Annotated in this window: 35 protein-coding genes and 6 tRNA genes (2 of these 41 running past the window's edge); 18 read left to right on the forward strand and 23 right to left on the reverse strand. The window is 44.9% G+C overall.

Going from position 1 to position 57671, the window contains the following annotated elements:
• Positions 1-474 carry the 3' portion of an HD domain-containing protein gene (locus HMPREF1534_RS12190; RefSeq protein ID WP_005938878.1) on the forward strand. 177 nt of this gene lie to the left of the window's left edge, so the window shows 474 of its 651 coding nt (coding positions 178-651); its start codon lies off the left edge, out of view; the stop codon is at positions 472-474.
• An 89-nt stretch (positions 475-563) separates the two neighbouring features.
• Positions 564-1121, forward strand: coding sequence for a hypothetical protein (locus HMPREF1534_RS12185; protein ID WP_005938882.1), 558 nt, complete (start codon positions 564-566; stop codon positions 1119-1121).
• Between the two features lie 134 nt (positions 1122-1255).
• Here HMPREF1534_RS12185 and HMPREF1534_RS12180 read toward each other — a convergent pair whose 3' ends face one another.
• Complete coding sequence (locus HMPREF1534_RS12180; RefSeq protein WP_005938884.1) at positions 1256-3469, reverse strand: heavy metal translocating P-type ATPase; 2214 nt, start codon at positions 3467-3469, stop codon at positions 1256-1258.
• Between the two features lie 177 nt (positions 3470-3646).
• Here HMPREF1534_RS12180 and HMPREF1534_RS12175 point away from each other — a divergent pair, with 177 nt between their 5' ends.
• From HMPREF1534_RS12175 to gcvP, 4 genes are all read left to right on the forward strand, one after another.
• The gene (locus HMPREF1534_RS12175) at positions 3647-4507 is read left to right on the forward strand and encodes a DUF3298 and DUF4163 domain-containing protein (protein ID WP_025066854.1); all 861 of its coding nucleotides are present in this window, start codon (positions 3647-3649) and stop codon (positions 4505-4507) included.
• Between the two features lie 8 nt (positions 4508-4515).
• Positions 4516-5142, forward strand: coding sequence for a 16S rRNA (guanine(527)-N(7))-methyltransferase RsmG (gene rsmG, locus HMPREF1534_RS12170; protein WP_005938890.1), 627 nt, complete (start codon positions 4516-4518; stop codon positions 5140-5142).
• Between the two features lie 21 nt (positions 5143-5163).
• Positions 5164-5802, forward strand: coding sequence for an MBL fold metallo-hydrolase (locus HMPREF1534_RS12165; protein ID WP_005938894.1), 639 nt, complete (start codon positions 5164-5166; stop codon positions 5800-5802).
• Between the two features lie 112 nt (positions 5803-5914).
• Positions 5915-8764, forward strand: coding sequence for an aminomethyl-transferring glycine dehydrogenase (gene gcvP / locus HMPREF1534_RS12160; RefSeq protein ID WP_005938898.1), 2850 nt, complete (start codon positions 5915-5917; stop codon positions 8762-8764).
• Between the two features lie 954 nt (positions 8765-9718).
• Here gcvP and HMPREF1534_RS12150 read toward each other — a convergent pair.
• The 3 genes from HMPREF1534_RS12150 to HMPREF1534_RS12140 are packed head-to-tail and all read right to left on the reverse strand — an operon-like array spanning position 9719 to position 15411.
• Positions 9719-11080, reverse strand: coding sequence for a TolC family protein (locus HMPREF1534_RS12150; protein ID WP_005938907.1), 1362 nt, complete (start codon positions 11078-11080; stop codon positions 9719-9721).
• Positions 11081-11092: 12 nt separating this feature from the next.
• On the reverse strand, positions 11093-14290 hold the full coding sequence (locus tag HMPREF1534_RS12145) for an efflux RND transporter permease subunit (RefSeq protein ID WP_025066838.1): 3198 nt from the start codon (positions 14288-14290) through the stop codon (positions 11093-11095).
• Between the two features lie 17 nt (positions 14291-14307).
• The gene (locus HMPREF1534_RS12140) at positions 14308-15411 is read right to left on the reverse strand and encodes an efflux RND transporter periplasmic adaptor subunit (protein WP_018452747.1); all 1104 of its coding nucleotides are present in this window, start codon (positions 15409-15411) and stop codon (positions 14308-14310) included.
• Positions 15412-15629: 218 nt separating this feature from the next.
• On the opposite strand from HMPREF1534_RS12140, the gene HMPREF1534_RS12135 reads away from it, so the two are divergent.
• Positions 15630-16532: a helix-turn-helix domain-containing protein gene (locus HMPREF1534_RS12135; RefSeq protein WP_005938919.1), complete on the forward strand. Its 903-nt coding sequence runs from the start codon at positions 15630-15632 to the stop codon at positions 16530-16532.
• A 146-nt stretch (positions 16533-16678) separates the two neighbouring features.
• On the opposite strand, the gene HMPREF1534_RS12130 is transcribed toward HMPREF1534_RS12135, so the two are convergent.
• The 6 genes from HMPREF1534_RS12130 to HMPREF1534_RS12105 all read right to left on the reverse strand — a co-directional run bounded on the left by HMPREF1534_RS12130 (position 16679) and on the right by HMPREF1534_RS12105 (position 26702).
• Positions 16679-18346 (reverse strand): formate--tetrahydrofolate ligase, encoded by a 1668-nt coding sequence (locus tag HMPREF1534_RS12130; protein ID WP_005938922.1) that lies wholly within the window; start codon positions 18344-18346, stop codon positions 16679-16681.
• Between the two features lie 227 nt (positions 18347-18573).
• Positions 18574-20994, reverse strand: a complete 2421-nt coding sequence (locus tag HMPREF1534_RS12125) for an ABC transporter permease (RefSeq protein WP_005938925.1) — start codon at positions 20992-20994, stop codon at positions 18574-18576.
• The gene (locus HMPREF1534_RS12120; RefSeq protein WP_005938928.1) at positions 20991-21707 is read right to left on the reverse strand and encodes an ABC transporter ATP-binding protein; all 717 of its coding nucleotides are present in this window, start codon (positions 21705-21707) and stop codon (positions 20991-20993) included. Before HMPREF1534_RS12120 ends, HMPREF1534_RS12125 begins: the two co-directional genes overlap by 4 nt.
• Positions 21708-21728: 21 nt before the next feature.
• Positions 21729-24134 (reverse strand): ABC transporter permease, encoded by a 2406-nt coding sequence (locus tag HMPREF1534_RS12115; protein WP_050560718.1) that lies wholly within the window; start codon positions 24132-24134, stop codon positions 21729-21731.
• 12 nt (positions 24135-24146) lie between these two features.
• A complete protein-coding gene (locus tag HMPREF1534_RS12110) occupies positions 24147-25394 on the reverse strand; it encodes an efflux RND transporter periplasmic adaptor subunit (RefSeq protein WP_005938936.1) in 1248 nt (415 codons plus the stop codon).
• Positions 25395-25406: 12 nt separating this feature from the next.
• The gene (locus tag HMPREF1534_RS12105) at positions 25407-26702 is read right to left on the reverse strand and encodes a TolC family protein (protein ID WP_018452746.1); all 1296 of its coding nucleotides are present in this window, start codon (positions 26700-26702) and stop codon (positions 25407-25409) included.
• A 342-nt stretch (positions 26703-27044) separates the two neighbouring features.
• Between HMPREF1534_RS12105 and HMPREF1534_RS12100 the strand changes: the two genes are divergently transcribed.
• Together HMPREF1534_RS12100 and HMPREF1534_RS12095 are read left to right on the forward strand one after the other, a co-directional pair.
• A complete protein-coding gene (locus HMPREF1534_RS12100; protein ID WP_005938940.1) occupies positions 27045-28379 on the forward strand; it encodes a sigma-54-dependent transcriptional regulator in 1335 nt (444 codons plus the stop codon).
• Between the two features lie 6 nt (positions 28380-28385).
• Entirely contained in the window at positions 28386-29696 is a 1311-nt protein-coding gene (locus tag HMPREF1534_RS12095) for a sensor histidine kinase (RefSeq protein WP_005938942.1), read from the forward strand.
• Between the two features lie 96 nt (positions 29697-29792).
• Here HMPREF1534_RS12095 and HMPREF1534_RS12090 read toward each other — a convergent pair whose 3' ends face one another.
• A complete protein-coding gene (locus HMPREF1534_RS12090; RefSeq protein WP_005938945.1) occupies positions 29793-31325 on the reverse strand; it encodes a carbon-nitrogen hydrolase family protein in 1533 nt (510 codons plus the stop codon).
• 124 nt (positions 31326-31449) lie between these two features.
• Between HMPREF1534_RS12090 and HMPREF1534_RS12085 the strand changes: the two genes are divergently transcribed.
• Both HMPREF1534_RS12085 and HMPREF1534_RS12080 read left to right on the forward strand, forming a co-directional pair.
• Positions 31450-33519 (forward strand): LruC domain-containing protein, encoded by a 2070-nt coding sequence (locus HMPREF1534_RS12085; protein WP_005938947.1) that lies wholly within the window; start codon positions 31450-31452, stop codon positions 33517-33519.
• Positions 33520-33588: 69 nt separating this feature from the next.
• Positions 33589-35091, forward strand: coding sequence for a glutamine synthetase family protein (locus tag HMPREF1534_RS12080; RefSeq protein ID WP_005938950.1), 1503 nt, complete (start codon positions 33589-33591; stop codon positions 35089-35091).
• Between the two features lie 122 nt (positions 35092-35213).
• On the opposite strand, the gene HMPREF1534_RS12075 is transcribed toward HMPREF1534_RS12080, so the two are convergent.
• From HMPREF1534_RS12075 to HMPREF1534_RS12035, 9 genes are all read right to left on the reverse strand, one after another.
• Complete coding sequence (locus HMPREF1534_RS12075; RefSeq protein ID WP_005938952.1) at positions 35214-36833, reverse strand: bifunctional metallophosphatase/5'-nucleotidase; 1620 nt, start codon at positions 36831-36833, stop codon at positions 35214-35216.
• 179 nt (positions 36834-37012) lie between these two features.
• Positions 37013-37085: transfer RNA gene (locus tag HMPREF1534_RS12070), tRNA-Gly, on the reverse strand.
• A gap of 18 nt (positions 37086-37103) precedes the next feature.
• Positions 37104-37184, reverse strand: a tRNA-Leu gene (locus HMPREF1534_RS12065).
• 8 nt (positions 37185-37192) lie between these two features.
• Positions 37193-37265, reverse strand: a tRNA-Gly gene (locus HMPREF1534_RS12060).
• A 15-nt stretch (positions 37266-37280) separates the two neighbouring features.
• Positions 37281-37367 (reverse strand) — tRNA-Leu (locus HMPREF1534_RS12055).
• A gap of 26 nt (positions 37368-37393) precedes the next feature.
• Positions 37394-37474 (reverse strand) — tRNA-Leu (locus HMPREF1534_RS12050).
• Positions 37475-37520: 46 nt separating this feature from the next.
• A tRNA-Gly gene (locus HMPREF1534_RS12045) sits at positions 37521-37593 on the reverse strand.
• A gap of 174 nt (positions 37594-37767) precedes the next feature.
• Positions 37768-38931 (reverse strand): carboxynorspermidine decarboxylase, encoded by a 1164-nt coding sequence (gene nspC, locus HMPREF1534_RS12040; RefSeq protein ID WP_005938955.1) that lies wholly within the window; start codon positions 38929-38931, stop codon positions 37768-37770.
• Positions 38932-38959: 28 nt separating this feature from the next.
• Complete coding sequence (locus HMPREF1534_RS12035) at positions 38960-41266, reverse strand: ATP-dependent helicase (RefSeq protein ID WP_025066836.1); 2307 nt, start codon at positions 41264-41266, stop codon at positions 38960-38962.
• A 108-nt stretch (positions 41267-41374) separates the two neighbouring features.
• On the opposite strand from HMPREF1534_RS12035, the gene HMPREF1534_RS12030 reads away from it, so the two are divergent.
• The 3 genes from HMPREF1534_RS12030 (at position 41375) to HMPREF1534_RS20305 (ending at position 43224) form a co-directional block, all read left to right on the forward strand.
• The gene (locus tag HMPREF1534_RS12030) at positions 41375-41992 is read left to right on the forward strand and encodes a superoxide dismutase (RefSeq protein WP_025066835.1); all 618 of its coding nucleotides are present in this window, start codon (positions 41375-41377) and stop codon (positions 41990-41992) included.
• Between the two features lie 577 nt (positions 41993-42569).
• A complete protein-coding gene (locus HMPREF1534_RS20675) occupies positions 42570-42710 on the forward strand; it encodes a hypothetical protein (protein ID WP_005938964.1) in 141 nt (46 codons plus the stop codon).
• 205 nt (positions 42711-42915) lie between these two features.
• Positions 42916-43224, forward strand: coding sequence for a hypothetical protein (locus HMPREF1534_RS20305; RefSeq protein ID WP_178312765.1), 309 nt, complete (start codon positions 42916-42918; stop codon positions 43222-43224).
• Positions 43225-43301: 77 nt separating this feature from the next.
• On the opposite strand, the gene asnB is transcribed toward HMPREF1534_RS20305, so the two are convergent.
• Genes asnB through gltB form a run of 3 tightly spaced genes read right to left on the reverse strand, consistent with a single transcriptional unit; the run spans position 43302 to position 50845 of the window.
• Positions 43302-44969 (reverse strand): asparagine synthase B, encoded by a 1668-nt coding sequence (asnB, locus tag HMPREF1534_RS12025; protein WP_005938967.1) that lies wholly within the window; start codon positions 44967-44969, stop codon positions 43302-43304.
• A 16-nt stretch (positions 44970-44985) separates the two neighbouring features.
• Positions 44986-46326, reverse strand: coding sequence for a glutamate synthase subunit beta (locus HMPREF1534_RS12020; protein ID WP_025066834.1), 1341 nt, complete (start codon positions 46324-46326; stop codon positions 44986-44988).
• A gap of 40 nt (positions 46327-46366) precedes the next feature.
• Complete coding sequence (gene gltB / locus HMPREF1534_RS12015) at positions 46367-50845, reverse strand: glutamate synthase large subunit (protein ID WP_005938971.1); 4479 nt, start codon at positions 50843-50845, stop codon at positions 46367-46369.
• Positions 50846-51369: 524 nt separating this feature from the next.
• Here gltB and dapF point away from each other — a divergent pair.
• From dapF to HMPREF1534_RS11990, 4 genes are all read left to right on the forward strand, one after another.
• Positions 51370-52212, forward strand: coding sequence for a diaminopimelate epimerase (dapF, locus tag HMPREF1534_RS12010; protein ID WP_005938974.1), 843 nt, complete (start codon positions 51370-51372; stop codon positions 52210-52212).
• A gap of 46 nt (positions 52213-52258) precedes the next feature.
• Positions 52259-53488, forward strand: coding sequence for an LL-diaminopimelate aminotransferase (locus HMPREF1534_RS12005; protein WP_005938978.1), 1230 nt, complete (start codon positions 52259-52261; stop codon positions 53486-53488).
• A 109-nt stretch (positions 53489-53597) separates the two neighbouring features.
• Positions 53598-55787 (forward strand): glutamine synthetase III family protein, encoded by a 2190-nt coding sequence (locus tag HMPREF1534_RS12000; RefSeq protein ID WP_005938981.1) that lies wholly within the window; start codon positions 53598-53600, stop codon positions 55785-55787.
• 454 nt (positions 55788-56241) lie between these two features.
• Positions 56242-57671, forward strand: the 5' portion of a protein-coding gene (locus HMPREF1534_RS11990; protein ID WP_117573514.1) for a sensor histidine kinase. 286 nt of this gene lie beyond the right edge of the window; only the first 1430 of its 1716 coding nucleotides appear in the window; it begins with the start codon at positions 56242-56244; its stop codon lies beyond the right edge, outside the window.

A 57671-nucleotide genomic window follows, 5' to 3' on the forward strand; every position in this document is an offset into this window, starting at 1 on the left:
ATTGCAGCCTACCATGATTTGGGCTTATGCGAAGGGCGGGAATTCCATCACCTGATTTCGGGAAAGATTCTGGCAGCCGACGAAAAACTACGGAAATGGTTTAGTGAAGCACAACTACAAACCATGAAAGAAGCCGTGGAAGACCATCGTGCGTCAAACAAACAGGCTCCTCGAAGTATGTATGGGAAAATTGTGGCAGAAGCCGACCGGATTATCAATCCCGAGGTGAGTCTGCGCCGTGCCATCCAATATGGTTTATCCAACTATCCCGAACTGGACGAAGAAGCACAATACGAGCATGCCGTTGCCCACCTGCGAAGCAAATATGCCTACGGAGGATACCTAAAATTATGGATACCCCAATCTTCCAATGCCTACCAGTTGGAAAAGTTGCGTGCTATATTGACAGATGAGAGCAAATTAAGAAGCATCTTTGAAAGACTCTACAAAGAGGAGATACAACAAAGAGAATAACACAACTATTTATTCCTAAAAATTACGAAAGTGTCTACAGGATTACAGAAAGAAGAGTTATCTTTGTCACAACAGAATGTTTATGAATTATGAAAAAGTTTATATTATCCGTCTCATTGTATTTACTATCTTTGGCGGCCTCTGCACAGTCGGAAGTACCGACCGACACCATCCACGGCATATCTATGGATAATTACAAAATATATGATGACGGTTTTATTCTGGATATGGGGATGAAAATAGCAACCCCCATGCGTCTGATACCTCCACAGCTCACTTATGATGCCCACAGTGTGAAAAGCTCCAAAGATTATTATAAACTGTTTCAGCTTGACCCGAATATCACTTACGGAAAAGAAAATGCTACAATATTCTCACGTGGATATTCCGGCTTCGGAATGTATGGATTCGGAGCTTATGGTTTCGGCCCTATGCCTCCTACCCTGCAAAGTGCTACTTTCAAACTCAAAAACGGATGGAAAATAACAACCTATGGAGAATATGATGCGGATGGTAATAAAGTTAGAAACCCAAGTGCACTGCCGTGGGAAAAGAATAACTTTAACGGTGCTTTCGAGATGAAATCGGAGAATGGTAATTTCGGTATCCGTATAGAAGTACAAAGAGGACGAACGACACCTTACTGATTGATTTATTGTTTTATTATGAGACTGTCTCCAAAGGTATATTGCACTATCTTTCTCTGCTCTGTCATTCTTCACATTGTCCGAGATAACAAAGCAGTCTAGCTTTTTGGACAGCCTCATAATAAAAAAACAGTTTACAGTTTCCGCCAATTTAGGCTTAAACTATTTAACACCACACTAACCGAACTGCAAGCCATGGCAGCACTGGCAATCATCGGATTCAATAAGATGCCATACATCGGAAACAGGATACCTGCTGCAATAGGAATACCAATCAAATTGTATATAAATGCCCAGAAAAGATTCTGATGTATCAGCCTTACTGTTTTACGAGATAATTTAAACGCCTTTGGGAGCAACAGCAAATCTGAGGTCATTAATGTAACCATTGCTACATCCATTGCAATATCCGTACCCTTACCCATCGCAATACTCACATCGGCACGGGCCAAGGCCTGCGAATCATTGATTCCGTCACCGACCATGGCAACCAACCTGCCCTCACGCTGTAGTTCTTTAATCACATTTTCTTTATCATCAGGTAAAGCTTCGGCTATAAAACGGTTGGCATTAATTTCTCCCGCCACATTTTGTGCTGTCAGATGTCCGTCACCTGTCAGTAACACAACATACTTGCCTTCTGCCTGCATCTGTTTCACTGCCTGAATAGATGTCGGCTTCACCTTATCGCTTATGACAATAACGGCCAACAACGTACTTTCCTCGCCAAAGTAAACCAGACTCTTGCCACTACGCTCGTATTCTTCCACCATACTTTTCAGCAGGTCGGATACTTTTGCGCCGAAATCATTTAACAGACGATGACTGCCTGCCCAATATGTCTTACCTCCGCGAGTCACAACAATACCGCGCCCCGTACGACTTTCGAAAGAATCTATAATGGCAGGCTTATTGCCATCCTTCTTCAATTCCTCTACAATAGCAAGTGCCAACGGATGTTCGGATTTCAATTCCGCTGCATACAAAATGCCTTTATGCTCGTTTACCCAACCGGCATCATGCAACCAACCTGTCACTGTCGGACGACCTTCTGTTACAGTTCCGGTTTTATCAAGTACTACCGTATCCACCTTTCGCATCTGCTCCAACGCCACAGCATCTTTAATCAGAATATGAGCTTCAGCTCCTTTACCTATACCAACCATCAAAGCAGTAGGCGTAGCTAATCCTAAAGCACAGGGGCAGGCGATAACCAATACAGAGACAGCCGAGAGCATCGCATAAGAGAAATCATCCACCCCACCCACTATCATCCAAACAATAAAAGTAAGAATAGCTATTGCCAGTACCGTCGGTACAAAAACAGCAGTAACCTTATCTACAATGCGTTGTACGGGAGCCTTTGAACCTTGTGCTTCCTGCACCATGCGGATAATCTGTGCCAGTACCGTTTCTCTTCCCACCTTCTCTGCACTCATAACAAAAGCACCATTTTGGTTTATCGTACCGGCAAGCACTTTATCATTCAACTTTTTTTCTACCGGAATGGGTTCACCGCTTATCATACTCTCATCTATAAAAGTATCTCCTTCTACAATAAGTCCATCCACCGGAACACGTTCGCCCGGACGTACACTTACCTTATCACCCTTCTTTAATTCAGAAATAAGAATATCCTCTTCTTTACCATCGCGCAGAATACGGGCCGTCTTCGGTTGCAACCCCATTAATTTACGAATCGCCATAGAAGTTTTTCCTTTCGCTTTTTCTTCCATCAGCTTTCCTACAAGTACAAAGGCAATAATCACTGTTGCAGCTTCATAATATACATGAGGCTCCAATCCTTGTTCATACCAGAACCGAGGATAGAGTGTATTGAACAGACTAAACAAGAAAGCGATAGAAGTACTCAGTGCCACTAAAGTATCCATATTACTGGTAAAATGTTTAGCTTGCTTCCATGCGTTAACATAAAAAGCATGTCCGGAATAAAACAGCACAGGCAATGACAACACAAGCATCCACCAGTTTATGCCCGGAAAATCCATAAAAAACATTCCCATAAAAGCTACCGGCAAAGCAAATATCCACGCCACTACAGTCTTTCGCTGTAGTTGTTCATAATAGGAATGTTCTGCTTCTTCCTGTTCTTCCATAGAGTTGTCTTCATCGATTATCAAATCGAAACCGATTTTCATCACTGCATCCTTCAACTGTTCCGGTGAAACGACATCAGAATTGAAATCCACAGTCAGGACAGCAGCAGCCAGATTAACCGATGCATCCTCTACTCCTTCTTGTTTCTTTACTATTTTTTCTACATTATTGGCACACGCCGCACAATGCATCCCCATGACGGGATATACTTTCTTTGTAATCTTGCTCATATATCTTTTTCTTTTTTTCCTATCTATCATTCAACGGACAAATTTAGGAAAAAGTTCATGCAACTCAGTTGCCAAAAGACAAATATATTTTCGTTTTTTAAGAGGACAATTCACGAAGTTATTCTATATTTGTGGAGAAAGTTTAGACAGAATACCCATATTAATTAACAAAAAGACATGAAAAGACGAAATATAATGATGTCTGTTGCAACAACATGTATTGTCTCCTGCTTTTTATTGTCAGGATGTAACGGACAAAAACAAATTGATAGCAGTACAATAGAATATATAAATCTGAAAGAGGATGTACATTTGGAAGATAATACAACCTCTCCTGCCTGCAAAATGACTATTGATTACGCTTATTTAGCAGAAAAAAATGGCAATGACACCATTGCACATAAAATTAATCACACTGTCCAGTCCACTATTTTAGGAAAGAAGTATGCCGAAATGGAACCGCAGGCTGCTATAGACTCGTTTAAGAATGTGTATGTACGCGAATACCGTAACAGTGTAGCGGATTTATATAAGGAAGATGTCAAGAACGGTACCTCAAAAGACGAACTCCCTTCGTGGTACAATTACGAATACAGCCTAACCACTCAATTCAAAGATGGCAAAGAAGGTGTTCTGAATTATACAGCTGTCACTTTCGAATATTCGGGAGGAGCACATCCCAACCAATGGGAAAATTGGCTAAACTTTGACAAGAATACCGGTAAACGACTGACATTGAAAGATGTATTTATGGCTGGTTCGGAAACTCCAATGAGTAAAATGTTGCTGGAAAAACTGATAAAAGAAATGGCAACCAAACTGGATAACAGCAATATTCAATCCTTGGAAGACCTGCAAAATGAAGGAATACTGAATTCAACCAATATGTATGTGCCCGACAATTTCCTGTTGGAGAAAAACGAAGCATCGTTCTTATACAACAAATATGATATCGCTCCCTATGCAATGGGAACCATTGTTCTTTCACTGCCTTATGCAGAAATAGAAAAATACATGATACATCAAACCAACAACTAAGAAACAGAATGGAATTAATATTGAAATACTTTCCCCGCCTCACAGAGAAGCAAAAAGAACAATTTGCCGCCCTGTATGATTTATATACCGATTGGAACAGCAAAATCAACGTGATTTCACGTAAAGACATTACCAACCTTTACGAACACCACGTACTCCATTCGTTGGGCATTGCCAAAGTGATAAACTTCACTCCCAGCACACACGTTATGGACCTCGGTACAGGCGGCGGTTTTCCGGGCATTCCTTTGGCTATCCTCTTTCCCGAAACTAACTTTCATTTGGTAGACAGTATCGGAAAGAAAGTAAAAGTAGCGACCGAAGTGGCCGGTGCCATCGGACTGACCAATGTCACTTTCCGCCATTGTCGTGCCGAAGAAGAAAAAGAGAAATTCGATTTCGTCGTAAGCCGCGCAGTCATGCCTTTGGGAGATTTGATAAAAATAATCCGCAAGAACATCTCACAAGAGCAACACAATGCGCTTCCCAACGGACTGATTTGCCTGAAAGGAGGAGAATTGGGACAGGAAACAATGCCTGTGAAGCACAAAACTGTGATATATGACTTGAAAGAGGAATTCGACGAAGATTTTTTTGAGACCAAGAAAGTAGTTTACGTTACCATCAACGGTTAAATTATAATAGATTAAAGCGCCATGAGAATAAAGAGATTCGAGTTCAACATGTTTCCGGTAAACTGTTATATACTATCGGACGAGACAAAGGAAGCGGTTATCATCGACGCAGGCTGTTTTTACGAAGAAGAGAAGCAGGCATTGAAGAAATATATCGATGACAACGGACTGAACGTGAAACATCTGCTGAACACACATCTGCATTTAGACCACATTTTCGGTAATCCTTTTCTGCTGAAAGAATATGGTTTAAAGGCGGAAGCCAACCAAGCAGACGAATTTTGGCTGAACCAAGCAGATGCACAAGCACGGATGTTCGGTTTCCAATTGCCCGAACCACCTGTTCCACTAGGAAAATATGTATGCGACGGAGATGTCATCACCTTCGGAAACACCAAGTTGGAAGCAATCCACGTACCCGGTCATTCCCCCGGCAGCATCGTTTATTACTGCAAAGAAGAGAACTGCCTGTTTAGCGGCGACGTGTTGTTTCAGGGAAGCATCGGCCGTGCAGACCTCACCGGAGGAAACTTCGACGAGTTGCGTGAACATATTTGCAGCCGTTTGTTCGTTCTGCCCGGCGATACTACAGTTTACCCCGGACACGGCGACCCGACCACTATTGGAATCGAGAAGAAAAACAATCCTTTCTTCAGATAAAGAGAAGATAAATCCTGCTGTTCCGGAAATTACTCCGAATACCGGAAAACCGACTCGGAATGACCTGTGGACAGCAAATACGATATTAAAAATATAAACCTATTATTAAACCATGAAAACAGATTTATTAGCCGACCGACATATCGGTATTCAGGAAGCAGACCTTCCCGCTATGTTGGAGAAAATAGGCGTGAAAAGCCTTGATGAACTGATTAACAAGACTATTCCGTCTAAAATTCGTTTGAAAGAACCATTGGCATTGGCAGCCCCGATGACCGAACGCGAATTCGCCGAACACATTGCAGGGTTGGCCTCTCTAAACAAGATTTACACCTCTTATATCGGCATGGGCTGGTATGACACCATCACTCCTGCCGTTATCCAACGCAATGTGTTTGAAAATCCTGCATGGTACACCTCTTATACTCCTTATCAGACAGAAGTTTCGCAAGGACGCCTGGAAGCGTTGCTGAACTTCCAGACCGTGATATCCGACCTCACGGCTATGCCTCTTGCCAACTGCTCCCTGCTGGATGAAGCGACAGCAGCAGCAGAAGCGGCAACCATGATGTACGGACTTCGCAGCCGTGACCAGCAAAAGAAAGGCACCAATGTATTGTTTGTGGACGAAAGCATTTTCCCACAGAATCTGGCAGTCATCCAGACACGCGTCATTCCGCAAGGAATGAAAATACAGGTAGGCAACTACAAAGAACTGGAATTTACTCCCGAAATCTTTGCCTGCATTATCCAATATCCGAATGCCAGCGGCAGCGTGGAAGATTATCGCGAGTTTGTAGAAAAAGCACATGCAGCCAACTGTAAAGTGGCAGTAGATGCAGATATCCTGAGTCTTGCCCTGCTCCTGCCTCCGGGCGAATGGGGAGCAGACATCGTATTCGGAAGCACCCAGCGATTAGGTATTCCTCTATTCTATGGAGGTCCGTCGGCAGCTTACTTTGCCACACGCGACGAATATAAGCGCAATATGCCGGGACGCATCATCGGCCTGTCCAAAGACAAGTATGGCAAAATCTGCTACCGCATGGCTTTACAAACCCGAGAACAGCATATCAAACGTGAAAAAGCAACTTCCAACATCTGTACCGCACAGGCATTGCTCGCTACAATGGCAGGCTTCTATGCTGTGTATCACGGCCAAGAAGGAATCAAGAACATTGCCAAACGTATCCACAGCATCACCACTTGGCTGAACAAAGCCTTGGCTCGTCTGGGCTATGTGCAGCACAACGAAATATTCTTCGACACCTTGCGTTTCAGCCTTCCCGACCACGTATCGGCACAAAAGCTCCGCACAATTGCATTGAGTAAGGAAGTAAACTTGTGTTACTACGACAATGGTGACGTAGGCTTCAGCATCGATGAGACAACCGATTTGAAAGATGTCAATCTCCTGCTCTCCATCTTCTCTATTGCCGCCGAAGAAACCATGCAGGAAGTGACCGACATTCCCGAAGCATCTTCGCTGAACCGCGACTTGCGCCGTCGCACTTCATTCCTGACACACGAGGTATTCAACAAATACCACACCGAAACAGAAATGATGCGCTACATCAAACGCCTGGAGCGCAAAGACATCTCTTTGGCGCATTCCATGATTTCGCTCGGTTCATGTACCATGAAACTGAATGCCGCTTCAGAAATGCTTCCTCTGAGCAACTTAGGATGGATGGCCATTCACCCGTTAGTTCCTGAAGACCAAGCAAAAGGATATCAGATGCTCATCAATAACTTAAGCGAACAACTGAAAGTCATCACCGGATTTGCAGGAATCACTCTCCAGCCAAACTCGGGTGCAGCAGGCGAATACACCGGTCTGCGTGTCATCCGCGCATATCTGGAAAGCATCGGTCAAGGACACCGCAACAAAATACTGATTCCCGCTTCGGCTCACGGAACCAATCCGGCATCGGCTGTACAATGCGGTTACACTACCGTCACTTGTGCCTGCGATGACAAAGGTAATGTAGACGTAGAAGACCTGCGTGCCAAAGCAGAAGAACACAAAGATGAGTTGGCAGCACTGATGATTACTTATCCGTCCACCCACGGAATCTTTGAACCCGAAATAGCTGAGATATGTAAAATTATTCATAAGTGCGGTGCACAAGTATATATGGATGGCGCCAACATGAATGCACAGGTAGGTTTGACCAATCCGGGCACTATCGGTGCAGACGTCTGCCACCTTAACCTGCATAAGACCTTTGCCAGTCCTCACGGCGGCGGCGGTCCCGGCGTAGGTCCGGTGTGCGTGGCCGAGCATCTGGTTCCGTTCCTTCCGGGACACTCCATTTTCGGCAACAGCACCAACGAAGTTTCCTCTGCCCCATACGGCAGTGCAGGTATCCTGCCCATCACATACGGTTACATCTGCATGATGGGTGCCGAAGGACTGACACGTGCCACCAAGACTGCTATCCTGAGCGCCAACTATCTGGCTGCATGTTTCAAAGACACTTACGGCATTGTTTACACAGGAGCGACAGGATTCGTAGGTCACGAAATGATTTTGGACTGCCGTTACCTGCACGAGGAATCAGGCATCAGCGAAAACGACATTGCCAAACGCCTGATGGACTACGGTTATCATGCACCTACCCTGTCGTTCCCCGTACACGGTACTTTGATGATCGAACCGACCGAAAGTGAAAGTCTGTGGGAACTGGATAACTTTGTGAATGTAATGCAGACTATCTGGCAAGAAATTCAAGAAGTGAAAGAAGGCAAAGCAGACAAGGAAGACAATGTATTGCTCAACGCTCCGCATCCCGAATACGAAGTAGTTGCCAATGAATGGAACCACAGCTACAGCCGCGAAAAGGCTGCTTATCCTATAGAAACAGTACGCGAGAACAAGTTCTGGATTAATGTAGCGAGAGTAGATAATACGTTGGGCGACCGCAAACTTTTGCCGACCCGCTACGGAAAGTTTGAGTAAATATCCCCCAATTATAGGCGGCTACAGTCTGCCGCCTACAATAAAATAAAACAGCCCATGTCAAAGTCTGTTTCAGAGTAAGAACATGGACTGTTTTTAATATCAATACAATGCAAGAGTTCATTTGAAAGGCAAAGATTATCTTATTCAGAAGATTTACAAAACATGAATAGATATTCCTCTGAAAATGGATTATATCCATAAATCATACCATCAGGACCTACAGTAAAATCAGTTATCAACTCGTCCAACTCTAAATTATCTATATTTTTACCTTCCTTTAAACTATAGATTTCCACATGCGACCTTGCAGAAGACAAATCCTTGCAAGATATACTTTGTATGCTTTCGGTAATCCTCGTTCCTTATACCACACCGGGAAATGACGTATAAGGTCAGTCATTATTCTTGGGAATTTAACATATCAATCAAATACCTGTCCCCTGATGTTGTCTCCTCCGGTTTTCAACCCCCGCATGCGTTTTTGAGTTTCCTAAGCCGTTTCATTAGCCGGACCAAGCGTTTTCGTCCTTTCGATTATGCCTGTCTGTCCGTCGGATTACTACAGTCTCCGGCAGCGGACTGTATGGTTCGTTGCAGTGGACCGTACAGTCCACTGTAGCAGACTGTACAGTCCATTGCCGCAGACTGTAATAATCTTCCGTTAAAAAGGCCTTACCCGCCCCCGGGAAACGGCTTATTCTTCCCTTTGTTTGTGATATGATATTTAAATCCCCAAGAATAATAAGTGACCCGACGTATATCCTTCAGCTCTAATTTTCCACCATTCAAATTAGTAGCAGTGACAGTAAAAATGAAAATCTCTGTTGAAAGAGAAGATGGAGAAAAGACAGAGGTAGAAAAGACCTTGGTGTTTAAAGCGGGCTGTTCTAAAATCACTTTCCGAACAGCCCTTTCAGCCTTCATCGCTATGAAGATAACAGTAGATTTTTCCTATTCTCTTCCTCCTCCCAACGCCTGATAAAGACTAATCACACTTTGTATCTCGGTGAAACGGTTAGCTGTTTGCGAAAGCTGCGCACTCAGCAAAGTCTGTCGGGCAGTCAAGACTTCGAGATAGTTTGTCGTCCCATGCTCCATCAGCAAGGAAGTACTTTTCAATGCCTTTTGCAGAGATACTATCTGTTTGTCAAATAATACCGTTTTCTCGCGACTTGTCTGACAAGCAGTCAAAGCATCATTTACCTCACTGCCGGCATTCAGAAGAGCCTGTTCGAAAAAGAGACGAGCTTCTTCCTGTTGTGCTTTTGATATGCGGTATTGAGCAATAACCTGACCTCTGTTAAACAATGGTTGAGTAAGTGAACCGACAGCCGAAGCCAGGAACTTGCCGGGATTAACAATCATGCTTCCTGCAGAATTAGTCCATCCGGCACTTCCACTCAACACAATGGAAGGATAAAACGCAGAACGTGCCTGATTTGTTCCGTAAAAAGCTGCTTCCAGTGAACGTTCTGCCGAACGGACATCGGGACGATTGGCAAGCATCTGCATGGGGATACCTACCGAAAGGTCTTGCGTAAAATGCTGTGCAGACAATGTTCCGCGCTCATAATGACGAGGCGTTTCGGCAAGGAGTAACGCAAGACTGTTTTCTACCTGATTAATTTGTTCCTTCAAGTCGAGGATAGAAGTTTGAACACTATAATAAGTTGCTTCCATCTGTGAAACTCCCGCTTCATTGTATTGTCCCGCTTCCATCAAGGCACGTGCAGAGACAACAGTTTCTTTCCATGCCTGTTCGGTTTGTTGAGTCAGCGAGAGTTGCTCATCCAACATCAACAAGGTATAATAAGTATTGGCTATTCCTGCTATCAATTGAGTACGAACCGCTTGTTGATAGTCCTGACTCTGAGCATACAAAGCCTTTGCCTGACGCTTGGCATTACGCATACGACCGAAAATATCCAGTTCCCAACTGGCGGTAACGGGCAAAGAATAAGCCTGCACAGCCTTTTGCTTGTCAAAGCTGCTCACTGTACCTTGTGGAGCAAGAGAAAATGAAGGAAGAAAAGCTAATTTAGCAGAAAGCAACGTGGCTTTCGCCTCTTCTACACGAAGCTGTGCAGACAGGTAATCGGTGTTGCTTTGTAATCCTTGCTCAATAAGTTCCTGCAATCGCGGATCGGTGAATAATTCACGCCAATCCACATTGCCCAGATTAGCGGTGTCGACTACTGCCGTTCCTTCACCATAAAGATTATCGGGGGCTGTCGTTTCGGGCTGATATTTGGTGTATATACCGCAACTGCTCAACAAAGCAGTAACGGTAGTCAGTAATAGTATTTTCTTCATATTCTTCTTACATTATTTCTTTTTTTCATTGCCAAAAGTACTCTGTTCCGCATGACTTCTTTCCTTTTCCAACAAAACTTGCGCATCGGGTTCCTCTTCCATCGGCTTGCGAATCTTCTCTTGCAAGAACTCGAAGATGATATAGAAAACAGGAACAACAAAAAGCAATGCCAGTGTTCCAACAGCCATACCACCCACAACACCGGTGCCCAATGAACTGTTTCCATTAGCACCTGCACCGGTAGAAAACATCAACGGAAGCATACCGAAAATCATAGTCAAGACTGTCATCAGAATAGGGCGTAAACGAACCTGCGCAGCAGAATAAGCAGATTCTACGATACCCATACCTTTGCGGCGGCGTTCGATAGCGTATTCTGTAATCAGGATGGCCGTCTTTGCCAATAATCCAATCAACATAATCACACCGGTTTGCAAATAGATGTTATTCTCCAATCCAAAGAGTTTCGCAAACAGAAAACTTCCCATCAGTCCGAAAGGCACGGACAGAATGACGGCAAATGGAACAAGAAAGCTTTCATAGAGACAGGACAGAATCAGATAAATAAGCAATACGCACACAGCATAAACGAACAGTGTCTTTCCGCCACCGTTATTTGATTCCTCACGCGCCATACCGCCATATTCATAACCATAACCTGTCGGCAGAGTCTGCGCCGCCACCTCTTCAATCACTTTCTGCACTTCACCGGAAGAATAGCCTTCGGCCGGATTCACGTTGGCAGTGATAGAACTATAGAGGTTAAAGCGATTGGCTACTTCAGGTCCTAACACTTTCTTCAGAGTAACAAACTGACTGACAGGTGCCATCTCCGAGCCGTTGCGTACAAACATATTATTTAAGGCATGCTCATCCAGACGATATTCGGGCGAAGCCTGCATCATAACACGATATACCTTTCCAAACTGATTATAATTAGAGATATACGCGCCACCACAATAACTGCCCAATGCATCAAGTACCGTCGAGGGAGAAATACCGGCACGTTTGCATTTGGCTGCATCCACATCCACCGATATCTGCGGGAAGTTCATGGCGTATGACGTATAAGCCATCGCTACTTCGGGATGCTGGTTGAGTGCACCGAGGAACTGCATCACCGAGTTATAGAAGGTAGTCATATCACCGCCTGTTCGGTCTTGAAGATTCAGTTCGATGGAGTTACCCATACCATATCCGGGAATCATACCGGGCTGGAAGCTGAATATCTGCGCATCCTTAATTTGATAGAACTGCGCATTAAGCCGTGCCACCACCGCATCTGATGTATGTTCGTTACCCTTTCGTTCGCTCCAGTCTCTCAGACGAATCACAATCAGACCGTATGAAGTTCCCTGACCGGAAAGGAATCCATATCCTGCCACACGTGAATAGTGCTCTATTTCAGGTGTCTTTTTCAAGATATCTTCCAATTTATTCATTACTTTATTCGTTTCTTCGAGGGTACTGCCCGGCGAAGTAGCAATGTTTACCATGATAACGCCCTGATCTTCCTGAGGCACCAAGCCTGTTTTGGTAGTACCCATGAAATAAACCAGCAGTACTGTCGTGATAGCCAGTGAAGCCCATACCATCCACCGATGGCGGATAAAGAAAAGAACTCCTTTCTTATATTTTCCCAATACGGCATTAAACGAAGCATTATAGGCAGCACGCACTCGTCCGTTGATACTCTTTGCACTTTTAGTTCCGTCCGACGGACGCATCATAATGGCACAAAGCGCCGGACACAAAGTCAGAGCCGAAATCATGGAGATACCCACAGAGGTTGCCATCGTGATACCAAACTGGGTATAGAAAATCCCGGAAGTTCCTCCTGTAAATGTAACAGGAATAAATACTGCCATAAAGACACAGGTACATGAAATAATAGCCATCGTCACATCTCCCATGGCATCCTTTGTTGCCAAATAAGAAGACTTATATCCGACATCGAACTTGGACTGGACAGCTTCCACCACCACAATGGCATCGTCCACCACCGTACCGATAGCAAGCACCAATGCGAAAAGCGTCAGGATATTGATACTGAAGCCCGCAGCCATCAGGCAAGCAAAGGTTCCAATCAACGATACAATAATGGAAATGGATGGAATAAGTGTACTCTTGAAATCCTGAAGAAAGAAATACACAACCAAAACCACCAAAATAATGGCGATTACCAGTGTTTCCACCACATTATGTATAGAAGCAAAAAGGAAGTCATTGGAACTCATCATGTTGACAAACTCAGTACCCTGAGGCAAATCTTTTTCCATTTCCTTCATCTTCTTTGAAATCGATTCGTTCACGGCGGTAGCATTTGATCCGGCCGTCTGGAATACGATAAACATTACAGCCGGCTTGCCATCCATCTCACTGCTGAAACTGTAGGTCTGTGTACCCAGTTCCACATCTGCCACATCTTTCAGACGGAGCACAGAACCGTCGGCTTGTGCACGAACTACGGTATTCCGGAATTCATCCACGCTTTTCAGTTGTCCGCGATACTTCATGGTGAACTGAAACACATTCTTTGAATTCTCACCCAACGAACCGGTAGGTGCCTCTATATTTTGTTCGCCCAATACGGCTGTTACATCCGAAGGCACAAGACCATATTGTGCCATACGTTCCGGGTGCAACCAAATGCGCATACTGTACGTATCTCCCAGCATCATCACATCTCCTACTCCTTCCACACGCTTGATTTGAGGAATCACATTGATATCCATATAATTTCCCAGGAATATCTTGTCATAACGTCCGTCGGTGCTTGCCAATGCATTAATCTGCAAGAAACTGGTCTGGCGTTTCTGCGTCATCACACCGATTTTCGTCACTTCGGCAGGCAGCAACCCCTGCGCTTTGGACACTCGGTTCTGTACATTGACGGCCGCCATATCGGGGTCTGTCCCCTGTTTGAAATACACCTCGATGGTAGCCGTACCTGCATTTGTAGCAGTAGAAGTGATATACATCATATCCTCCACACCATTGATGCTTTCTTCCAATGGCATGATTACACTATTCATCACAGCTTCGGCATCGGCACCTGTATAGGTAGCAGATACCTGCACAGTGGGAGGAGCGATATCGGGATATTGCTCTACGGGCAATGAGAAAAGGGAAATCAATCCAATCACCACTATCAGAATAGAAATGGATATGGCCATTACCGGCCTTTTTATAAATATATTTCCTTTCATGATTCTTATTCTCCTTCTTATTTAACCACCGTTCCTTCGCGTATCAAACCCGCACCTTCGGAAATAATCTCATCACCCGCCTTCAATCCATCGAGCACGACATACTCGCGTCCGTCATTGATACCGGCTACAGATATTAATGTAGAGACAGCCTTGCCATCCACCACTTTATAAGCAATTGTTTTATCCTGCATCTGCACTGTTGCGCCTTGTGGAATAACGATACAATCTTTATAGACACTGGGAATGACCACATTGCCCGATGCGCCACTATGCAACAATCTTGACTCATTCGGAAAAACGGCACGCGCCACTACCGTACCTGTCTGACGGTCAATCACTCCGCTGATAGATTCAATAATTCCATGCTCATCATATATTGAATTATCATTGAGACGGAGTTCCACTTCAGGCATATTTTTTAGCGCTTCGTCCATGCTACCGTACTGACGGGTCAGGGAAAGAAGCTGGTTCTCGGTCATCGAGAAATAAACATACATATCTGAATTATCGGAAACCGTTGTCAACGGCTGTTGTATGCCGGGACTCACCAATGCACCAACACGGAAAGGCAATGCGCCCACCACTCCGTCACTCGGACTCTTTACCTCAGTATACGACAAGTTGTTTCGGGCACTCACTTCTTGTGCCTGTGCCTGCGAGAGTTGTGCCTTGGCAGTGAGATAATTGTTTTCGGCCGTTTTCAGGTTATACTGCGAAACCACCTTTTGGACATACAGTTCCTTTGTGCTGGTATAGGCCAATTCTGCAGTAGCAAGTCCTGCCTTAGCCGCTTCCACATTGGCAAGGGCTGTTGTCAGCGCCGCTTTATAAGGCACTTGATCTATAATGAAAAGCAACTGCCCTTTGCGTACCTTTTCACCTTCAGAAACACAGAGTCGTTCGATAGTGCCCGATACTTGCGGATAAATATCAATATCCTGCCGCCCGCGAATCGTTGCCGAATAGGAAGTAGACAATTCCTTATCGGCAGTAGTTACTTTCATTATTGCATAGTTAGCACTAGTTTGCGCCTCCGGTGCTTGTTTACAGGAGGACATCCACAATGTGCAACCGATTACTCCCATCAGTCGCATCCATTTTTTGTTTACTGTTATCATATTGATTGTCTTTATTAAAAAACTGACAACAAAAGTAGACCAAAGCCGGAAAGACCGAGTGACCTATATTCCTCTGATTATGTTCTATTTTCTCCATTCATCTTTTTTAATAATAAATCACTGCATAACAGGGAAATATCGGACAGCATTTACGCATTATGGGACACATTGATTATCCTATTATTCACCAACTTTGTAGCAACTAAAAAAGGAATAGTATGGAAAAAGGAATAATAAAAAATGTCAGTATAGAGGACTTTAAAACAAACGAGAACTTTGTAAACTATGTAGACGATGACTTTATGGTGATAAACAGTTTAGAGAATGTCCCTTACAGCAACGGAACGGTGAGGCTGAATTGCTTTCTTCTGATTTCCTGTTTGGAAGGCAGCATTCAGTTGGATATGAATGATAAAACCTATCAGTTGCAAAAAGACGACCTCATCTTCGGGCTACCGTCCGTCATCATCAGCCATACCATGCTGAGTCCTCAACACAAAATAAGCATCATCGGTTTCTCCACTCAATTTCTGCAACGCGTCTTCAAGATGGGAAAAAATGAATGGAACACAGCCACTTATCTGCGCAATAATCCAATCAAGCATGTAGAGGGAAATAAGTATATAATCTTTCGATACTATGAAGATTTGATAATGACTAAGATTAACAGTGAACCTCATCCCTATCACAGAGAGTCCATGAAATATATATTCTCGTCCATCTTATGTGAAATTATCGCAATTGTCACCAAAGAAGTTCCTAAAGATGAAACAGAGAATAAAAACGAAACGAAACAGCATGAATACATATTTCGCCGTTTCATTGAAAAGTTATCGAAAGACAATGGAATGCACCGCTCGGTGAGCTATTATGCCGATGCCCTGTTCTACACTCCCAAGTATCTTTCTAAAGTCATCAAAGATGCTTGCGGTAAAAATCCGTCGACATTGATTAACGAATATACCATGGAGCACATTAAATATCAACTGAGAAATTCAGATAAGTCCATCAAGGAAATAGCAGAGGAGTTTAATTTCCCCAATCAGTCTTTCTTCGGTAAATATGTGAAAGCTCATCTTGGAGTATCTCCCCAGCAATATCGGGACGAAAAAGAAAAGTAGTATAATTTTTCCTGCATAAGAACTGTGGATGAAATTATTTAATGAATAGCACAGATTGCACAAAAGCATAGAAGCGTTTTGTATCAATCTGTGCTAAGAGAAGATTAAATTGATAACCAAATAAAAGCCAAAACACAGAAAAGGGATTATGACAAACCCTCTATTTCTCCGTTTACAATATCAATATGAAGTGCTTGCGGCTCTTTCGGCAACCCCGGCATACGCATGATTTCTCCGGCTATAACAACCAACATCTCTGCTCCGGCATTCATCACAATATCCTGCACATGGAATTCAAAGCCCTCCACTGCACCATAAAGTTTAGGATCTGTAGAGAATGAATACTGTGTTTTCGCAATGCAAATAGGGAAATGAGCATATCCCAGTTCTTCAATATGCTTCAACTTCTTGCGCGCAGCGGCACTGTAAGTAATAATATCCGCACCATAAAGATGAGACGCCACCTTTGAAATCTTCGTTTCTACACTGTCTTCATTATCATAAGCAAAGTGTAATGGTTCGGAAGGCTGTTCTTCGATAGTCTTTACAACAAGTTCCGCCAGTTCCACTGCACCCTCTCCTCCTTGAGTGAAAGCATTATTGACAGCAAAAGCAACACCTTTCTCTGCACAATGGGTACGAAGAAAATCTATTTCTTCCTGAGTATCGTCACCATAACGGTTGAAGGCAACAAGTACCGTCTGTCCGAAAGACTCCAAATTACGCAAATGCTTGTCCATATTGGCAATACCTTTTTGCAGAGCTTCCAAATTAGGTTCCTTTATCTTGTCTTGAGGAACACCGCCATGCATCTTTAAGGCGCGCGCCGTAACAACGAGTACAGTCAATTTCGGGGTAATTCCGGCTTTGCGGCATTTAATGTCATAGAACTTCTCTGCACCGAGATCAGCTCCAAAGCCGGCTTCCGTAATAGCATAATCACCGAAAGTCATTGCCATCTTGGTTGCAAGGATGGAATTGCATCCATGAGCTATATTGGCAAATGGACCTCCGTGTACAAAAGCAGCCGTATGTTCGGTTGTCTGCACCAAATTAGGTGAAAGAGCATCCTTCAAAAGCACCGTGATTGCTCCCGCCACCCCTAAGTCTTTCACCGTAAAAGGTTTGTTATCGTATGTAAAGCCAAGCAGAATATTTTCAATACGACGGCGAAGATCATCTTCATCATTGGCAAGACAAAGAATCGCCATTATCTCTGAGGCCGGAGTAATATCAAATCCTGACTCCTGTGTGATACCATTTGTTTTCGGTCCCAATCCGGTAACAACATAACGCAAAGAACGGTCGTTTACGTCCAATACTCTTTTCCACAACACTTCCTTCAAACCAAATCCATTGTCCCGGTTTTGATAAAGATAATTATCAAGCAAGGCCGAAATCATGTTGTGAGCAGAGGTAATCGCATGAAAGTCTCCCGTAAAATGAAGGTTGATCTTATCCATTGGCAAGACTTGGGCATATCCTCCTCCGGCTGCTCCGCCTTTCATACCGAAACAAGGCCCCAATGAAGGTTCGCGCAAAGCAACGATGGCCTTCTTGCCAATCCTGTTCAATCCCAATGCCAATCCGATAGAAACTGTTGTTTTCCCGATACCGGCTTTAGTCGGAGTGATGGCAGTTACCAGAATCAAATTATTCTTTCGTACCTTTTCTTCATCAATTTGGTTTTCATCTACTTTGGCTATATATCGGCCATAATTACTAATGTGTTCAACAGGAATTCCGGTTTCGCGGGCTATCTGTTTAATCTTTGTCAGCTCAATGCTGCGTGCTATTTCAATATCCGATTTCATTTTCTTTAATTTTAGGCGGCAAAGGTAATATAAATCTGTTACTTTTCAGCTCTATTTTCGATTAAATCAAAGAATAGAATACTATCAAACAACCAATAATAGCTTTTTGTTTTATCTTGATGCTTGCTTCCACCATTCCACAAACATTAAATAACGGACTGACCCGAATCTGCACATTTAGTCCATTTTCAATATAGATTTATTAAGATAAAAGACTCCTGTATCTGTTATTCATATCGCAACGAGCGCGCCGGCTTACTGTAGATCACTGTAATGGTCTGCCCCGCCACAGTTAAAAACGAAATCAGCACTATCAACACCACCGGAAGCAAGAAAAACCAAGCTTTCAGTTCTGTACGGAATGCATAATGGCTTAACCATGCATTCATGCTGAACCACGCCACGGGCAATGCTATCACAATTGCAATCAGGATAGGAATAAAAAAGTCCTTACCTAACTGATAGAACAAATTCAACCGTGAAGCACCTAATACTTTGCGAATGCCCATCTCCTTTGTGCGCACAGCACAAGAGAACATAACCAAAATCCATAACCCCAAACAAGAAATAAAGATGGCCAGCCCTGTAAATCCTCCCATCAATACTCCGAAAGCTTCATCCTGACGATACTGACGATCATAGAACTGGTCGAGAAAAAAATAATCGAAACTGGAATCAGCAAAATAAGTTGTCCATATTTCCGATATCTGCGATACAAGCTCCAACGAATCACCCGGCTTCATTACAATAGAGATATAACGTTGCGGAATCCAATCTATCTTATCTTTATGGAACAGCATAATAGGTGTATAATTTCTATTCAATGCCTGTTGGTGATAATCTTTCACTACCCCGATCACCTGCATTGGCTCCTCTATTGTCTCAACAGATATTTCTTCACCTATGACACTCTCATAATCTGTATAACCCAATGTCCGTGCTGCCGTTTCATTGATAACTAATTTATTTACATCATCCCCATAATCTTCCGAAAAGCCACGTCCGGCTACAAGTTCCAACCCGTAAGCATCCATATAATCAGGATCACAACTAAGCATCTCGTACAACCGATTCTGTTTCAAGGCATCATGCGTTCGCCGATTGGACAGGAACATGGCAACCTCCTCTCCCGGAACCGAACCCGAACAAGTGACTTTCGACACCAACGGAAGCTTTCTTATCGCTTTACGCATTGCTTCCATCTTTATCTTCATTCCTTCTGTCGGACCGGGAAACTTCACAACCAGAATCCGGTCGGTCCTTACTCCTAACGACTGACGGCGCATATAGTTAAGTTGTGCAAATACAATCAATGTGCCGCATAGCAAAATCATAGATGCCGTATACTGCACAACCACCAACAATTTACGGGTACGTTCTCCCGAACGTCCATTTTGAAACTTACCTTTTAATAACATAATAGGCTTTTTGCGGAGCAATGCACGTGCCGGATAGTAACCCGAAACATAAACACCGCACACAAACAACAAAAATACGGACAAACCCCAATATCCTGTAAGCCAGACAGAGAAACTCACTGTCCGCCCTACCAACAAATTAAAAGCCGGAAGCAGCATTTCGACCAGCCCCACAGCTATCACAAAGGCAATAAGGTTCATCACCAACGCCTCGAACAAGAATTGACCGACCAATTGTTGCGGAAAAGCCCCCACTACCCGTCGTACCCCCACTTCCTTGGCACGTTCCATCGAACGGGCAACAGTCAAGTTGATATAATTAATCCAAGCAATAACCAGTATAGCCACAGCAGCGAACACCAATGCGATGATAGCCGAACGGTTCCCTTTTTGTTCGGCCTCATAACCCAACTGCGGTGTGAGATGAATATCCTCCAATGGAACTAAACGGACACCCCATGTCTTATTCTTCAAAGCCTCTTCCGTTTTATACTTTTCCGCCATCCCGGGAAAAGCGCGTTCAATCTCTTCTTTCCGTTCCCGCGAATCCAGTAAAACGTAGGTATATGTTTCGTGTTTATACCAATACTCTTGTACCCATTTAGGCAATGACTTATACGACAAAAGGAAATTATAATGTATATGTGAATTGGATGGCATTTCCTTCATCACTCCGGTCACCTCACAGGAAACCTTTCCTATGTTGCTGTTAAAAACAAGTATCTTCCCCATAGGCTCTTCATCACGGAAATACTTACGGGCAATGCGTTCGGTTATCACTACTTGCCCGGGCATAGAAAGACAAGAAGCACGGTCACCTTTCAACAGTTCGAAGTCAAACAAACGGAAAAAGCCGGGATCGGCATAGGCTATTTCGTTTTCACGCAGGCACAGTTCTCCATATTTCACCAGTTGTTCCGGCTGGAACAAAGATGCAATCCGGGTATAGTCTTCGATTCCGGCAAGATTCTCCTGCATTGCCGAACCATATCCGAAAGAGCTGCTTGCCCAATAATCGGTCAGCACCTCTCCCTCGTAAAATGTACTTTGTACACGGTAGATACGGTCATGCTTCGCATGCATTTTATCAAAACTGAATTCAAAGGCCACATAAGTAAGAATCAGCAATGCCGATGCCATACCGACAGCCAGCCCGAATATATTAATGAAACTGAACTTTTTCCGTTTCATCAGATTCCGCCAGGCACTATTCCAATAATTTCCTATCATAGGGTTTCATTTTTAACCGGTGTTATTTTTTCCATCGGACGATTAATATTCTCTGCTACAATTTGCCCATCCAGCAATTGGATGACACGATGTGCATACATTGCATCCCGTTGGGAGTGGGTAACGATAATGACAGTAGTTCCTTGGCGGTTCAAATCACTCAATAACTCCATTACTTCTATTCCATTCACTGAGTCCAGGTTGCCAGTAGGTTCATCGGCAAGAAGCAATTTACAATCCGTCACTACGGCACGGGCAATAGCCACACGTTGCTGCTGCCCACCGGACAGTTGCTGGGGATAGTGGTTGACACGATGCAACAAATTCACTTTTTCGAGTACCTTGTTGACCCTTGCTTTACGTTTTCCGGCTTTGATACCCATATAAATAAGAGGCAACTCCACGTTTTCATACACAGTCAGTTCATCAATCAAGTTAAAACTCTGGAAAATAAAACCGAGGTTGCCTTTCCGAAGGGCAGTAAGCTGGTTCTCGTTCATTTTGTCCACCTGCTTCCCCTCAAAAGAGTAAGATCCGGAAGTAGGAGAATCGAGTGTACCCAAAATATTCAGCAGGGTTGACTTACCGCATCCCGAAGGCCCCATTATAGCAACAAATTCCCCTTGTTCCACCTGCAAGGTAACTTCATTCAATGCCTTTGTCTGCACTTCTTCGGTTGTGAAGAGTTTTGTCAGTTTTTCAGTTTTAATCATAATCAGTTCAATATTTATTTGTTATTCATATTTCAAAATACGCATCGGCTTCAGGCGAATTATACGCCATACTTGTTGGAAGACAGTAAGAAATGCAATCATCAGCAACAATACGAAAGTAACTGCATATATCCACCAAGACAACGAAATATGAAAAGCATATGTTTCCAACCAGCCTTCCATCAACACTGCCGATACAGGAATGCCAATAATAGATGCCAATACAGTGAGTAGCATCAGCTCCTTAGTTAAGACAAAGAACAGGCTGCTTTTATTTGCGCCAAGTACTTTACGGATACCCACTTCTTTCAAGCGCGACAAGGTTGAAAACAGCGTTACAATCCACAATCCAAGACATGCCACAAACACAGCAAGCAAAGCAGCACCGGCAAATATCCAACCGAAATTACGGTCTGATTTATATAGGAAAGTATTCAAATCATTTAAAAAGAAATAAGAGAATAAAGAAGTCGGAAAGTATTCATGATACAGTTGCCTAATCTCTGCTAAAACACTATCTTCTCCCTCACCTGTCAGGCGGATTGAAATATAAGGAGTTTCAATAAACGGTACTCGTTCTTTCATAAAAAAGATAATGGGCTTATATGCCACGGAAAGCGACTGTTGGTGATAGTTCCTCACCACCCCAATAATCTCAAGCGGATCAGCCACCACCTCCATTTTAACCTGTTGTCCCAATGCAGCTTCGGGTGACTCATAGCCTAACAACCTGACAGCTTCCTCGTTGAGTACAATCCGATTGAGATCGCCACCAAAATCTTCAGAAAAGCACCGTCCACAAATCAGATCGGGCAGATAAGCAGGCAAATAGTCATAATCTACAGCAAACATCTGTATCAGTTTCACTTGCGAAGGGTCGCTTCCGTAAGGGCGGTTGGTGAAATAATTGGCCACCTCTACCCCGGGAACAGCTCCCGAAACAGTAACGTGACTTATGTCCGCCCGCTGCTTCAGGCGCTTGGTGAAACTCTCCATACGCAGTGCCAATCCCTCGGTAAACGAAGGGTACTTAATAACCAACATGCGTGAATGGGAATCGGTGAAAGCCTTACTTTGCATGTAACGAACCTGCCGGACTACTGTAAACGTGCCGACAATCAGAACAAAAGAAATCAAAAATTGAATTACAATCAGTACTTTCCTTATCCGGTTGCCACGTTTGCCATGCAACAGTTTTCCCCTCATAATCTCCGACGGACGTATAGAAACCATCAGCCACGAGGGGTAAAGCCCTACGACAAACGTTCCGATAACAACAACTCCGACTACAATTCCCCAAAAAGCGGGTAATATCAGTATATCCGTCCCAAAGTTTTGCCCTACCCAACGATAAACAAGAGGTAAAAGGAGTTCCAGCCAGCCAAAGGCTATCAGTGTAGCCAACAAATTCATAAAACCAGATTCAAGAAGCCCCTGGATGATAATCTGACAATGCGAAGCACCAAAAACCTTGCGCAACCCAAACTCACGTCCGCGTTCCAAAAAACGCGCCACAGTCAGATTCAAAGCATTTGCCCAACCTATCAGTAGCAAAGCAACGGACATCACCAATAGTATAAAAACCGCAGTCCGGCTCCCTTTTACTTCTTTCTCATAGGCTTTTTGCGGAGTGAGGTGAATATCCTTCAACGGTATCAACTCCACAGCCCAAGTCTTATGTTTCAATGCATCGGTTTTATACTTATCAGATATCCTGAGAAAAGCATCTTCTATCTCTGCCGGATGCTTTCCGGGCATCAAACGAACATAGGTATAAACTCCATGAATGTACCAAATGTCCTGCCGTTCTTTAGGAATCGTACTGTATGAAAGTAAAAAATCGTATTTCAGATGAGAGCGAACAGGCATATCCGCTATCACACCGGTTACTTCAAAATTTTGTTGCGATGAAGACGTACTGAAAGTCAACACCTTCCCTATCGGATCTTCATCATCGAAATAACGGCTTGCCGCACTTTCAGTCAATACTACCGTATTAGGACGCACCAGTTGTCCGGTCTTGTTCCCTTTGATTATCGGAAAATTGAATATCTCAAAAAAAGCAGGTTCGGTGTAACAATAATGTTCTTCGGCAAACCTTCTATCAAAATAATTCACCACTTGTTCGCGATCTTGTGCCGTCACACGAACATACTTCTCAATGCCGGCAATCTCGCGCACCATTGTGGGCGCATGCCCATAAGCTGTAGTTGCCCAGTTATCTGTAAGCGTTTCGCCTTCATACAACCGACTTTCGACACGATATACACGCCCGGCATTATGGAATGAATCGTAGCTCAACTCCGACCATACATAAAGTATGATGAGTAATGCTGTTGCAATACAGACCGACAATCCTATTATATTTACCAATACCAGGGATTTCTTAACCCGCTGGCTACGTATCACTTGCGAAAAGTAATTGATCATATTGCAGACTTATTTCAATATTAATTTTTCATTATTGCCAAACAATTCATATCCGGAAACAATCACCCGGTCCCCGGGCTTCAACCCTTCGGTCACCTCATAGTACTGCGGATTTTGCCGTCCGATGCGAATGGGGTGACGAACAGCAAATTTACCACTTTCATCGACAACATACACCCATCTACCTCCGGTTGTCTGAAAAAAGCCACCGCGAGGAATCAGAACAGCCTTCACCGGATCGCCCAACTGGAGATTGACATGATAAGTCTGCCCGGCACGGATATTCTCCGGACGTCCCATAGTAAAACGAAAATCGGTACGAAACTGTCCCTCTTTCACTTCAGGATATACTTTAGTCACTTCCAGCTTATAATTTTCACCATCACGTGTGAAATCGGCCGGCAACTCCTGAACCACCCGTTCCACATAATGTTCGTCAATTAATGCTTGTACTTTCAAGTCGGCGGTGATGATTTGCCCTATATGCTCGCCTGCCGCAATGGATTGGCCTATTTGGGCTTCAAGGTTTCCTACCTGTCCGTCTATCGGTGCTTTCACCTTAAGATTCTCCAACCGTTCACGTACCAAAGTAAGACTGCGTTTCATATTTAGAATATTCTCGTCAAGGCTGGCGATCTGCGTCAGACGAAACAGGCTGTCCTGACGGATACGTTCGTCTAAGATAAGCAATTGTTCACGGGCCGCTTCATATTCCTCAGTTGCCAACCGGTAATCTTCACGAGCTATCAGTTGTTCTTCCAGTAAACGCCTGTATTGTTCGTAACGCCGTTTCTTTGTAAGAAACTCTTTATGTATACCGATACGTTCCTGTTTCAGGGCCAGCCGTTCCTGTTCCATACTGATACGGGTATTACGGAGCTCATTTTCCTGATAAGCAAGATCAGCTTCACTTTGCATGATGCCAATGTTAAGCAACGGATTGCTTAAACGAAGGATAGCATCTCCTTTCTTTACCATGGCCCCCTCTTCAAAGAGACGTTCCTCTACCCTTCCTCCTTCAATAGCATCCAGATAAATCATACGGTTGGGAAGTACCTGGCCTATGACACGAATATAATCATTAAACTCACCTTCCTTGATGGTAGCAATGGTTATCCGGTTCTTTTCCACTGTCATGGAAGAACTGGTATCGCGAAAGAATAAATAAAGAATTAATACTATTAATAAAACAACGCCCACCCCACCATAAATTTGTTTCGGAGTAAACCTTTTCTTATGTTCAATCTGTGTATCCATATATTATTTTTATTAAAAACTGCCAGTCCGATAATAATCAGCCAAACGCAAAGCCAACTCATACTGCAACCTTGTCCGCACCTGTTCTGCCTTTGCCGAAAGCAAACGATTGCGTGACTCCATCAACTGGAAGACTGAAACAAGTCCCTCCTCCCATTTACGTTCCGTCTCTTTCAAGACTTGTGTTTCAGCCTGTACTTGCAGCATAGCCTGCCGATGCTCTTCCCATCCTGCGTACAACGATAAAGTGACTTGCTCCGTCTCAATACGCAAGTTGTTGTTTTTTGCTTCAATGCGATTACGCACACGCGCTACGTTCAATTTTTTCTTTCTTAAAGAAGCATAACGATCCAAACCGGTAAATAGTGGGAACGAAACTCCTACGCCAATATATTTATTCCAATGGTCACGTATCTGGTGTAAAGAGAATAAAGAATTATAAAAGTCAGACCCCCACGAAAAACGGGCATAAATAGTAGGACTAAACTGTCCGGAAGCAATAGCCAACTCCTTACGCGCAATCCGTTCCCACATTTCCATTTTCTTATAATCCGGCAAGACACGTGTAGATTGCCAATAAAGTTCATCGGCATTCGTAACAGGCAATGCCAACACACTATCTTCATCCGCACACACAACAGCCAATTCCGCGGATGATTTCATCCCTATCAATTCTTTTAAATAGAGAAGCGACATCTTCCGGTTCTTTGCATACGAACTATAACGGAACACATCTCCCTGATGACGCGCTTTCACTTCCTGAAGATCAGAAGCAGACCGCAAGCCTAATGTCAAAAACGTCTCGGTCTGCTTTAAATAACGTTTGCCCAAAAGCAACTGCTCTTCGGCCAACTGCAAAAGTTTTTCATCCAATACCACCTTATAATAAGCCTCGACTACTTGGTAAGCCAACTCATTCTGTTTTGCCAGACGGCTCCACTCCTTTTCCTTTTGCACCAAACGGGTAAAGCGCAAACGGTTGATCCGAGTAAATCCTTCAAATAAGGAAAGGGTAACATCCATGCCCACTGTTCCCTGATTGTAAGAGTCAGAAGTATACCCGTTAGTGCCGGGATCAATAGAACGGCCTATATGCCTGCCCACTTCTGCCTGTACAGATACGCTAGGCATAAACTTTCCCATAGCTGCCACATAATCAGTATGGGCTTCTTGCACTTCTATCTGTGTGTTTTTAAATTCGAGATTATGTTTCCAAGCATAATGTATACAATCGTCCAGCGTGGTCTGCCCATCTAGAGGCAAAACCAACCCTAACAATACACACACAATTATCATTTTATTTTTCATACTTTTTTTACTTTGACGGATAAAGTAAAGCAAATGGCATGCCATAAGCATCAAACTATTAATTATCAACAATATATAAATTTAGAATTACCAAATACTGTCCATTTCTTAGACGCTGTTGCGTCCAACTCATAGACACTCCCACTCCTATAAAAAGAATAAAAATCGATCACGAGCAGACTTTTACCATGTATTTTAGGTTATAGACACCGACGCTTCACTATAAAACTGAATTTAGAGGAGAAACTATTAAATTATCTTCCAAAAACGTCCAATTATTAGACACCTCATTTGGAGGAACAAGCAAAAGCAAATATCTTTATCCCCGAAAGCAAATTAATGATGGAAAAAGGAACTATTTTAATTGTAGACGATAACAAAGGAGTACTGGCATCACTGGAACTGTTATTGGAAACAGAATTCAGCGAAATTAAAACAGCCGGTAATCCTAACCAAATCATATCCATACTCAATACTTCACCGATAGACGTCATCATTCTCGACATGAACTTTTCTGCCGGCATCAATAATGGCAACGAAGGCTTGTATTGGCTTAAACGCATCCGAGAAATCGCTCCCACCCTTCCCGTCGTGATGCTCACTGCCTACGGGGACGTGGAATTGGCCGTCAAAGCACTGAAAAATGAAGCTACCGACTTTTTACTGAAACCATGGGATAATCAAACCCTTGTGCACAAGATAAAAGAAGCATTCGGCAACGGAAAGAAAAACAAAGTACCTTCCCCTATCCTAGGTCATAAGCCGCAAATGATTGTCGGTCAGTCGCCCGCCATGCAACAACTCATGAAAATGGTCATCAAGGTAGCACGCACCGATGCCAATATTCTTATCACCGGCGAAAACGGAACCGGAAAAGAAATGCTGGCACGCGAAATCCACCACCTTTCTCCTCGCCGGAAACAAGAAATGGTAACAGTCAACATGGGAGCCATCAGTGAGTCGCTGTTTGAAAGTGAACTTTTCGGGCACGAACGAGGGGCTTTTACCGATGCTTACGAAAGCCGCCCCGGAAAATTCGAAGCAGCTTCGGGAAGTACCCTCTTTATGGACGAAATCGGTAACCTGCCTTTGGGAATGCAAGCAAAACTGTTAACGGCATTGCAGAATAGGAATATCACACGGATAGGTAGCAACAAAGTTATCCCCGTAGACATACGACTGATTTCGGCTACCAACCTCAATATTCAGGAAAGAATAGAATCCGGTCGTTTCCGTGAAGATTTATTATACAGACTGAATACCATCCATTTAGAACTTCCCCCTTTACGGGAACGCGGAGATGATATACTTTTATTCATAGATTACTTTATTCGCCGCTATGCCAACAAATACGGACGGAAAGACATTTTTTTGCATGAAAACGCATTAGAAAAGCTCCGTTCCTACCATTGGCCCGGCAATATCCGCGAACTGCAACATTCCATTGAAAAAGCTATTATTCTATGTGAAGGAAACGTAATCCGCCCCAAAGATATTTTTGTGAAACAGACATGGAGCCCTCAACTATCTACAGTAGTCCCCAACTTGGAAGAAGTGGAACGCCAAGCCATTGAAACGGCTATCCGGCAAAATGACGGTAACCTGACCGCAACAGCCGAACAATTGGGCATCAGCCGCCAGACACTCTACAATAAAATTAAACGATTCAAACTCTGATATAGTATGTTCTTCAGCCGTCATCTCTATATCGTCATCCTCTGTTATGTCCTTTTGATTTTGGGTGTAGCCGGAACCGGGCTGGTATTGATCGTCACTCACACCGGGATTATTATAGGATGTTTGATAATAATAATTTCCTTCTTCATAACCGGAGCCCTCGTAAAACGGCTAAACAAATCCAATGCCAAACTCAAGCTCTTCTTCGATGCCATAGAAGACAAAGAAAACATGATACAGTTCAATGAATATTCCGGAGATAGGGAAATGAATGCGCTCAGTCGTTCTCTCAACCGTATAAACGAATTGCTTGCCACTGCCAAATCCGACAGCCAAAAACAGGAAAAATTTTATTATTCTTTACTGGAAGAAATACCAAGCGGTATCATTGCATGGAACTCCGAAGGAAAAATCATACTGGCAAACAGCACGGCACTTTCACTTTTAGGATTCGAACAACTGGTTTTTGTCCGACAACTAAAACAACTTTATCCCGAAATAAGAGATTTCCTTCAACAAAATACGGTACAAAAATCGACTGTCATACATTCCATTGGCAAACGGCAGCTTTCACTCTCTCTAAACTATATGAAACTGGAACCGGAAACAATAACCCTGCTTGCCATCAAAGACATCAGCAATGAGTTGAGCGAAAAAGAAAGTGAATCATGGAGTAAACTGACGCGTGTGCTCACTCATGAAATCATGAATACCATAGCTCCCATCGTATCACTGGCACAAACACTTTCTGCCCGTCCCCAAACCGATGAAAAAGTAACACGCGGTCTGAATGTAATACGTGAGCAAAGTGAACGGTTGATGGAATTTACAGCATCTTACCGCCATCTTTCTTACCTGCCCGATCCGATAAAAAAAACATTCTCGCTGACAACAGCACTCCACAACCTGGAGATACTCTTACAATCGGACTTCGAGACAGCGCACATCCGGTTCACCCTGCACAGCATCCCAAACGACATAACAGTTGAAGGAGACGAGAAACAACTCTCACAAGTTTTCCTGAACCTTCTTAAGAACAGCATCCAAGCTTTAGAAGGAAAAATCGGAGGAAAAATAGAAATCAACCTCACCCGATGCGAAAAATTACGCATTTATATAACGGACAACGGAAAAGGAATCCCTCCCGAACTACAAGAGAAAATCTTTGTACCTTTCTTCACCACAAAAACAGAAGGAATGGGAATCGGCCTCAGTCTGTGTCAACAAATCATAAAAAAACACGGAGGCAATTTCTATTTACAGGAAAGCCAAAAAGGGAAAACGGTTTTTGTCATAGAATGGCCGGAAACTCCCTGAGTACAGATTTCCACAATATCATTGAATACCACTTCCTCCGACAATAATATTCATTTTTGTATGGGCAGGCATTATATACCTGCTCATACAAAAAACTTATTTTTTTACCCTCAGCTCATATAAGTCATGACGGCGATCGCGCAAATTGCGCACACTACCATAAGTATGCAATTCGTTAAGCAAGTCCAAATCCACATCTGAAACAAGGATCATTTCCGTATTCGGAGTAGCTTCTGCACGTTTACCATCTGTGGGGAAAGCGAAGTCACAAGGAGTAAATACCCCCGACTGTGCATACTGAATATCCATATTATGCACACGCGGCAAGTTACCTACACTCCCTGCAATAGCGACAAAACATTCATTCTCAATAGCACGGGCCTGTGCACAAACACGCACACGCGAATATCCGTTTTGTGTATCCGTAAGAAAAGGCACAAATAGAATCTGCATACCCTGGTCTGCCATAATGCGCGACAGTTCGGGGAATTCAACATCATAGCAAATCAAAATACCAATCTTGGCACAATCGGTATCAAAAGTCTGCACCATCTTACCTCCCGACAGTCCCCAACTCTTTATCTCGTCCGGAGTGACATGTACTTTTTCATACATTTCATAAGTACCGTCACGACGGACAAGGAATCCCACATTATACAGTCCGCCATCTTCCTTTACATAGGGCATACTTCCGGTTATGATATTAATATTATAACTGATTGCCAGGTTGATAAAACGATCACGCACCTCTTCCGTATATTGCGCCAGCCCGCGGATGCTCTGTGCTTCACCTAAATGGTTGAATTTAGCCATTAACGGTGCATTAAAATATTCGGGGAAAAGTACAAAATCACTTTTATAATCAGATACGGCATCAACAAAAAATTCCACTTGCTCGAACACATCATCCAATGTCTTGTAGGGACGCATCTGCCATTGCACCAATCCGACACGAACAGTTGTCTTTTTATCTACATAATCCTGTGTAGGAGGCTGATAATAAATATTATCCCATTGCAACAACGTGGCGCAATGCTTAGATTCCTCATCATTAGGAAGATAATTCTTCATGACACGTCTGACGTGAAAGTCATTAGACAACTGGAAAGTCAGTACCGGATCATAAATCTCACGCGAACGAACCTTGTCAAGATATTCCTTCGGCCGCATCGTATCGGCATATTTATGGTAATTGGGAATACGTCCGCCAAACATTATCGCCTTCAGGTTTAATTTCTCGCAAAGCTCTTTGCGGTATTCATACATACGGCGTGCCAAACGCAATCCGCGATAATCCGGATGAATGAAAACTTCAATGCCATACAATATATTCCCATTCGGATTATGAGTGCAGAAAGTTTCATTTCCTGTTACTTTGGCATAAGTATGATCTCCTTTCACCATGTCATAATCGACAATAATGGAAAGAGCGCATCCCACGATTTTCTCATCTACTACCGTTACTACTTGCCCCTCAGGAAAAATCCTGATCAGCGTTTCAATTTGTTCATGTGTCCAGAAAACATCTTTATCGGCATATACTCGTTTAAACGATTGCGATAACTGGGCATAATCTTCGATCTGTAAATTTCGGACCTCTACTTTATTTATTTTGTGCATCGGTTCCATAACATTTCTTTTTATACCTTAAAATTGGAGAGCAAAGTTATAAACAAAAAGACAAAAAATAGAAAACAAATAGCTTTTATTTAGATTTTTACTTAAATTTGCCAACATCTATAATAATAAATATATGAAGAACAGGGTCATCTTTTATATGGTATGTACATGCATATCATTATCTTCTTGTTTAGACAAGAATAATCTAAATCTTTCAGACAGAGACAAAGAAGAAGAATTAGATTTATCATTTGATTTCGGAATGATATCGGAAAAGAAATTGGAAATCACAACTCGTTCCAATAGCGGTTCGGCAATACCTGACGTTCCATTTTACGTCTATTTGGAAAATCCTTATACAGAAGAAGGAGACCGCCGAACGGATATCTTTCCTCTTTATTCGGGCAAAACGGCAGAAAGCGGTACTATAAAAGCGACACTCGCTGTACCTAATACAGCAACCACTCTTTATGTTTATACTCCTGTCTCAAGTTTTGAAATGATTCAGACCTGCGAGATTCAGAATAATATGAATATCACCTTCACCACTACCGGTGTCAATGCCAAATCCGCCAAAGCACGAGCCGGAGGAGAAGGCGTTTTTACCGGAAGAAGAAATGCTAAAGTGATAGAATCATCTACTAATCTATACTCTTTTTACAACTTTCAACTCACCGATGGTGCCAGTGGAGGAATTATCAATGATGGCAAATCAAATGATAAAGAAGTGATTGAAGCCGGAAATACTTTGACTTCAAAAGAAATAACGCTGGCTTCCAATTATTTCCCGGAAAGAGTTACCGTAGAAGATGAAAAATATTTTGGAGAGAATTATTGTACAGATTTAGAGATAACTCCTCCAGCCAATACAGAAGGAACTTTTCAAGGTGCACACGTATGGGTTACACTAATCGGTGACGGAGGATTCAGCATAAACAATAATAATGTGGCAAATGCCCTGTGTTACTATACCTATACCGGCAATCTGACAGCCGATGATGCCCAAACGATACACAAAACCATCATCTATCCAAATACTAATACAAAAAGACTGACAAACTCTGCATCGGCAACTATCGGTTCAAAAATTCAATTATTGTATTGGGATGAAAAAAGCAATCAATATGTCGATACCTTTCCCGAAGGAGTTAAAATAGGCTGGGTCATGATTAGCAATGGAATTATCGGGAATTACAGTAACTATAAAATGATAGGAAATTATCGTTTTTCCACCTCTATCCTCAATAGTAAAATTGGCAACTTTCCCGGGAACTACACAAATGGTATTACCCGTTGGTGTGAAGAAGCACAAATGAACATTGTAGGTATGGAAAATCGTCAGCATAATGATGAGAATGAAAATAATGATAAAGACTACAATGATATTTTGTTCAAAGTCACCTCCGATCCTATTATGAAACCCAAAGATGAAATACCGGTTGCCCCCGAAGAATATGTTTCTTCCATCAGCGGCACATTAGCATTTGAAGACAATTGGCCGCAAAAGGGAGATTATGATTTCAATGATTTCGTTACTGGTTATTCTTATTCTTTAATAAAAGGAAACAATGATAAAGATGTAAAGGCTATTCGTTTAACATTTATACCAAGGGCTTTAGGAGCGTCATATAATAGCGGTTTTGGTATTCAATTGCCTATCGAAACCAATAATATAGAAAATGTTACAGGAGGCAACATAGAAAAAGACGAAACGAAAGCAACGATTATCATTTATGAAGATACCCGCAAGGATGCATTCGGAGGACACGGCGGTTTTATCAATACACAAAAAGGAAATGCAGAAATAGCAGGAACAAAACAAAATGTCTATATTACTTTAAAAAGCAATATAGGACTCAATTCTTTTAAAGATTTCAATCCCTTCATATATGTTGTCAACAGAAATCACGAAATACATTTGACTGACAAAGCTCCAACAAGCAAAATGGATATATCTTTATTCGGAAGAGAGGAAGACGATGACTGCTCAATGCCCGAAAAAGGATATTACTATCGCATGGATAATGATTACCCATGGGCACTTGATATCCCTTCCTCAAATAATAGTCTCAACAATTTATGGCGATATCCTATAGAAGGAAAAGGAGTAAGTGAAGCCTATCCCGACTATCTCAATTGGACTTCAGCGTCCGGCCATCATATAAATTGGCTCGATAAACAGAATTCAGCTTACATATATTGATAGAGATTTAAAACTTTTCATTACCTTTGGGACATTAACCCTAGAACACACTAAAAGAAACAACATACTATGAATAAAGAATTAGAAATGAATCCCAACCAATTAGTGGCTTTTATAGGTAAACCTTGTGCTGAATTTACCAAAGCAGATATCATACACTATATCCAAGAGAACGGTATCCGTATGGTTAATTTTATGTATCCGGCAGGAGACGGACGTTTGAAAACTCTTAATTTTGTAATTAACAACCTTGGATATCTGGATGCCATTCTTACATGTGGCGAACGAGTAGACGGTTCCAGCCTCTTTCCCTTTATAGAAGCCGGAAGTAGCGACCTTTATGTAATTCCACGTTTCCGCACGGCTTTCCTTGATCCATTTGCCGAAATTCCAACTCTTTCCATGCTTTGCTCTTTCTTTAATAAAGATGGCGAACCATTGGAAAGCTCTCCTGAACATACATTGCAAAAAGCATGCAAAGCTTTTACCAATGTCACCGGTATGGAGTTTCAGGCAATGGGAGAATTGGAATATTATGTAATTGCCCCTGATAGTGGAATGTTTCCGGCAACCGACCAGAAAGGCTACCATGAGTCTGCCCCCTATGCTAAATTTAATGATTTCCGCACACAGTGCATGGCTTATATTGCACAAGCCGGCGGACAAATCAAATACGGACATTCCGAAGTAGGCAATTTCACCCTGAACGGAATGATATACGAACAAAATGAAATTGAATTTCTGCCGGTTCGGGCTGAAGATGCTGCCGACCAACTGATGATTGCCAAATGGATCATTCGCAATCTGGCTTATAAAAATGGTTATGATATTACATTTGCACCGAAAATCACAACCGGAAAAGCCGGTTCGGGATTGCATATCCATATGCGCATCATGAAAGACGGACAAAATCAGATGTTGCAAGACGGGGTATTGTCGGAGACAGCTCGCAAAGCCATTGCCGGAATGATGATTACAGCCCCTTCAATTACCGCTTTTGGCAATACAAATCCAACTTCTTATTTCAGACTGGTTCCACACCAGGAAGCTCCCACAAACATTTGCTGGGGAGACCGCAACCGTTCTGTTCTGGTCCGGGTACCTTTGGGATGGGCTGCCAAAACAGATATGTGCATAACTGCAAATCCGTTGGAAAGCCAAAGCAATTATGATACCACTCAAAAGCAGACAGTAGAAATGCGTTCACCGGATGGCTCGGCCGACCTCTATCAATTAATTGCCGGACTGGCCGTAGCTTGCCGACATGGTTTTGAGCTGGAGAATGCACTGGACATAGCAGAAAAAACTTATGTAAACGTAAATATTCACCAAAAAGAAAACGCAGACAAACTAAAAGCATTGGCACAACTGCCCGACAGTTGTACTGCTTCCGCTGAATGTCTGCAACAACAACGTGAGATATTTGAAAAATATAATGTATTCAGTCCGGCCATGATTGATGGAATTATCAACAAACTACAAAGTTACAATGATAAAATTCTGCGTAGCGAACTGAAAGACAATCCTGAAGCAATGTTGGCCTTAGTAAACAGATATTTTCATTGCGGATAAGGTTTTACTAACGAAGTTTTATAAATAAGGCTCAGAAAAAGAACTTGCTCAAGCAATGAAGATAAACGGTCTTCTGCTTGAGCAAGTTTCATTTTATACAATCAGAATCTTACCGGATTGAATTATCGTGCCTTTTCAATGACAACCTCAGGTAACGGAGCTTTTCCCACAGAAACAGTTCCCCCCAAATTTCGTAAATAGTCAATAAAAACAACAGTCGGTTCAAGATTCAAATCATTAAATTCTTTAATTGGTTTTTGAAATAGTCCTGCATCGTAACCATCTCCACCATCAGTAATAAAAGAATCCAGCACAACAATACATTTATCTGTATCCTTTATCTTTTTCCCTGTAACCAAATCAGTGACAGAAGTAACAGTCACTCCATCCGATGCCAAACCGATAGCCAAATGAGATGTCTGCAAAAAGCCATTCTTATTAATACGACCATCAGCCAACAATTTCTTCAACTCCTTACCGGAGAAATGGAACGCAAGCAAATGTCCTTGGAAGGGTAACACATTCCCTGCGCGAAGCTTTGTCACCTCCCCTTTCAATATACTTGCACGTAAACCACCGTAATGATTTACCCCGACAACCGACTGCTTACCATATTTCTTCGATATCTGAGAATATTTACGGAAAGTATCTGCATAAGATGCCGTCACATAAGCTCCCACCGTAGTATAATCTTTTTTATTAATATTACGGTCATGGATTAAATCATTCTCAGCCGTCGTGAGTACCTCCTCAAAACCATATTTATCCATTTCTTTGTTCACCAGCGAGTCAATAACCGAATTACCCTTTCCTGCTACACGAATGGTATCCCCGCCAATATACTGAATAGTATACTTGCCTGCATCCTGTTTCACTTCAAAATTCAGTTTCCCCAAATGAGTGCCATTTACACCTGCTTGGATGACAGGAAGATGATTCACCTCAGCCAGCACCACTTTATGCGAATGACCGGAAATAATGGCATCCACACCTTCTATCCAAGGAAGCCGCTTTGCATTTTCTTCTTCAATCACATCGGGATTAGACATGTCCGTGCCAATGTGCATCAGCAACACCACCATATCCACTTTCCCTTCCTTTTTAAGACCGGTCGCAACCTGAACGCGTGCCGCATCCACAGGATTTACGAAATCAATTCCTCTAATATTTTCAGACCGTGTCTTCACAGCCGTGTCCGTAGTTGTCAATCCTACAAAAGCAATCTTTACGCTGCCGCCATTCTTAAGTGGCTGCACCACCATCTTGCAAGGCTCCAGCCATTCCAATGGAGCATGGTCGTCTTTTGCTACAATATTAGCTGCGATATAATCCATGCATACCGCTACTGTATCAACCAAGTAAGGCAATCCCCAGTCAAATTCATGATTGCCTATTGCCGACATCTTGACATCCATTTCCCTAAACATCTCCGGCAACGGGTTCCCGCGCGTGATTCTGGAGAAATAGCTGCCGCTGAAGTTATCTCCCACAGAGACAACGACAGTATTCTTATTCTTTGCTTTCTCGTCCAAAACTGCCTGAACCAATTCTGCGGCTCCGGGAACATTGCGGTCTTTCACAAATGCGCCATGAAAATCATTGAATGACAAAAACGAGATGGTATCGATGGCATTCCAATCAGGACGGTGCCCTCCTTCATGAATTTGCCCGAATGCGATGAATGGCGAAGCAATTAACAGACCGCAACATAGAGCAGCCTTTTTCAAAAGTGTTCTATTCATAATCAATTAATAATAGGTGTTCATCCTCCCTCCTGCTCCCTATCGGAACTCCTTCAAACAGAACAAAGATAACACTAGTTTCACAATCCCTATCATGTTTCATTGACTATTTTTAATTCCACTTTCCCGACAGGGAATAAAAAAGGCCAACGTATCCCTACATTGACCTTCTTGCTTAGAGCGGAAAACGAGACTCGAACTCGCGACCCTAACCTTGGCAAGGTTATGCTCTACCAACTGAGCTATTTCCGCAATTATTCATTCTAACAGTGCCCAGAACAGGACTCGAACCTGCATGCCTCTCGACACACGCACCTGAAACGTGCGCGTCTACCATTCCGCCACCTGGGCTTTTCGTGAGCGGAAAACGAGACTCGAACTCGCGACCCTAACCTTGGCAAGGTTATGCTCTACCAACTGAGCTATTTCCGCAATTATCCATTCCGATGGTGAAGGAAATGAGACTCGAACTCACACGACATAACTGTCACCACCCCCTCAAAGTGGCGCGTCTACCAATTCCGCCATTCCTCCATCAACTTAGAAATTCTTGTGAGCAGTGCCCAGAACAGGACTCGAACCTGCATGCCTCTCGACACACGCACCTGAAACGTGCGCGTCTACCATTCCGCCACCTGGGCTTTTCTGTGTAACTCGCTTGTTACTACGCACAAGATTTCTTTCGTGAGCGGAAAACGAGACTCGAACTCGCGACCCTAACCTTGGCAAGGTTATGCTCTACCAACTGAGCTATTTCCGCAACTTCCGCTTTCGGCTTCTGATATTCATCAGCTGTTTCCCGATTGCGGATGCAAAGGTAGTGCTTTTTTCTAAACCTCCAAAACTTTTCCGTACTTTTTATAATACATTTATTACATTATTTCACCAAATTCCTCATTATCAATACAAATTGGAATTAAGTTTTTCTTATATATCACGACATACGGTCTCTATAATCTTCATATCTGAAACTCTTATATACCTCTAAGGTATCGTTTGTATGCCAAATGGCAATAGAAGGATGATGAATTCCATTGAACATATTCGTCTTCACCATGGTATAATGAATCATATCTTCCAACACGATTCGTTCGCCTATCTGTAAGGGATGGTCAAAGCGCCAACTACCCATATAATCACCACTCAAACAACTGTTTCCACCTAAACGATAGATATAGTCTTCCGGCCGGGCTGTCTTTACAGCTTCGGCAGGCAGTGTGTCGGCTCCGCGCACTGTCGGCTGATAAGGCATTTCGAGACAATCGGGCATGTGGCAGGTAAAGCTGACGTCAAGGACAGCGGTCTTAATGCCACGGCTTTCAACAATATCAACCACCGAGGCCACAAGAGGACCGGTTTGCCAGGTGAAAGCAGAACCCGGCTCCAAAATAATCTCCAGATGAGGATAGCGCGCTTTCAATTCCTTTAAAAGAGTCACGAGATGATCTGTGTCATAATCCTTACGTGTCATCAGGTGACCTCCACCCAAATTCAACCATTTTATCTGGGAAAACCAGCGAGAAAACTTTGCTTCAATATGCTTCAGTGTATGCTCCAGCTCATAAGAACCGGATTCGCAATGGCAATGGCAATGAAATCCCTCAATACCGGCAGGCAGTGTATCGGGCAACAAATCGGCAGTAACTCCGAAGCGGGTACCGGGAGCACAAGGGTTATAAAGTTCCACTTCTACTTCCGAGTATTCGGGATTGATGCGGATACCACAGGAAATCTTTTCCTCATTTGCTTCAATCTCCGGATAAAAATGCCGGAACTGATTAAAAGAATTAAATGTAATATGGCTGCTGCACTTCATGATAACAGGAAAATCGGTTTCGGTATATGCAGGAGAATAAGTATGTGCTTTGCTCCCAAACTCTTCATAAGCCAAACGCGCTTCATAAACCGAACTGGCAGTTGTATATCTGATATACTCTCTGAAAATGGGAAATGACTTCCACATAGCAAAGGATTTAAAAGCAAGGATAATCTCTACCCCCGCCTTATCAGCAACACTCTTTATCAAACTCAGATTCTTTCTGAGTAATTTTTCATCCATCACATAACATGGAGACGGTACTTTATCTATATCTATCATATGATTAAATCTTTCTATGTAAAAACTATTATTCTACCACCTTAAATCGTGCAAACTTTAACAACAGTTGTTTTTCCCCTGCATTACGGAAACGTACGGTTGCCTTACTGTTTTCTCCGGTCCCTTCTATTTTTATCACATCGCCGATACCAAAACGTTCATGTTCTATCACCTGACCGGCCTGCACATTTATAGGTAATGTGGCAGATGTCGGCGACTTCCCACCCATCGCTGTTCCTATCTTTGTCAAATTACGTGGTACCGTAGGACGAATCATCTCCACTTTCGGTTTTCCGCCCAATTGCGGACGCTCATTTTGTTCGCGGCGGAAACGACCGGCTCCCTCGTCTATCCTTCTTGCCAATTGCTCCTCTTGCGGCAACTGCAAGAAATGCGCATCAATATCTTTCAAGAAACGGCTCGGACTGCTGAACTCCATCTTTCCGTATTTAAAACGGCTTTTGGCAAAAGAAAGATAACAATGTTCTTCGGCGCGGGTTATCGCCACATAGAACAAGCGACGTTCTTCTTCCAGCTCTTTATAAGAATTGAGCGACAATGCACTGGGAAATAAGTTCTCTTCCAGCCCCACAACAAACACATTTTTAAATTCCAATCCTTTGGCAGAATGAATGGTCATCAACGTTATTTTCTCACTATCTCTTTCTTTATCATTATCCTGATCTGTCAGCAAAGATACTTCAGATAAGAAGTCCGTTAAACGGATATTTGCGCTGCCTTCTTCCTCACGTGTGGCACAAAAGTCGTGCATACCATTTATCAATTCCTCTATATTTTCCTGCCGGCTCAAATTCTCAGGATCATTGCTCTGATAAATTTCATTCATAATACCCGACTGGCGCACAATCAGCGTACCTACTTCATACGCGCTTTTCTTTGCCGCCTCTTTTATAAAGTTTTCTATCACTTCACGAAAGCCCTGCAACTTGGCATGCGTACCTTTATTGATAGATACTCCATAAGCCAACGGGTCTTCCAATACTTTCCAGAGGCTGACATGATTCAGCGTAGCAGCATCTATAATCTTGTTCAACGTAGTGTCGCCTATCCCCCGCGCCGGATAATTCACCACCCGTTTGAAAGCCTCTTCATCATTCGGATTGACAGCCAGACGAAAATAAGAAATAATATCCTTTATTTCCTTGCGTTGATAAAACGATAATCCTCCATAAATTTTATAGGGCAAGCTACGCTTACGCAAAGCCTCTTCAAAAATACGGCTCTGAGCATTGGTACGATATAGAATAGCAAAATCATTGTATGAATAATGTTCGCGTGAGCGAAGCTTCACTATCTGATTGGCAACAATCTCACCCTCTTCCACATCACTATATGCACTAAACACTCCGATAGGCTCCCCTTTCGCCTTTTCGGAAAACACTTCTTTGCGAATTTGCTCGCTATTCTTTTCTATCAGACTGTTGGCTGCACAAACTATGGTTTGAGTAGAACGGTAATTCTGCTCAAGCTTAAAGAGTCTGGCACCTTTATAGAGTTGCGTAAACTTCAGTATATTGTCAATATTCGCACCCCGGAAAGAGTAAATGCTTTGTGCATCATCACCCACCACGCATACATGCTGATGTTCTTTAGTAAGTTGGAGCACAATGCTATGCTGTGCAAAATTCGTATCCTGATACTCGTCTACCAATACATATCGGAATTGTCCGGCATATTTTTGACGAATCTCAGGATGGTCTCGGAACAACAAATAAGTATAGACCAACAAATCATCAAAATCCATGGCATCACTCTGCCTGCAACGCTCCCAATAACGACGATAGATATCGCGTGTGGCCGGCACTTTGGCATTCACATCATTCTGATAAAGTTCTGCATTTGATGCATACGCATCCGGTAACACCAAATGATTCTTTGCGTTACTGATACGTGACTGAATCATTCCCGGTTTGTATGTCTTATCATCCAAATGCATTTCTTTCACTATAGACTTGATCAGACTCTTTGAGTCCGAAGAATCATAAATAGTGAAACTGGAGGTAAAGCCGATGACTTGTGCCTCCGCCCGCAGAATACGCGAAAAGATGGAATGAAAAGTTCCCATCCATAAATAGCGGGCCTCCTCACCCACCCGGCGGGCAATACGCTCCTTCATCTCGCGTGCAGCCTTGTTGGTAAATGTCAATGCCAGAATAGACCACGGCTTATATCCTTGTTCTAACAAATAAGCTATTTTATAAGTCAGCACACGCGTTTTCCCCGACCCTGCTCCGGCAATTACCAGAGAGGGACCGTCATTATAAAGCACTGCATTGCGCTGGCTCTCATTAAGTTCTTCCAAATAATTAGTCATACGTTTCATCTTTCGTCCGCAAAGATAGAGAAAGTTTGAGTTTATCTGAACATTTCGCATGGCAATAATGTTATTATAATAGAAGTTTAATTCAAAACTCGACTTAAAATGAATATAATATTAACAACTTTAATTTCTCTAGTTATGACTTACGAAATGCCCAAACTCCCGTATGCAAACGACGGGCTCGAACCTGTAATCAGCCAGGCCACTATAGATTACCATTATGGTAAGCACCTGCAAACTTATGTAAACAACCTTAACGCACTTGTGCCGGGTACTGAATTCGAAGGCAAGAGCGTGGAAGAAATTGTCGCCACTGCTCCCGATGGAGGTATCTTTAACAATGCCGGACAAGTATTGAATCATACATTATATTTCCTTCAGTTTACTCCGCAGCCCAACAAGCACGAACCATCAGGCAAACTGGCCGAAGCTATCAAACGTGACTTTGGGAGCTTTGACAACTTCAAGAAAGAAATGAATAACGCTTCCACTACCCTGTTCGGTTCAGGATGGACATGGCTTTCAGTTGATAAAGACGGGAAACTGCATATCACTAAAGAAGCTAATGGCAGCAACCCGTGGCGTCATGGATTGAAACCGCTACTAGGCTTCGATGTCTGGGAACACGCTTATTATCTGGATTACCAGAACCGCCGTGCCGACCACATAAACAAGCTGTGGGAAATCATCGATTGGGACATTGTAGAAAAACGAATGTAATAGTCCGAACGCCACACTAAGCACCTAATCATATTCAGAGGGTGTGCCAAAACGTTGATAATGCTATCATTTTAACAAAGAGATAGACCATTTCAGTTTTGACACATCCTCTTTTTTGTACTTTCGGTTTCCACCCGAAGTTTTGCACACCGGCAAAAACAGGGGGAGGTAAGCGAATCAAATCTTGATGCAGGATATGACGGAGCCTGACACGATACATATATATGTATAGGCCAATGCGTACGTCCGTGTTGCTCAATGCGTACGTACGTGTTGACCAATGCGTACGTACGTGTGACCCAATGCGAATATTCACGTTGCCAATATGAATATTCGCGTTGCCAATGTGAATATACACGCTAGCCATGCAGCCCACACCGGATGTTGCCAAAAGACCTTGAGGTTTTAAAAAAAGCTCGGCATCTTTTTTAAAGACCTCGCCACCTTTTTTTTAAAGCTCGGCATCTTTTTGCTTTCCTTTTGCTCTCCTTTTGTCCTGTCATTCTGAGCTGCGCGAAGAATCTGTAAACGTAAAGTGAATGCATTCGGATTCTTCACTTTGTTCAGAATAACAAAAATGAGAACACTTCACTTTGTTGACAAAAACGATAAGGCTGCACTAGTGAATGACAAGAATGATAATACGAACGGAGTTCTCGGACAGAATCTCCCCCACCAAGTCAGTTATTCCCGTTTCCCATTCATCCTTACATTTTAATCAAAACACACAGACAATCAATCGGTTAAAACTGACAGAGCACCCTTTCATCCTCCTTTCAGCCACGTTCCCCATGTCCTTTCAAATCTGCCTTCAGTATTTGTATCTGCTTACAAAAGTGTTACGAATGAAAGGAGGCTGAGACGATAATGTAGGGAGGTTCATTCACAACCGGCCCCCCATCAACAGGGCGTTTCAACGGATAATGAAAGGAGAAAAGAAGAAACCGACTTCCGACTGTAGAACGGAAAGACACAGTTGCTTTTTATGGATAAAAACTACGCATTTGTATAATTTAGTGAAAGCCGGGGCGAATACAGCCAAGCCGGATTATATCAATGAGGCTGTGTCAAAACTAAAACGACCAATGACGAAATTGTGTCTTGTCATTCTGAGCTTCGCGAAGAATCTGAATACATCCACTTTATGCTTCCAGATTCTTCATTTCATTCAGAATGACAATAACACCAGACTGCTGAAAAGCTTCCCCGTCATTATCGATTCGGTCCACTGATGTAAGTGGTGCGCACTCAGAATGACAGAGCTAAATGATAGCATTATAAACGTTTAGACACAGCCTCTGTCATTTCATTATAAGTATGCTTCTTCGTGCACTCCCTTCACGGCCCGTCCGCTTGGTTCGTTCATGTTCTTGAAGGCGGCATCCCATGCAAGGGCTTCGGCGGTAGAACATGCCACACTGGGCACACTTGGCACGCTGCGGGCTGCGCTTTCACTGGGAAAGTGCTCCTGGAAGATGCTGCGATAGTAATATTCTTCCTTGTTTTGCGGCGTATTGATAGGAAACCGTTCGGCTGCGTGCGCCATTTGCTCGTCACTGACGGCTTCGGCGGTAAGGGCTTTCAGCGTATCAATCCAGCTATAGCCCACGCCGTCGCTGAATTGCTCTTTCTGTCGCCATGCTACACTGTCGGGCAACATGTCCGCAAAGGCTTCTCGGACTATTTTCTTTTCAATGGTGCTTCCGGGACACATCTTTGCTTCGGGATTGAGTCGCATGGCTATGTCCAGAAATTCTTTGTCCAGGAAAGGCACTCGGCCTTCCACTCCCCATGCTGCGAGGGATTTATTGGCACGGAGGCAGTCATAGAGGTGGAGCTTGCCTAGTTTGCGCACGGTCTCTTCGTGAAAGGCTTGGGCCGTAGGAGCTTTGTGGAAATAGAGATAGCCGCCGAACACTTCATCAGCCCCTTCGCCACTCAGCACCATTTTGATTCCCATGCTTTTAATGACGCGTGCCAGCAAATACATCGGGGTAGAGGCGCGAACGGTGGTGACATCGTAAGTCTCGATGTAGTAAATGACGTCGCGGATAGCGTCCAATCCTTCTTGGATGGTATAATGGATTTCATGATGCACGGTTCCGATAAAGCGGGCTACTTCGCGTGCTTTTATCAGGTCGGGCGCACCTTCCAGACCGATGGCAAAGGAATGGAGCTGAGGCCACCAGGCATCTTTTTTATTGTCGGTTTCTACCCGTTTGCCTGCATATTTCTTGGCAATGGCAGAGATGACGGAACTGTCCAGACCGCCGGAAAGAAGTACGCCGTAGGGCACATCACTCATCAGTTGGCGCTTAACGGCCTCTTCCAGTCCGTCGTGTATGTCCTGGGAATAGGCATTGTTGTTTTTCACGGCTTCGTATTCAAACCAGTCGCGGACGTACCAGCGGGTCATCTTGCCTTCTTTTCCCCAATAGTAATGGCCGGGAAGGAAGGGTTCGTATTCATCACAGAACCCTTCGAGGGCTTTCAACTCGCTGGCGCAGTATATTTTGCCGTCCTTATCCCTGCCTATATATAAAGGTATGACTCCGATGGGGTCGCGGGCAATGAGGAAATCGTCTTTCTCCTCATCATAGAGGGCGAAGGCGAAGATGCCGTTCAGGTCTTCGAGGAAGTGAATACCTTTGTCACGGTAAAGGGCAAGGATGACTTCGCAGTCGCTTCCGGTCTGGAAATCATACTTTCCGGTGTACTTTGCACGGATATCCCGATGGTTGTAGATTTCTCCGTTCACGGCAAGGATTTGTTTCCGGTCGGGACTGTATAGGGGCTGCCCTCCGCTTTGAGGGTCTACGATGGAGAGGCGTTCATGGGCCAGGATGGCAGAGCCGCCTACGTAGATGCCGTTCCAGTCCGGCCCGCGGTGGCGGAGCTTTTGTGACATTTTCAATGCCTTCTGTCGCAACTCTTGCGTTTGTTGCTTTATCTTGAATATTCCTACGATTCCACACATAATTGTATTTGTTGATTTATTTATTGAGATAACTGTCTATGTCCGTTGCCGCTTTCCGTCCGCTGGCAATGGCTCGTACCACCAGGCTGGCTCCGCTTGCCGCATCGCCGGCTACGAATACGTTCTCGGCGAATTGGGGATGTTCGGGCTTTAGGAAGCCCATTGCCAGAAGAACCAGGTCGGCTTCAATCACTTCCACCTTTCCGGTGGGTTTCATGGCAGGGCGGCCGCTGTCGGGACCGGGAGTCCATTCCACCTGTTCCACTTCCACACCGCAAACCTTACCGTTTTTGCCTAAAAACTTACGGGTGGCGAGAGACCATAGGCGGCTGCACCCTTCTTCGTGGGAAGAGGTGGTTTTCAGTACGATGGGGAATTGGGGCCATGGAGTGGCAGGATTCTGTCCTACGGGCGGCTGGGGCATGATTTCTATTTGGGTGACGCTTACGGCGCCTTGCCGGTTGCTGGTCCCTATGCAGTCACTGCCGGTATCCCCTCCGCCGATGACCAGTACCTTCTTCCCTTTGGCAGTAACCAGTTGCTCTTTCGGGAACGTCATGCCGGCAAGGATACGGTTTTGTTGCGCCAGCATGTCCAGTGCCGGGTGGATGCCTTTCAGTTCGCGTCCGGGGACAGGGAGGTCACGGGCGGTCGGAGCTCCGGTGCAGATGCAGTAGGCGTCAAAACCTTCGGGGAGTTGCCGCACATCCACATCGCTGTTCATTTTGAAGTGGATGCCTTCTTCTTCCATCACCCGGATACGGCGGTCGATGATGGGCTTGTGCAGCTTGAAGTTGGGGATGCCGTAACGCAGCAGGCCGCCGGGCGCCTCATTCTTGTCGAAGACGGTCACTGTGTACCCTTTTCCGTTGAGCTGGTTGGCGGCGGCCAGTCCGGCAGGCCCGGCACCGATGACGGCTACTTTCCGTCCGTTGCGTTCAATGTTCCGGGGCTTGATGTAACCTTCGCGGAAGGCTGCCTCGGCAATGGCCGCTTCATTCTCGCGGATGGTGACGGGAGAGTCCATGCTCAGTTTCAGCACGCAACTCTTTTCGCAGAGGGCGGGGCAGATGCGGCCGGTGAACTCAGGAAAATCGTTGGTTTCGTTCAATATCTTGTAGGCTTCTTCCCATTTGCCTTTGTAGATGGCATCTTGAAATTCGGGCTGCTTGTTGCCCAGCGGACAAGCCCAGTGGCAGAAGGGAACGCCGCAGTCCATGCAGCGTGAGGCTTGAAGTTTCCGGTCACGGCTGTTCAGAGTCTGTTCTACCTCGCTATAATCTGATATCCGGTCGTGGATGGGACGGTAGCCCGCTTCCTGACGCGGTATAGTTAAAAATGCTTTTGGATTTCCCATATCTTTGTTGTATTTCTTTGTTGATAATTTGTGTGATGTATTAATAATCTCTTTGTACATCAGCTATTTTTTGATGTAGCTTGCGCATTTGTTCTTCTTGCAATACTCGTTTATATTCGATAGGTACTACCTGGATAAATTCGTCCACATAGCGATTCCAGTCATCCAGCATCGTTCGTGCCAGTTTGGAGCCGGTATAGAGGTAATGCTGGCGGATCAGTTCATGCAGTTCCTTCCGGTAAGATGCCTCCTCGATAAGCGAGAGCTCCACCATCTCCATGTTGCAGAAATAATCGAAGTTGTGGTTCTTGTCCCACACGTAAGCCACGCCGCCACTCATTCCGGCAGCGAAATTACGTCCAGTTTTTCCCAGTACCACGACCCGTCCTCCGGTCATGTATTCGCAACAGTGGTCGCCTACACCCTCTACCACGGCCTTCACACCGGAATTGCGGACGGCGAAGCGTTCGCCCACCCGTCCGTTGATATATACCTCGCCGTCAGTAGCGCCATACAGCAGGGTGTTTCCGGCGATGGTATTCTTTTCCGCATCGAAATTGCTGCGCACGGGGGGCAGTACCGCAATGCGTCCGCCGCTCAGTCCTTTTCCCAGGTAGTCATTCGCTTCGCCTTCCAGCTTGAAACTGATGCCGTGGGTCAGGAACGCACCGAAACTTTGGCCTGCCGAACCTTTGAATTTGATGTGGATGGTCTGTTCCGGAAGTCCTGCCTGCCCGTATTTCTTGGCAACCGCCCCTGCCAGCATGGCGCCTACCGAACGGTCTGTATTGGCGATGGTGTATTCCAGGGAAATCTCTTTTCCGTTTTCTATGGCATCCCTGGCGGCGGCCAGTATGGTTACATCCTTTACATGGGCGATGTCGTGCTTCTGTTCCATGACATGGTGTATGGCAGCTCCGTTGTCCACCCGGTGTAGCAGTCTGCTGAAATCCAACAGCGAGGATTTCTTCTCACTTGGCGCTTGCTGTATTTCAATCAGGTCTGTCCGTCCGATGATATCCTCCAACCGGGTGAATCCCATTTCGGCCAGATATTCGCGTACTTCCTGTGCCAGGAAAGTAAAATAATTCACTACATATTCATAGTGTCCGCGGAAACGTTTGCGGAGTTCGGGGTCTTGGGTGGCCACGCCTACGGGACAGGTGTTGGTGTGGCATTTGCGCATCATGACGCATCCCAGCACAATCAATGCGGTGGTACCGAAACCGAATTCTTCCGCACCCAGCAAGGCCATGTTGATAATGTCCCGTCCGGTTTTCAACTGTCCGTCCACTTGCAGCTTCACTTGTCCACGGAGTCCGTTCAACACCAAGGTCTGTTGCGTCTCGCTCAGTCCTATTTCGGGCGAGATACCTGCATACCGCATACTCGAGGCAGGCGATGCGCCGGTTCCTCCTTCCGCTCCCGAGATGACAATCAGGTCGGCCTTCGCTTTGGCTACTCCGGCGGCAATGGTTCCCACGCCGCTTTCGGCTACCAGTTTCACACTGATTCGTGCCTGTGGGTTTACGTTTTTCAGGTCGAATATCAACTGGGCCAAATCTTCGATGGAATAAATGTCATGGTGGGGTGGAGGGGAAATGAGCGAGATGCCCGGAATGGAGTGGCGGGTTTTGGCAATCACCTCGTCTACCTTTAATCCCGGCAGTTGTCCTCCTTCTCCCGGCTTGGCGCCTTGGGCCACCTTTATCTGGATCTCTTCGGCATGGACCAGGTATTCGGCGGTAACTCCGAAGCGTCCCGATGCTATCTGCTTGGTCTTGCTGCAAAGTGAGATACCCTGGTAAGTGCCGGTAATGCGGTCGCTGTCCTCACCTCCTTCACCCGTATTGCTGCGTGCGCCCAGTTTGTTCATGGCCAGTGCCAGCGCCTCATGTGCCTCCTTGCTGATAGCGCCGAAGGACATGGCTCCTGTCACGAAATGTTTCACGATGTTTTCTACCGGCTCCACCTTTTCAATATCAATAGGGTTTCGTTTGTGCCCGAAGAAGTCGCGCAGGAAGAGGGGGGAATCTTTTCCATCTACCATGGAGGTGAATTCCTTGAACTTCTTGTAGCTGCCCAGCCGGGTGGCCAGTTGCAGGGTGGAGATGGTTTCCGGATTCCAGGCGTGCCGTTCTCCGTCTTTGCGGAAAGAGAACAGTCCGTTGTGCGGTAAAATGTCGCTCACTTCTTTTGCAGCGAATCCGGTATCGTGCAGGGCGATGGCGTCTCTGGTGACTTCTTCCAGACGGATGCCTCCGATGCTGGATGTCTGTGTGCCGAAATAGCTTCTCAGCAATTCCTCGCTGACCCCTACGGCTTCAAAAATCTTTGCGCCCCGGTAGGAACGGATGGTGGAAATGCCCATCTTGCTCATGATCTTGAACAAGCCCTTGCGGATGGCCTTGATGTAGTTCTTTTCGGCCGTTTCGTAATTCATCTGCACATCACCTTTCCTCACCAGTTCATCCAGTACGGCGAAGGCCATGTAGGGATTGATGGCACTGGCGCCATATCCCAGCAACAGGGCGGCGTGCATCACCTCGCGAATCTCGCCGCTTTCTACAATCAATGCGGTTTGTACGCGTTTCTGAACGGAGATGAGGTGATGATGGACAGCGCTAACCGCCAGCAGTGACGGGATGGCGGCATGGGTGTCGTCCACAAAACGGTCGCTCAGAATGATATAGTTCACTCCGTCCGTAACGGATTGCTCGGCTTGTTTGCACAGGTCGTTCAGGGCCTCTTGCAATCCGGCTTTTCCCTTGCTCACCTCGAATACGATAGGGAGTTTCACGGTATTGAATCCTTTATACCGGATGTTGCAGAGGATGTCCAGTTGGGTGTTGTTCAGCACGGGATGGGGCAGGCGTACCATTTTGCAATGGCTTTCGCTGGGCATCAGGATATTCATTCCCACGGCCCCGATGTACTCGGTAAGCGACATGACTAACTCTTCACGGATAGGGTCGATGGCGGGATTGGTCACTTGGGCAAACTGTTGCCGGAAATAGTTGAACAGCAACTGCGGCCTGTCCGAAAGGACGGCCAGCGGCGTGTCGTTACCCATAGAGGCGATGGGGTCGGCCCCTGTGTTGCACATCGGCATGAGGGTGCGTTCTATATCCTCGCGCGAGAAGCCGAAGGTACGCAGCATACGGTCATAGCCGTCTATCCGGTTGTCTATCTTGCGTCCGCTTTTCAAGGTATCGAGCTCGATGCGGTTGGCAGACAGCCATGCGCGATAGGGGCGTGCCGATGCCAGTTGTTCTTTCAGTTTACCGTCATAATATATTTTACCCTGTTCGGTATCAATCATCAGTATTTTTCCCGGTTGCAGACGCCCTTTCTCTTTAATCTCTCCCGGTTCGAAATCCATCACGCCTACTTCACTGGCCACTACCATCATGTCATTATTGGTAATGAGGTAACGGGCAGGGCGCAGGCCGTTGCGGTCCAGCATCCCTCCGGCAAAGCGTCCGTCACTGAACAGCAGCGCGGCAGGGCCGTCCCAGGGTTCCATCAGGATGGAATAGTATTCGTAAAACGCTTTCACCTCTTCACTGATGGGGTTTTTGTCGTTGAACGATTCGGGTACCAGCATTGCCATGGCATGGGGCAGGCTCAGTCCCGACATCACAAAAAATTCCAGCACATTGTCCAGTGAGGCGCTGTCGCTCATGCCCGGCTGGATAATGGGACGGATGTCTTTGATATCCCCCAATGCCGGAGAGGAAAGGACACTTTCGCGCGCCTCCATCCAGCCCCGGTTACCGCGGATAGTATTGATTTCTCCGTTGTGCGCCAACAAACGGAATGGTTGGGCGAGGCTCCATGTAGGAAATGTGTTGGTGCTGAAACGGGAGTGTACCAATGCCAATCCGCTGGTAAAGTAGGGTTGCGTCAGGTCCGGGAAGTACTCACGCACTTGCATGGACGAGAGCATACCTTTATATATAATGTTTTTTGCAGAAAGCGAAACGATGTAGAAGTCCGAGTGCCGCACGCGCTTTTCTATCTTCTTGCGGATGATGTAGAGGGTGCGTTCCAGGCTGTCCGCATCTGTCACTCCGGTGATGAATACCTGTTTGATGTCCGGTTCGGTGGCCCGTGCGTCCTTGCCCAGGCAGGCGGGGTTGGTGGGCACATTGCGCAGGTGCATCAAGGTAAGTCCTTCGCGTTCTATTTCTTCAATCATAATGCTCAGGATGCCGGCCTGCTCTTTTTCGTCTTTGGGCAGAAATACGAGTCCGGTTCCGTATTTTCCTTTTTCGGGTACGGGTATGCCTTGCAGGAGGATGAATTCGTGGGGAATCTGTAGCATGATTCCGGCTCCGTCACCGGTTTTGTTATCGGCTCCTTCTGCGCCTCGGTGGCGCATGTTTTCCAATACCTTCAATGCGGAGTCTACCAGTTCATGCGATTTGTTGCCATGAATGTTGACTACCATGCCTACGCCGCAAGCGTCATGTTCGTTGGTTGCGTCATAAAGACCTGTTTGCTCTATTTTTACCATTATTGCTATCTTTAGTTTATAATAATGTTGGTTTGTATTTCATATTGTTCTGCAAAAGTAGGGAATTTATTTCTTTTTGATGCAGAAGTAATGTTTTCTTTTGATAAAAAGATGTAGTCTTGTGTCTCTGTCTTGCACTTTGTCGGATATATAGCGAATCTATTTAATAATTGAAAGCCAGATTGTGAAAAATACTTTTAAATTGTAAGTTCGAGCATTTCTTTTATTCAGATAGATTGTATTTAGGACGGCATCCCCCCTTTATAGTCAATCAACCGGGATATAATAATAGGAATATTACATCCCTCAACCATATAACGACCTATTGACTTACAATTCAAAACTATCTTCCCATGTTTTGATGCAATTTGAAAGATAAAGCAAATATTTCTGTTTCTATCTGTTATTAGAATGAAAATAAATAAGAAAATAGAAACAATTATATCAGATAGAATATCAAAAAGATATATATTTGCACAGAATTAAAAGCAAAAGGAAGCTATAACAAATAAGTATTAATCAAAATGGCAACAACTATCAAGTTTACCAAGATGCAAGGAACCGGCAATGATTATATCTATGTAAATACCTTGTCTTCTCCGCTGCAAGATCCGATAAAAGCCGCCAGAAAATGGAGCGCTTATCATACCGGTATCGGTGCGGACGGTCTGGTACTGATTGGAGCATCCGAGAAAGCGGATTTCAGTATGCGTATATTCAACGCAGACGGCTCCGAAGCCATGATGTGTGGAAACGCCTCGCGCTGCATAGGCAAATATGTATACGAGAAAGGACTGACGGATAAGGAGGTGATCACACTGGAAACCCTTTCGGGAATCAAAATCCTGAAACTTCATACAGGCAACGGGGTGGTGAAGGATGTAACCGTAGATATGGGTACGCCCCTGCTATCGACCCCCGGACAGATAGCTACGAAAACCGGTGGAATGCTGGCAGAAACCATCCTGGCCGATGGAAAAGAATACAAAGGCACATTCGTCTGCATGGGAAATCCGCATGTTGTCATTTTCGTAGATGATATAAAAGAGGTGGATTTGCCGGCGGTTGGCCCGAAACTGGAAAATCATCCGCTTTTTCCTGAGCGGACCAATGTGGAATTTGTAGAAATATTGCCGGACCAATCCCTACGGATGAGAGTGTGGGAAAGAGGTTCGGGCATCACAATGGCTTGCGGAACAGGGGCCTGCGCCACCACCGTGGCAGCCGTACTGAACCATAAAGCCGGACGAAAATCGTGGGTAAGGATGGACGGAGGCGATCTCCACATCCACTGGGACGAAAAAGACGGACATGTATACATGACTGGTCCGGCCGGAAAGGTTTTCGAAGGCGAAATAGAAATGTGATACTGATTTTGAAAAACTTAAAACAACGATAAAAACAATAACAGCGATGGCACTAGTAAACGAACATTTTTTAAAACTACCAAACAATTACTTGTTTTCGGACATTGCCAAAAAGGTAAATGCATTCAAAGTCTCTCATCCTAAAACGGATCTCATCCGCCTGGGCATCGGAGATGTAACCCGCCCGCTGCCTCAAGCTTCCATCGAAGCCATGCATAAGGCAGTAGACGAGCTGGCAAACAAAGAGACATTCCACGGTTACGGTCCCGAACAAGGCTATGATTTCCTGATAGATGCCGTCATCAGGAACGATTACGCTCCGCGCGGCGTCCATCTGGAACCCGGCGAAGTCTTTATCAGTGACGGCGCCAAGAGCGATACGGGAAATATCGGAGACATCCTTCGCCACGACAACAGCATCGGCGTGACAGATCCCATCTACCCCGTATACATCGACTCGAACGTAATGTGCGGCCGCGCCGGGATACTGGAAGACGGGCGATGGAGCAACGTGGTATACTTGCCTTGCCTGAGCGAAAATAATTTCGTGCCCGAAATCCCCGACCGCAGGATAGATATCCTATACCTCTGCTATCCCAATAACCCCACGGGGACGGTCATTAGCAAGGCCGAACTGAAAAAATGGGTGAACTATGCATTGGAAAATGATACCCTCATCCTTTACGATGCTGCCTACGAGGCCTACATACAAGACCCGGACATTCCTCATTCCATTTATGAGATAAAAGGAGCGAAAAAAGTAGCGATAGAATTTCGCAGTTTCTCGAAGACAGCCGGATTCACCGGGGTGCGTTGCGGATACACCGTCGTACCGAAAGAACTCACAGCCGCCACGCTGGAAGGAGAGCGCATTCCGCTGAACCGGATGTGGAACCGCCGCCAGTGCACCAAGTTCAACGGCACATCCTATATCACCCAGCGTGGTGCCGAAGCGATCTATACCCCCGAAGGCAAAAAGCAAGTGAAAGCCATCATACAGTATTATATGGCTAACGCTCGCATCATGAAAGAAGCGTTGGAAAGTACAGGACTCAAAGTTTTCGGCGGAGAGAACGCCCCCTACCTGTGGGTGAAGGCGCCGGGCGAGGTAAGCTCGTGGAAATTCTTTGAACAGATGCTGTATGAAGCCAATGTAGTGGGCACGCCGGGAGTAGGCTTCGGCCCCAGTGGTGAAGGGTATATCCGCTTGACCGCTTTCGGAGAGCGGGCGGATTGCGAAGAAGCCATGAAACGGATTAGAAAATGGTTGCTCTGAGCAATACATGGCAACACCTTGAAGCACTTTGTGCTTGCATTGAATTTACTTGATACAAAAGTTTTTTCCATTCACTCTACTAATCAACAACTAAACAAATTTAGGTATTATGTCAAAATTAAGATTCAGAGTAGTCGAAACGGCTTTCAAGAAGAAAGCAGCAACGGTGGAGACACCAGCCGAAAGGCCCTGTGAATATTTCGCCAAATACGTTTTCAACCGCGAGAAAATGTTCAAGTATCTGCCCAGCGCCGTCTATGCCAAACTGACGGACGCCATGGACAACGGCGCCCCCCTGGAGCGTGCCATAGCCGATGAAGTGGCGGCAGGCATGAAACGCTGGGCAATCGAGCTAGGTGTAACCCACTACACCCACTGGTTCCAGCCCCTGACGGAAGGCACAGCCGAAAAGCACGATGCCTTTGTGGAACACAACGGCAAGGGTGGAATGATGGAAGAATTCTCCGGCAAACTCCTCGTACAGCAGGAGCCCGATGCTTCCAGCTTCCCCAACGGCGGCATCCGAAACACCTTCGAGGCACGCGGCTACAGTGCATGGGATCCCTCATCGCCTGTCTTCGTGGTGGACGACACCCTGTGCATCCCTACCGTCTTCATTGCTTACACCGGCGAGTCACTGGACTACAAAACGCCACTGTTGAAAGCCTTGAGTGCTGTGGGCAAAGCCGCCGTGGACGTGTGCCACTACTTCAACCCGGAAGTAAAGAAAGTGATGGCCTACCTGGGCTGGGAACAGGAATACTTTCTGGTGGACGAAGGGCTGTATGCCGCCCGCCCCGACCTGCTGCTGACCGGGCGCACCCTGATGGGACACGAAGCCAGCAAGAACCAGCAATTGGAAGACCATTACTTCGGAGCCATCCCCACCCGTGTGGCTGCCTTTATGAAAGACCTTGAAATACAGGCGCTGGAACTGGGCATACCCGTCAAGACCCGCCATAACGAAGTGGCCCCCAACCAATTTGAGCTGGCTCCCATTTTCGAAGAATGCAACCTGGCGGTAGACCATAACATGCTCATCATGTCGCTCATGCGCAAGGTGGCGCGGAGCCACGGCTTCCGCCTGTTGCTGCACGAAAAGCCCTTCAAAGGCGTCAACGGCTCGGGGAAGCATAACAACTGGTCACTGGGTACAGACACCGGCGTCCTGCTGATGGCTCCGGGCAAGACCGCCGAAGACAATCTGCGCTTCATCACCTTCATTGTCAACACCCTGATGGCGGTATACCACCACAACGGTTTGCTGAAAGCCTCTATCATGAGTGCCACCAACGCCCATCGCCTGGGAGCCAACGAAGCGCCGCCCGCCATCATTTCTTCTTTCCTGGGCAAACAGCTCACGCAAGTGCTGGACCATATAGAAGAAAGCGGCAACGACGACCTTGTCTCACTAGCAGGCAAACAGGGAATGAAACTGGACATCCCGCAAATTCCCGAACTGCTGATTGACAATACCGACCGCAACCGCACCTCGCCGTTCGCCTTCACCGGCAACCGCTTTGAGTTCCGCGCCGTAGGCTCGGAGGCAAACTGTGCCAGCGCCATGATTGCGCTCAACGCGGCCGTTGCCGAACAGCTTGCCCGGTTCAAGCAGGACGTGGACGCGCTCATCGAAAAGGGTGAACCGAAAATCTCCGCCATCATCGAAATTATCCGCCGCTACATCAAAGAGTGCAAGCCTGTCCGCTTTGACGGCAACGGCTACTCGGACGAATGGAAGGCGGAGGCCGCCCGCCGGGGCCTGGACTGCGAAACGAGCTGCCCGCTCATTTTCGACAACTACTTGAAGCCCGCGAGCATCGCCATGTTCGAATCTACCGGCGTGATGACACGCAAGGAGCTGGAGGCGCGCAATGAAGTGAAATGGGAAACTTACACAAAGAAAATCCAGATTGAGGCGCGCGTGCTGGGCGACCTGGCGATGAACCACATCATCCCCGTAGCCACCGAGTACCAGAGCAAGCTGATAGACAATGTGTATAAAATGAAAGAACTCTTCCCGGCGGAAAAAGCATCCCAACTGTCGGCCGAGAACATGAAACTCATCGAAGAGATTGCCCGGCGAACCATCTTCATCACCGAACATGTAGATGCCATGGTGGAGGCGCGAAAAGTGGCGAACAAAATAGAGAGCGAACGCGAAAAGGCCATTGCCTATCACGATACCATCGCCCCGATGCTGGAAGAGATACGTTATCATATCGACAAGCTGGAGCTTATCGTAGACAACCAGATGTGGACATTACCTAAATATCGTGAATTGCTTTTTATTAGATAATCACTGCATGAAGATTATCTATTTCTTTTGTTGGTTGTTTTAAGTTTGCGAAGAGGAGCGTCGGGATGACGGTCCTCTTTTTTATTTGTTTTATTCCTCCCAAATCTGCCTGAATTTCGCAATTTCTTTCTATCTTTGTCTCACTAAACAATGAGAAACAACTAAAAGATGAAACGACTAATCCGTGCCTATATTATCATAATAATCTGTTTGCTGGCCGGAAGCGCTACTGCATCCGTATCTCCCCAGCATTTTACAAAAGACGAAATACTTTTCATCAGCTCTTATAATTCAGATACAAAATACACTTATTCCAGTATCAGCCAATTTGTAGACGAGTATATAAAGCTAGGAGGAAAATATTCTCCCGTAGTGGAATCCATGAACTGCACGACATTGGAAAACCAAGCAGAATGGATAGACAATATGGACCTCATTCTGGAGAAACATCCCCATGCAAAGCTTATCATCCCTTCTAGGTTCGGAAGCATGGATAAGTTACTTTTCGCAGACAGACGAGAAATACAAGGAATTGCCCGTCTACTGCCTGATGACGCAACGATACGGCGCTACCCTGAACACTCCCCGGATTACTACCGTATACCAAGAAAACACAGACGCCAAAAGCCAAGTGGACATGTTGCAATTCATGAAAGGATTCAATGTCAAGCTATGCTATTATTATGAATACGGCGTAAAAGAAGATATTGAGTTCATCCGCAACTTATTCCCTCAAACGGAGAACATCGCCATCATCAGCGACAATTCCTATGCCGGCCTCAGCCAAATGAAATATGTAGAGAATGAAATAGCCGAACACTTTCCCGACTTGCAAATCATCCATATAGACGGACGAACAATGGATATGGCGCAAGCCAGACAAGCCATGAAGAACCTGCCGGAACGAACGGCGGCCATGCTCTGCGTCTGGCGATATGACAGTAAAAAGGTCACTCACATAAGTAATGCCGAATATGTATTCAAATTGGCGAACAACCTCCCCGTATTCAGTCTGACGGGAAGCGGCATCGGCTATTGGGCCATCGGAGGCAACATTCCCCGATACGATGCCGTCAACTCAAAAATCCATCTGGCTCAGAAAGCCTACGACCTACTGGACAAGAAGATAGACGCCAAACCCGACTTCTTTTGTTATCCCAATGAATTCAAAATAGACATGAACATGATAAAGGCATTCAGGCTGGAAAACAAGCAACTCCCCTCTGATGCCTTATACATCAACGAATCCAATACGTTGGCAACCTTCATTGAGCAATATAAAGGATATATCATATTGGCAGGCGTGCTTCTTGTCGTGTTGGTGGCAGGATTCATCGTTGCCATTTCTTATTCCGTCAGACTGAACCTCTTGAAAAGGAACCTTGAAAAATCGGAGGCGCAACTGCGGGAAGAGAAGAAAGTATTGGAACTGTCCGAACACAACTTACTAATTGCCAAGAACAAGGCAGAAGAAGCCAACCGAATCAAGAGCCAGTTCGTATCCAACATGAGCCACGAAATCCGCACTCCTCTCAATGCCATTGTCGGCTCCTCCAATCTACTGGCGTCACAGGTAGAAAGCAATCTGGAACTAAAAGAATATGTAGATATCATTTATCATAACTCGGATTTGCTGCTAAAGCTGATTAATGACGTATTGGACATATCGAGCATCGAAAGCGACAGCCTGAATTTCCACTTTGAACCTTGTCAGCTCCTGCCCTATTGCCAAACCATTGTGGACAGTTTCAGTACCCAAGTTCCTCAAGGGATAGAACTCCGTGTAGATGTCCCGCAAAAAGACATCAGCATCACGACGGATACTTATCGCTTGCAACAGGCTATCATCAATCTGATAAACAATGCCATCAAGTTTACCAAGAA

This window comes from Phocaeicola massiliensis B84634 = Timone 84634 = DSM 17679 = JCM 13223 (assembly GCF_000382445.1).
GTDB classification, from domain to species: Bacteria; Bacteroidota; Bacteroidia; order Bacteroidales; family Bacteroidaceae; genus Phocaeicola; species Phocaeicola massiliensis.

Excerpts from the sequence above, each read along its gene's own strand:
- HMPREF1534_RS12175 (WP_025066854.1), top strand. The coding sequence starts at position 3,647 with ATGAAAAGACGAAATATAATGATGTCTGTTGCAACAACATGTATTGTC.
- HMPREF1534_RS12075 (WP_005938952.1), bottom strand. The coding sequence starts at position 36,833 with ATGAATAGAACACTTTTGAAAAAGGCTGCTCTATGTTGCGGTCTGTTA.
- HMPREF1534_RS12030 (WP_025066835.1), top strand. The coding sequence starts at position 41,375 with ATGAATATAATATTAACAACTTTAATTTCTCTAGTTATGACTTACGAA.
- HMPREF1534_RS12145 (WP_025066838.1), bottom strand. The coding sequence starts at position 14,290 with ATGAAAGGAAATATATTTATAAAAAGGCCGGTAATGGCCATATCCATT.
- HMPREF1534_RS12165 (WP_005938894.1), top strand. The coding sequence starts at position 5,164 with ATGAGAATAAAGAGATTCGAGTTCAACATGTTTCCGGTAAACTGTTAT.
- asnB (WP_005938967.1), bottom strand. The coding sequence starts at position 44,969 with ATGTGTGGAATCGTAGGAATATTCAAGATAAAGCAACAAACGCAAGAG.
- dapF (WP_005938974.1), top strand. The coding sequence starts at position 51,370 with ATGGCAACAACTATCAAGTTTACCAAGATGCAAGGAACCGGCAATGAT.
- HMPREF1534_RS12130 (WP_005938922.1), bottom strand. The coding sequence starts at position 18,346 with ATGAAATCGGATATTGAAATAGCACGCAGCATTGAGCTGACAAAGATT.
- HMPREF1534_RS12100 (WP_005938940.1), top strand. The coding sequence starts at position 27,045 with ATGGAAAAAGGAACTATTTTAATTGTAGACGATAACAAAGGAGTACTG.
- HMPREF1534_RS12110 (WP_005938936.1), bottom strand. The coding sequence starts at position 25,394 with ATGGATACACAGATTGAACATAAGAAAAGGTTTACTCCGAAACAAATT.
- HMPREF1534_RS12005 (WP_005938978.1), top strand. The coding sequence starts at position 52,259 with ATGGCACTAGTAAACGAACATTTTTTAAAACTACCAAACAATTACTTG.
- rsmG (WP_005938890.1), top strand. The coding sequence starts at position 4,516 with ATGGAATTAATATTGAAATACTTTCCCCGCCTCACAGAGAAGCAAAAA.
- HMPREF1534_RS12150 (WP_005938907.1), bottom strand. The coding sequence starts at position 11,080 with ATGAAGAAAATACTATTACTGACTACCGTTACTGCTTTGTTGAGCAGT.
- HMPREF1534_RS12125 (WP_005938925.1), bottom strand. The coding sequence starts at position 20,994 with ATGATAGGAAATTATTGGAATAGTGCCTGGCGGAATCTGATGAAACGG.
- nspC (WP_005938955.1), bottom strand. The coding sequence starts at position 38,931 with ATGATAGATATAGATAAAGTACCGTCTCCATGTTATGTGATGGATGAA.
- HMPREF1534_RS12120 (WP_005938928.1), bottom strand. The coding sequence starts at position 21,707 with ATGATTAAAACTGAAAAACTGACAAAACTCTTCACAACCGAAGAAGTG.
- HMPREF1534_RS12140 (WP_018452747.1), bottom strand. The coding sequence starts at position 15,411 with ATGATAACAGTAAACAAAAAATGGATGCGACTGATGGGAGTAATCGGT.
- HMPREF1534_RS12000 (WP_005938981.1), top strand. The coding sequence starts at position 53,598 with ATGTCAAAATTAAGATTCAGAGTAGTCGAAACGGCTTTCAAGAAGAAA.
- HMPREF1534_RS12090 (WP_005938945.1), bottom strand. The coding sequence starts at position 31,325 with ATGGAACCGATGCACAAAATAAATAAAGTAGAGGTCCGAAATTTACAG.
- HMPREF1534_RS12095 (WP_005938942.1), top strand. The coding sequence starts at position 28,386 with ATGTTCTTCAGCCGTCATCTCTATATCGTCATCCTCTGTTATGTCCTT.
- gltB (WP_005938971.1), bottom strand. The coding sequence starts at position 50,845 with ATGGTAAAAATAGAGCAAACAGGTCTTTATGACGCAACCAACGAACAT.
- HMPREF1534_RS12185 (WP_005938882.1), top strand. The coding sequence starts at position 564 with ATGAAAAAGTTTATATTATCCGTCTCATTGTATTTACTATCTTTGGCG.
- HMPREF1534_RS12085 (WP_005938947.1), top strand. The coding sequence starts at position 31,450 with ATGAAGAACAGGGTCATCTTTTATATGGTATGTACATGCATATCATTA.
- HMPREF1534_RS12180 (WP_005938884.1), bottom strand. The coding sequence starts at position 3,469 with ATGAGCAAGATTACAAAGAAAGTATATCCCGTCATGGGGATGCATTGT.
- HMPREF1534_RS12135 (WP_005938919.1), top strand. The coding sequence starts at position 15,630 with ATGGAAAAAGGAATAATAAAAAATGTCAGTATAGAGGACTTTAAAACA.
- HMPREF1534_RS12105 (WP_018452746.1), bottom strand. The coding sequence starts at position 26,702 with ATGAAAAATAAAATGATAATTGTGTGTGTATTGTTAGGGTTGGTTTTG.
- HMPREF1534_RS20675 (WP_005938964.1), top strand. The coding sequence starts at position 42,570 with ATGAGAACACTTCACTTTGTTGACAAAAACGATAAGGCTGCACTAGTG.
- HMPREF1534_RS20305 (WP_178312765.1), top strand. The coding sequence starts at position 42,916 with ATGAAAGGAGAAAAGAAGAAACCGACTTCCGACTGTAGAACGGAAAGA.
- gcvP (WP_005938898.1), top strand. The coding sequence starts at position 5,915 with ATGAAAACAGATTTATTAGCCGACCGACATATCGGTATTCAGGAAGCA.
- HMPREF1534_RS12035 (WP_025066836.1), bottom strand. The coding sequence starts at position 41,266 with ATGACTAATTATTTGGAAGAACTTAATGAGAGCCAGCGCAATGCAGTG.
- HMPREF1534_RS12020 (WP_025066834.1), bottom strand. The coding sequence starts at position 46,326 with ATGGGAAATCCAAAAGCATTTTTAACTATACCGCGTCAGGAAGCGGGC.
- HMPREF1534_RS12080 (WP_005938950.1), top strand. The coding sequence starts at position 33,589 with ATGAATAAAGAATTAGAAATGAATCCCAACCAATTAGTGGCTTTTATA.